Source organism: Rathayibacter sp. AY1B5, from assembly GCF_002932795.1.
Lineage (GTDB): Bacteria > Actinomycetota > Actinomycetes > Actinomycetales > Microbacteriaceae > Rathayibacter.
On the sequence record NZ_PSWM01000029.1, the window covers coordinates 1 to 51099 of the forward strand.

Below are 51099 nucleotides of genomic sequence, written 5' to 3' on the forward strand. Positions count from 1 at the left end.
GCTCGGGGCAGGGGGATCGAAAAGACGGCGGAGTCGGCGGATCGAGACCGGCGAGGACGACGAAGGGCCGCCCACCGGGGTGGACGGCCCTCGACGACGGAGGGGGCTACTCCGCGGTGGGAGCGTCGACGCCGGGCTCGGCGGTGGGAGTGGGGAGCGCGGTCCGAGCGGGGTCGGCCGTCGGGGTGACGGTCGGCGTCGCGGAGGGCGCGGGGGTCAGCGTCGAGTACGCCTCGAGGGCGTTCGTCAGGACGGGGACGAGGAGCTCCTTGCCCTGCTCGGAGCCGTACTGGAAGTAGACGGGGAGCAGGCCGCCCGGGATGGTGCCGATGTCGTCCATCTGGACGGCCTCGGTGCTGTCGGGGCGCACCTCGGTGCGGCCAGGGACGGCGTCGACGGTGTCGCTGGTGCGGCCCGCGGAGCCTTCGTACTGCACCTCGACGCTCAGCGCCTCGTCGGTGGAGTTCACGAGCGTCACGATCAGGGTGCCGGCCTCGCCGTCGTCCGAGACGATCATCGCGTTGCGGATGGCGAGATCGCCGATCGTCGCGCCGACCCCGTCGCTCGGGTCGTAGATCTTGCGCGTCGCCTGCGGGGCGACGAGGTTGCAGCCGGCGGTAGCGAGGGCGACGCCGACCGCGAGAACGACGGATGCAGCGATACGCGCCTTCACAGGAACCTCCAGATCGTCGGCCCCGCTCGCCCCGGACAGGGCGACTTCACTGTGCACGAGCCGACACCAGGCTAGCGTAGCGAGCACCGCGGCTCCGCCCGTCCGGACTCCCGTCCCGCTCGGCGCGCATGGTAATCTGTCCGCCGCTGAAAGGACGTCGCATGCAGTTCGAGGTCGGAGAGACGGTCGTCTACCCCCATCACGGAGCCGCCACGATCGCCGAGGTGAAGACCCGGACGATCAAGGGCCAGGAGAAGACGTACCTGAAGCTCCGCGTCGCACAGGGAGACCTCGTCATCGAGGTGCCCGCCGACAACGTCGACCTGGTCGGCGTCCGCGACGTCATCGGCCGCGAGGGCGTCGACCGCGTGTTCGAGGTCCTGCGCGCCGAGGTCGTCGAGGAGCCGACCAACTGGTCGCGCCGCTACAAGGCCAACCTCGAGAAGCTGGGGTCCGGCGACGTCGTCAAGGTCTCCGAGGTCGTCCGCGACCTGACCCGCCGCGACCGCGAGCGCGGCCTCTCAGCGGGGGAGAAGAGCATGCTCGCCAAGGCCCGCCAGATCCTCGTCTCCGAGCTCGCCCTGGCCGAGAAGACCGACGAGGACGCCGCCTCCGTGCTCCTCGACGAGGTCCTCGCATCCTGAGCGATCCCGCCGGCGCGCCGACCGCGGCCGTCGTCGTCGTCGCCGCAGGCAGCGGCACGAGGCTCGGCCGCGAGCGCCCCAAGGCCTACGTCGACTGCGCGGGGAGGACGATCCTCGAGCGCAGCCTGCGCACGGTGCTGCTGCTCGCGGAGCCCGTGCAGATCGTCGTCGTGGCGCCCGCCGCCCTCCTCGAGGAGACGGCCGCGCTCGCGCACGCCGCCGGAGCCCCGGACGGCTCCGTCAGCGTCGTCGCCGGAGGCGCCAGCCGCCAGGAGTCGGTCGCTCGGGGACTGCGTGCGCTCGACCCGGCCGTCGAGACGGTGCTCGTCCACGACGCCGCCCGCGCGCTCACGCCCGTCGACCAGTTCGAGCGGGTGATCGCGGCGGTCCGGGCCACGGGCGGCGGAGTGATCCCCGGCCTGCCGGTCACCGACACCATCAAGCGCATCCGCGCCGACGGCGGGATCCTCGGCACGGTGGACCGCTCCGAGCTCGCCGCGGTCCAGACGCCGCAGGGCTTCCCTCGCGCGCTCCTCAACGAGGCCTACGCCTCGGCACAGGAGGACTTCACCGACGACGCGGCGCTCCTCGCCTCGCGCGGCAGTCCCTCGGTCGTCGTCGCGGGCGACCCGCTCGCCTTCAAGATCACCACCCCCTGGGACCTGGCCCGCGCGGAGCAGGTGCTCGCACCGCCGCCCGCCGTCGTCGTGCCGCGCGTCGGCATCGGCACGGACGTGCACGCGTTCGACGACGCGTCGCCGCTCTGGCTCGCCGGGCTGCACTGGCCGGGGGAGCGGGGACTGTCCGGGCACAGCGACGGCGACCCGGTCGCCCACGCGATCTGCGACGCGCTCCTGGCGGCGGCGGGTCTCGGCGACATCGGCTCCCGCTTCGGCACGGCCGACCCGCGCTTCGCGGACGCCCACGGCGAGGTCTTCCTCCGCGCCACCCGCGAACTGGTCGAGGCCGCGGGCTTCGCCATCGGCAACGTCTCGGTGCAGCTCATCGGCAACCGCCCGACGTTCTCGCCGCGGCGCGAGGAGGCGCAGAGGCTGCTCTCGGATCTGCTCGGCGCACCGGTCAGCGTCGCCGCCACCACCTCCGACGCGCTCGGCTTCACCGGCCGGGGCGAGGGGGTCGCCGCGACCGCGACCGCGCTCGTCCTCCCCGCCCCCGCGATCGCCCGGTAGTCCCCGGACGCCGCCGCCGACCCGGCCGGCAGCGGTCCGCCCGGTAAACTCGCCCGCGTGACTCTGCGACTGCATGACTCGAAGGCCCAGGCCCTCGTCGATTTCGTCCCCCTCCGCGAGAACGAGGTCGGGATGTACGTCTGCGGACCCACCGTGCAGTCCTCGCCCCACATCGGGCACCTGCGGTCCGCGCTCGCCTACGACCAGCTGCGCCGCTGGCTGGCGTACCGCGGCTTCCAGGTCACCCTGGTGCGCAACGTCACCGACATCGACGACAAGATCCTCGCCATCGCCGAGGATGCGCGGCGTCGGGCGCCCGAGGGCGCGCCGGTCGAGCAGTGGTGGGCCCTCGCCTACCGCGTCGAGCTCGAGTTCACCGCCGCGTACACGGCCCTCGGCATCCTCCCGCCGACCTACGAGCCGCGCGCGACCGCGAGCATCGCCGAGATGATCACGCACATCCAGGCCCTGATCGAGCGCGGTCACGCCTACCCGGCGCCCGACGACTCCGGCGACGTCTACTTCGACACGCGGTCCTGGCCGGACTACGGCTCGCTCACCCACCAGCGCCTCGAGAGCATGGAGGCGGCGACCGACGCCGACCCGCGCGGCAAGCGCGACCCGCACGACTTCGCGCTCTGGAAGGGCGCCAAGCCGGAGGAGCCCGAGTCGGCCGCCTGGGCATCCCCGTGGGGCGCCGGACGCCCCGGCTGGCACATCGAGTGCTCCGCGATGTCGACGAAGTACCTCGGCACCCAGTTCGACATCCACGGCGGCGGACTCGACCTGCGCTTCCCCCACCACGAGAACGAGCTCGCCCAGTCCAGCGCCGCCGGCCACGCCTTCGCCAGCTACTGGCTGCACAACGGACTGGTGTCCGTCACCGGCCAGAAGATGAGCAAGTCGCTCGGCAACTCGGTGTTCGCCTCCGAGCTGCTCGACGCGGCCCGCCCGCTCGTCGTCCGCTACTACCTCGGCTCCGCCCACTACCGCTCCACCCTCGAGTTCCACGACGGAGCCCTCGAGGAGGCCGAAGCGGCGCTGGAGCGGATCGAGGGCTTCCTCGAGCGCTCCCGCCGCCGCCTCGACGGCACGCGGTTCGCCGCGCTCGGCGAGCCCGTGGTCCCGGAGGAGTTCGCCGAGGCGATGGACGACGACCTGTCCGTCCCGCAGGCCATCGGCGTCCTGCACGAGACCGTGCGCGCCGGCAACGCCGCCCTCGACGCCGAGGACCTCGGCTCCGTCTCGGCCCTGCGCACCCAGGTGCTCGCGATGGCGGCCGTGCTCGGCATCGACCCGGAGGCGCCCGAGTGGGCGCGCTCCGACGACGAACCCTCGTACCGCGCGCTCAGCGTGCTGGTCGACCGCCTGGTCGCCGAACGCCAGACCGCGCGCGAGCAGCGCGACTGGGCGAGCGCCGACCGCATCCGAACCGATCTCGCCGCGGCGGGAATCACGATCGAAGACACCCAGACGGGTGCGCATTGGAGTCTCGATGGCGAATAAGCCCGGCCGCCCCGGAGCGGTCCGAAAGAAGAGCAAGGGCAAGGCCGTCGGTTCCGGCGGTCAGGGCCGTCAGGCCCTCGAGGGCAAGAAGCCCACGCCCAAGGCCGAGGACCGGCCGTACCACCCCGCAGGCAAGGCGAAGCTCGCGCGCGAGCGCTTCGTCGCCGCCGGCGGCAAGGGCCGCCCCGGCGGAGCCCTCACCGCGGCCGCCCGCGGACAGGGGCGCCCCGCTCCGTCGCGCAAGCCCAAGAGCGGCGACGACTTCGAGATGGTGACGGGCCGCAACTCGGTCCTCGAGGCGCTGCGCGCCAGCATCCCGGCGACGACCCTCTACCTGGCGACCCGCATCGAGATGGACGACCGGGTCAAGGAGGCGCTGAAGATCGCCACCGCCCGCGGCCTGCCCGTGCTCGAGGTCATGCGCCCGGAGCTCGACCGCCTCGCCGGCCCCGACTCGGTGCACCAGGGCCTCGTGCTCAAGGTGCCGCCCTACGAGTACGCCCACCCGAGCGACCTGCTCGAGCGCAGCGTCTCCCGCGGAGCCGTCCCCCTCCTCGTCGCGCTCGACGGCATCACCGACCCGCGCAACCTCGGAGCGATCATCCGCTCCGTCGCCGCGTTCGGCGGACAGGGCGTCATCGTCCCGCAGCGCCGCTCCGTCGGCCTCAACTCCGCCGCCTGGAAGACCTCCGCCGGAGCCGCCGCACGCATCCCCGTCGCGATGGCGTCCAACCTCACCGCCATGATCAAGGACTTCAAGCGCGCGGGCGTCTTCGTCATCGGACTCGACGGCGACGGCGACGTGATGCTGCCCGGCCTCGAACTCGCCGACCGGCCGCTCCTCGTCGTCGTCGGCAGCGAGGGCAAGGGCCTCTCCCGGCTCGTCACCGAGCAGTGCGACGCCGTCGTCTCCATCCCGATCAGCTCCGCCACGGAATCCTTGAACGCCGGGATCGCGGCGTCGGTGGCGCTCTACGAGATCTCCAGACTCCGCTCCGAGTAGCGCGCGCGCGGGCGCCGGCACGGCGATCTGCGGCGTTGTCGTCGGGCGCGATACCGCCGGTATCGCTTCCTCCTCCGCCTTGCAGCTCACCGCGCCGGCGCCCGCGCTACGGGGCTGGAGGGGGTGAGGCGCCGCCTGCGGCGAGCGGAGACGGGCGCCGCCTGCGGCGAGCGGGAATGGGCGCCGCCTTCGGCGAGCGGGAATGGGCGCCGCCTTCGGCGAGCGGGAACGGGCGCCGCCTTCGGCGGGCGGGAATGCGAAGAGGGCCCGTGCGGACAGCGCGGGCCCTCTTGAAGTGGGAGGGGTCAGACGTTCTTCGTCCAGTCGACGTCGGCGTCCTCGTCGGTGAGCTCGGCGTCGCCGGACTCGTCGAGGACGAGGTTCGGGAGGGTCAGCGCCTCGGTGGGAGGAGCGATGACCGTCGCCTCGTCGCGGCGGTGACGCAGGATGTCGTTCACGTAGGCGGTGACCGCCTCCGCCAGGGGGACGTCGCGCGCCTGCTGCTGCGACATGAACCAGCGGTGCTCGAGCAGCTGATGGAACATCTCGGCCGGCTCCAGGCGACCCTTGAGATCACGGGGGATCGAGCGGATGACCGGCTCGAACACCTGCGCCAGCCACTCGTGCGCCACCATCTCCTCGTCCAGGCCCTGCTTGTCGTAGGTCGCCGTGTACGAGTCGAGGTCGTTCAGCAGGCGCCGCGCCTGGTTCTCCTGCGCGTCCAGCCCGGTGAGACGGAGCAGCCGCCGCTGGTGGTGGCCGGCGTCGACCACCTTCGGCTGGATCCGCACCGTCGATCCGGCCTCGTCGGTCTTGATCGCGAGCTCCTCGATGTCGAAGCCCAGCTCGTTCAGCCGGTTCACGCGGTCGTTGATCCGCCAGCGCTCCGAGGTCGCGAACGACTCCGCACCGGTCAGCTCCTTCCAGAGGCTGCGGTACGCCGCGACGATGCCGTCGGAGACGGTGATCGGGTCGAGGTCGTCGTCGACGCGTCCGCCCGCCTCGAGGTCGAGCAGCTCACCGGCGATGTTGACGCGGGCGATCTCCAGATCGTTCTCGCGCTGGCCGTTCGAGAGGCCGCCCGAGTAGAGCTGCCCGGTCTCCGCATCGACCAGGTAGGCGGCGAAGGCGCCGGCATCGCGCCGGAAGAGGGTGTTCGAGAGCGACACGTCGCCCCAGAAGAAGCCGATCACGTGCAGGCGGACCAGGAGGAGCGCCAGCGCGTCGACCAGGCGGGTCGCCGTGTCCGGCCGCAGCGTCTGCGAGAACAGCGCCCGGTAGGGGAGCGAGAACTTGAGGTGACGGGTGACCAGCACCGCGGGCAGGGCCTCACCCTCGTCGTCGGTGCGGTTCGTGATCACGGCGCCCGGCACCACGCACGGCACGTCGAGGCGCTGCAGCGTCTTCAGCATCTCGTACTCGCGCCGCGACATCTCGGCCGTCGTCTCCTTGACGGCGACGACGTGTCCGGAGAGGTGCGCGAAGCGGACCGTGTGCCGCGAGATGCCCTTCGGCAGAGCGGCGATGTACTCGTCGGGCCAGTCGTCGAGCCGCAGGTTCCACGGCAGGTCGAGCAGGGCCGGGTCGACGGTGGCCGAGGTGATGTTCAGGGAGCCGGACATGGTGCGCCGTTCGTGTCGCGTGTCGGACGGTGGGGGAGCCGCAGACGACGCTGCCGCCGCCCTGGAGGGGACGGCGGCAGCGTGCGGTGCAGGAGGAGGCTCAGGAGAGGCGCTCGCCCGACTCCGCGTCGAAGATGTGCACGCGGTGGTTCGCGGTCACGTACACGCGGTCGCCCGCGGTGGGGTGCACGCGGCCGTCGACGCGCGCGACGATGTCGGTCCGGCGGCCCTCGACCTCGGTGTGGCCGTAGAGGTAGCCGTCCGAGCCGAGCTCCTCGATGAGGTCGACCTCGATCGGCAGTCCGCCGGGCTGGGTCGAGACGGTGACGTCCTCGGGGCGCACGCCGAGCGTGACGACCTTCTGGCTCGTCTTCGCGAGCGCCTCGCGGGCGATCGGGAGGACGGTGTCGCCGAACTTGACGCCGCCGTCGGTGACGTCCGCGTGGAACAGGTTCATCGCGGGCGAGCCGATGAAGCCGGCCACGAAGACGTTGTTCGGGTTCTCGTACAGGTCGCGGGGCGATCCGACCTGCTGGAGGAGGCCGTCCTTGAGGACCGCGATGCGGTCGCCCATGGTGAGCGCCTCGGTCTGGTCGTGGGTGACGTAGACCGTGGTGATGCCCAGGCGGCGCTGCAGCGTGCCGATCTGGGTGCGGGTGGACACGCGGAGCTTGGCGTCGAGGTTCGACAGCGGCTCGTCCATGAGGAAGACCTGGGGCTTGCGGACGATGGCGCGGCCCATCGCGACACGCTGGCGCTGACCACCGGAGAGCGCCTTCGGCTTGCGGTTGAGGTAGGGCTCGAGGTCGAGCATCTTCGCGGCCTCGAGGACCCGCGCGGCGCGCTCGTCCTTGTTCACGCCGGCGATCTTGAGCGCGAAGCCCATGTTCTCGGCGACGGACATGTGCGGGTACAGCGCGTAGTTCTGGAAGACCATCGCGATGTCGCGGTCCTTCGGCGGAACGTCCGTGACGTTGCGGTCGCCGATGAGGATGCGGCCCTCGTTGACCTCTTCGAGGCCGGCGAGCATGCGCAGGGAGGTGGACTTGCCGCAGCCGGAGGGGCCGACGAGGACGAGGAACTCGCCGTCGCCCACCTCGAGGTTGAGCTTGTCGACGGAGGCGCGAGTGGCCCCGGGGTAGACGCGGGACGCGTGGTCGAAAGTTACGGACGCCATTGTTCTTGCTCCTTCACCGGCAGGTACGTGCCGGACGATCCGAGTGAATGGAAGTGATGGTCATCATCGCGTGGGCGACTCCGACCAACCGTCACAGTATGCCACGGGGCCGACAATCGTCGGTCGGGCGCCCCGTATCCGTCGTTTGGAGGTTTCCCAGGGCTCGCGCGTAGGATTCCGGCGAGTCGCGCCAGGCGACCCCCTTCTTCCCCCTCTCTCATTCGGAGCGTTCTTGTCATGACCACCGGCGGAGCCAACGACCGTCTCTCGAAGAACCAGCGACGAGAGGCCGCCCGAGAGAAGGCGCGCCGCCTGCGCGAGCAGCAGAAGCGCCGCGACCGTGTGAGCCGCTTCGCCCTGCAGGGCGGGCTGGCCGCCGTCGTGATCGCGGTCGTCGTCATCGTGGTCTTCGCCGTCACCTCCAGCATCCGCCCCGCGGGCCCCGGCCCGGCGAACATGGCGAGCGACGGCGTGGTCGTCGGCGAGAACATGGTCGCGCAGACGAGCGGCGCCGTCGCCGCCGACGGGACGCCCACTCCCAGTGCGCTCGACACCTCGGGCGGCACGGTCGACATCCGGGTCTACCTCGACTACCTCTGCCCCTACTGCGGCCAGTTCGAGAAGACCAACGGCGACCAGATCAAGGAGTGGGTGACCAGCGGTGCCGCGACGGTCGAGATCCACCCGATCGCCATCCTCACGACCCGCTCCAACGGCACCAAGTACTCGGAGCGCTCGGCCAACGCCGCCGCGTGCGTCGCGGACCGCTCGCCCGACTCCTTCTTCGACTTCAACTCCCTGCTCTTCGCCGACCAGCCGGCGGAGGGGACCGACGGCCTGTCGGACGACCAGCTGAAGGACTACGCCTCGCAGGCCGGCGTCGAGGACACGGCGGCCGTGAACACCTGCATCGACGACCAGAGCTTCGTGAGCTGGGTCCGCGCCGCGACCGAGCGCGCCACCTCGGGTCCGCTCCCCGGCACGGACGTGCCCGCCGTCACCGGCACCCCGACCGTCCTGGTCAACGGCGAGGCGTACTCGGGCTCGCTGACCGATCCGGACGCGTTCAGCTCGTTCGTGCTCTCGGCCGCCGCCGACTCGTACTCGTCGGCGACTCCCGCGCCCTCCTCCTCCGAGACCCCGGCGCCGAGCGAGACGCCCGCCACGACCGAGACCCCTGCCTCGACCGAGACCCCGGCTCCCGGCGACGCCCCGGTCTCCACCGAGGCTCCCGCCTCCTCCGAGCCGACCCCGGCCGCCGCGGGCTGAGTCCCGGACGCGGAGAACCCGCGCTCAGGCAGAAGGCCCCGACCGCACGCAGCGGTCGGGGCCTTCTGCCTTTCCTGAGCCGACGACGGGACTTGAACCCGTAACCGCCCGATTACAAGTCGGGTGCGCTACCAATTGCGCCACGTCGGCAGGTGCGCTCATGCGCCCGGCCACCCTATCGCGGGCCCCGGATCCGCTCGGATCGGGGCCCGCCGGGGTTCACGGCTCGAGGATGCTGAGGTGCCGTTCGGCGGGAGCGGGGCGCTTGGGGCCGCCGATCTTCCCGTCGGGACGGCCGACGTAGAGCCAGCCGAGCAGCTCCTCGCCCTTCTCGAGGCGGTGCGCCTTCCGCACGGCCTTGTCGCGCGTGTAGGAGCCGGTGCGCCAGAAGACGCCCCAGCCCGCCTCGTCGAGCAGCAGGCTCAGGACGTGGGCGACGCCCGAGGCGACGGCCTCCTGCTCCCAGGCCGGCACCTTCGACTTCTTGACGCTGACCACGACGGCCAGCAGCAGGGAGGCGCGGTGCGTCTTCTCGATGTACTTCCGCGGGTCCTTCTTCGCTCCCGAGGCGACCGCGAAGCTGCGGCCGACCCGGTCGCGGGCGGCGCCGCGGATCTCGATGACCCGCCACGGGCGCAGCGAGCTGTGATCGGCGAGACGCGACGCCGCCGAGACGAACGCCGCGATCTCGTCGTGCCCCGGAGCCTCCGGCGTCACCTTCGAGCGCGAACGGCGCGCGAGGACGGCCTCGAGCACGGGGGAGGAGGGCACGGTCACTCGCCCTCGGCCTGGAAGTTCAGGGCGATCGAGTTCATGCAGTAGCGGTCGCCGGTGGGCGTGCCGAAGCCGTCGGGGAAGACGTGCCCCAGGTGCGATCCGCAGTTCGCGCAGCGGACCTCGGTGCGGACCATGCCGAGAGTGCTGTCCTCGATCAGCTGGACGGCGTCCGGGTTCACGGACTCGTAGAAGCTCGGCCAGCCGCAGCCGGAGTCGAACTTGGTGCCGCTCTTGAAGAGCTCGGCACTGCAGGCGGCGCAGGTGTAGAGGCCGGCGCGGTGCTCGTCGAGCAGCTCGCCGGTCCACGGGCGCTCGGTGGCCGCTTCGCGCAGGACCGCGTACTGGTCGCGGTCGAGCTCCTCGCGCCACTCGGCGTCGGACTTGTTCACGGAATACGACGACATGGGTCTCCCTCGGAATCCTCGTCAGTGTACGGGGGCGGTCGCGCCCCTCCACCTGGTCCAACCCCCGGGACGACGGCTCCATTCCGCCTCCGCGGGCTGTGGAGGAGACTCCCCGCCGCGGCGCCGCGACGCGGTCGCGAGCCGTTCGGAGCGCCTCCCCGGCGGCGGCCGCGGGCCTGCCTACCCTGGGGGGATGAGCAGGACGACGGACCCGAGGCCGGGCACCGGTCTGTCCGAGCGCGAGCTGCGGGTGCTCGCCTTCGAGCGCGAGTGGACCGCCCGCTCCGGCGACAAGGACGACGCGATCCGCTCCCAGTTCGGACTGTCGGCCGCCCGCTACTATCAGGTGCTCAGCGCGGTGCTCGCCTCTCCGGCCGCCCTCGCGCACGACCCGATGCTCGTCACGCGGCTGCAGCGCATCCGTGATCAGCGCGCCGGCGCCCGCGCCTCGCGACGCCTCGGGCGCCTCGAGTAGACGAGCTGCTCGAGTCCACCAACGGAAGGCCGGCCGTACCCCCGATGTCGAACACGCACCCGAGAGACCGCTTCGACGAGGTCCCGGCGACGGAGGCGCGCGTCGGCGCCCACCGCCGGCCGCCGGCTCCCCACGCCCGCGCCGTCGCCCTCGCGTGGGCGGCGCTCGCCACCGGAGTCATCGTCCTGCTCGGCTTCATCGGGCTGCTGGTCATCGACGACCGGGTGCAGTTCACGGACGTCTTCACCCCGCCCACCGCGACCGCCGAGGCGACTCCGACCGCGGCCGCGACGCTCGATCCCGAACTCGCCGTCGCCGTCCTCAACGGCACCGCCACCGTCGGACTCGCCGCCAGCGCCGGCGACGCCCTGACGACGGCCGGCTGGAGCGTCCCGACCGTCGCGAACGCGAACACCGAGGACATCGCCGCCACGACGGTCTACTTCAGCGACCCGGCGCTCGAGGGAGCGGCCCTCGGTCTCGTCGACTCGCTCGGAACGGGGACCGTCCTGCTCTCGCAGGACTTCGTCGAGACGGGCTCCGTCGTCGTGGTCCTGGGGTCCGACTACGCCTCCGAGCAGGGCTGATCGGGACCCTCTGTTACGGGCACGTTTCCTCCGTGTTGAATCCCGGGCAACTCTTCCCCGCGACGCCCTCTCCAGCCCCTGCCGGGCCCGATCGTCGGATTAGTATTCCTGACCAGGCACCAGCACATCGCTTGTGCCGCGGGCATCACAGCACTGGGGAGTACAGAGATGGCGAACGGAACCGTCAAGTGGTTCAACGCTGAGAAGGGCTACGGCTTCATCACGGTCGACGGCGGCGGACAGGACGTCTTCGTCCACTACTCCGCGATCGACATGTCGGGGTACAAGGTCCTCGAGGAGGGGCAGCAGGTCGCGTTCGAGGTCGGCACGGGGTCGAAGGGCCCGCAGGCCGAATCGGTCCGCCCGGCCTGACCGCCGAGCCTCCCGGGAGCCGTCGTCCGCCTCGTGCGGGCGGCGGCTCCTTCGTGTCGGAGCGCGTGCCGGTCGCTTGCACTCGTCCACCGCGAGTGCCAGAATCGACCTTGGCACTCGCTCCGGTCGAGTGCCAGCACAGACATTTCACGACGTCCGGGAGGGACGAGAAACACACATGGCCAAGATCATTGCTTTTGACGAAGAAGCCCGCCGCGGCCTCGAGCGTGGACTCAACACTCTGGCCGACGCGGTCAAGGTGACCCTCGGCCCGCGCGGCCGCAACGTCGTCCTCGAGAAGAAGTGGGGCGCTCCCACCATCACGAACGACGGCGTCTCCATCGCCAAGGAGATCGAGCTCGACGAGCCGTACGAGAAGATCGGCGCCGAGCTCGTCAAGGAGGTCGCCAAGAAGACCGACGACGTCGCCGGCGACGGAACCACCACCGCGACCGTCCTCGCTCAGGCGCTCGTCCGCGAGGGCCTGCGCAACGTCGCGGCCGGCGCCGACCCGATCAGCCTCAAGAAGGGCATCGAGAAGGCCGTCAAGGCCGTCACCGCCGAGCTCATCGCCGGCGCGAAGGCGATCGAGACCAAGGAGGAGATCGCGGCGACCGCCTCCATCTCCGCCGCGGACCCCGAGATCGGCGCGATCATCGCCGAGGCGATCGACAAGGTCGGCAAGGAGGGCGTCGTCACCGTCGAGGAGTCGAACACCTTCGGCACCGAGCTCGAGCTCACCGAGGGCATGCGCTTCGACAAGGGCTACCTGTCGCAGTACTTCGTGACCGACCCCGACCGCCAGGAGGCGGTGTTCGAGGACCCCTACATCCTCATCGTCAACTCCAAGGTCTCGAACATCAAGGACCTGCTCCCCGTCGTCGACAAGGTGATCCAGGCGGGCAAGCAGCTGCTGATCATCGCCGAGGACGTCGACGGTGAGGCGCTGGCGACCCTGGTCGTCAACAAGATCCGCGGCATCTTCAAGTCGGTCGCCGTCAAGGCTCCCGGCTTCGGCGACCGTCGCAAGGCGCAGCTCCAGGACATCGCGATCCTGACCGGCGGCCAGGTCATCTCCGAGGAGGTCGGCCTCAAGCTCGAGAACGTCACCCTCGACCTGCTCGGCTCGGCCCGCAAGGTCGTCATCACCAAGGACGAGACCACGATCGTCGAGGGTGCCGGCGACGCCGAGGCCATCGCCGGCCGCGTCGCGCAGATCCGCGGCGAGATCGAGAACACCGACAGCGACTACGACCGCGAGAAGCTCCAGGAGCGCCTCGCGAAGCTCGCCGGCGGTGTCGCGGTCATCAAGGCCGGAGCGGCGACCGAGGTCGAGCTCAAGGAGCGCAAGCACCGCATCGAGGACGCCGTCCGCAACGCGAAGGCCGCCGTCGAGGAGGGCATCGTCGCCGGTGGTGGCGTCGCCCTCATCCAGGCCGGCAAGCTCGCCTTCGAGAAGCTCGAGCTCGTCGGAGACGAGGCGACCGGCGCGAACATCGTCAAGGTCGCCATCGACGCCCCGCTCAAGCAGATCGCCCTCAACGCGGGCATGGAGCCCGGCGTCGTCGCTGCGAAGGTCCGCGAGCTCCCCACCGGACACGGCCTCAACGCCGCGACCGGCGAGTACGTCGACCTCATCGCCGCGGGCATCATCGACCCGGTCAAGGTCACGCGCTCCGCTCTGCAGAACGCGGCGTCGATCGCCGGCCTCTTCCTCACCACGGAGGCCGTCGTCGCCGACAAGCCCGAGAAGAACCCGGTCGCCGCGGGCGGCGACCCCACCGGAGGCATGGACTTCTAGTCCGGGCCCCGACCACGCAGAAGGCGGTTCCCCTCCGGGGGAGCCGCCTTCTGCCTTTGAGGGTGCGCGTGAGCGTGCAGGCGAGCGTGCAAGCAGATGCTCCTGGACGGGACCCCGCGATCACGACGGCGGTTCTCCTCCGGGGGCACCGCATCCCGTACCCTCCGGGTCCTCTCGATCGGCACCGGCAGCTGAGGCGCGCAGGGTGCGGCCCGGGCCACGTCGCGACGCGGAGGATCGGGGAGCAGAGGTCCTCGGCCGGACGGATGCGGACGGCGACTCCGCCGGATCCGCGGACGCGGCGTTCAACGTGCGTCGGCTCTGGTCTCCGGCGGTGCGGGCGGGCTCGCGGCCCGGTGGTCCCGAGGAGGAGAGAGTGAGCCGTGCGCGGCCGCTCGGGCGGGGTGCGCGAGATCCCGATCGCCCGGGTGGATCGATCCGTGCCGCCCGGGGACGTCGATAGGAGAGCGCGGAACGGAGCGGCCCCGCCGGGAGACGGACCGCGGTGCGGATCAGACCGAGGCGGGGGAAGTCTCGCCGTTCTGACCGACGGTCAGCAGCGGCAGCGCGACACGGAAGGTCGCGCCTCCACCCGGCGTCTCGACGACGTCCACGCGGCCCTTGTGCGCGGCGACGATCGAGGAGACGATCGCCAGCCCCAGGCCGCTGCCGCCGGTCTCGCGGGTCCGCGACGTGTCCGCGCGCCAGAAGCGCTGGAAGATCTTCTCGCGGATCTGCGGGGGGATGCCCTCGCCGTGGTCGATGACCTCCAGCAGGGCGAGTCGGCGGGAGCGGTCGACGGCGACGCCGATCTCGATCGGAGTGTCCTCGGGCGTGTAGCGGACGGCGTTGCCGATCAGGTTCGTCAGGACCTGGCGGATCTTGTTCTCCTCCGCCATCACCATCGCCGGCACGCCCGGCTCCTCGGGGGCAGTGGCGGTGCCGGCGGCGATCTCCTCGGCGTTGACCCGGCGCGGACGCCGGCGGAAGCGGGCGAGCCGGGCTCCTGCCGCGGCGATCGGTCCGGTGAGCCCGGGGTTCGTCAGCTCCATGGGCTGCGTGGCGGAGGCGCCGGCCTCGTCGAGCTCGAGCGCAGGCGTCTCGACAGGGGTGTCGTCGCGGGTCTCGACGCCGAAGTCGCGGTCGGGCCAGGAGGCCATCGCGTCCATCGCGGCGTCGCGGGCGAGCGGCATCAGGTCCACGGGCGCGAGCGCGAGAGGCTTCGTCTCGTCGAGGCGTGCGAGCTCGAGGAGGTCCTCGACCAGGCCGCCCATCCGGATCGCCTCCTTCTCGATGCGCTCCATCGCCTGGCCGACCGCCTCGGGCGTCTGCAGAGCGCCCATCCTGTACAGCTCGGCGTAGCCGCGGACGGAGACGAGCGGGGTGCGCAGCTCGTGGCTGGCGTCGCCGACGAAGCGGCGCATCTGGTCGATCGTGCGGGCGCGGTCGCGGAAGGCGGAGTCGATCCGCCCGAGCATCGCGTTCAGGGAGCGGTTGAGGCGCCCGACCTCGGTGTTGGGCGTCGTGCCGTCCAGGCGCTGGCTGAAATCGCCGTCGGCGATGGCGGCGGCGGTCTGCTCGACCTCGCGCAGCGGAGCGAACGTCGTGGTGACCAGCAGGCGGGTGAGGAGCGCGCCGATCACGACGATCGCGACTCCGAAGCCGAGGAAGATCGTGAGGTACGTCGTCATGATGACGTCGACGCTGCGGGTCGACACCGCGAGCAGGAGCGTCTGGTACTCGGTGCCCCTCGTGAACACCGTCGACATGACGTGGTACTCGACCTTGCCGTTGGAGCTCCAGATCTCCATCGGCTTGTCGCCGCCCTGCAGCGCCTGCTCGAGGGTGAAGGTCTGCGGGAAGGCGGGATCGGCCGCGCCGGACGCGTTCGTGTTGTCGAGCGTGCCGTACTGGTCGTAGACGGCGCCGAAGTCGGCCTTGGACTCGTCGATCGCGGCGAGGTCCTTGACGGAGAGGTCGCTCGCCGTCCGCTGGACCTGGTCGGCCAGCTGCGCGTCGAGCTGCGCGACGAGCTGCGGCTTCAGCATCGTCATCGTCCCGATACCGGAGACGAGGAGTCCCAGCGTGAGCAGGAGGACCGTGACGGCGGTGATCTTCGTGCGCAACGAGATGGAGTTCCACCGCTCGGCCAGACCCTGGTGCATGGCGGTGGAACTCCCTCGGGATCGGCGGGCGCCGCGCCTCCGACGGGAGGTGGCGCCGAGGTGGCGGAGGCTAGGCCTTCGCGACCTTCAGCATGTATCCGAATCCTCGCTTGGTCTGGATGAGCGATTCCTCCGAATGCGTGTCGAGCTTACGTCGCAGGTACGAGATGTAGGACTCGACGATGCCCGCATCGCCGTTGAAGTCGTACTCCCACACGTGGTCGAGGATCTGCGCCTTGCTGAGCACCCGGTTCGGGTTGAGCATCAGGTAGCGGAGCAGCTTGAACTCGGTGGGGCTGAGCTCCACCGGCTCGTCGCCGACGAGGACCTCGTGCGTGTCCTGGTCCATCGTCAGCTCGCCGGCGCGGATGACCGCGTCCTCCTCGGCGTGCATGGTGCGGCGGAGGATCGCCTTGATGCGCGCGACGATCTCGTCGAGGCTGAACGGCTTGGTGACGTAGTCGTCGCCTCCGACGGTGAGGCCCGTGATCTTGTCCTCGGTGTCGTCCTTCGCCGTGAGGAAGAGGATGGGGGAGGTGTATCCGGCCGAGCGGAGGCGCTTGGTCACGCCGAAGCCGTTCATGTCCGGGAGCATGACGTCGAGGATGATCAGGTCCGGCTCCTCCTCGAGGACCGCCGAGATGGCCTGGGCCCCGTTGCCGACCGCCCGCACGGCGAAGCCGGCGAAGCGGAGGCTCGTGGTGAGCAGGTCTCTGATGTTGGGCTCGTCGTCGACGATGAGAATGCGGGGTCCGTCCATGCAGGACAGTATCTGGCCGTCGGCTGTGCGGAGTCTGGGAGTCGGTTGTCCGGGCGCTCGGTGCCTGCTCGGCGGCGGGGAACGCCGGATCCGCGGCGGAGCAGAAGGAGGAGATCGCGGCCGGTCAGGACTGCGCGCGGCGGCGCCGGACCCCCACGATCAGCATCGCGATCATCATGAGGAACGCGATCGGCAGGCCCACCAGCGGCACGGCGAAGACGAACTGCCAGAACGGGCCGGTGTACTCGCGGATCCCGAGCGCGGGGGCTACCAGGATCGCGAGGAACGCGAGGACCGTCACGACGATGATCGCGATGAACATGTAGGCGAGCGTGCGCTCCGCGCGTCCGATGCCCGTCGGCTCCTGTGGCTTCACCCGTCAAGGATAGGGCGGCCCCGGTCGACTAAACTGATGGCTGCTTCATTTCCAGGAGGGGTCTGCATGCCTACCGGCAAGGTCAAGTTCTACGACGAGGAGAAGGGCTTCGGCTTCATCAGCACTGATGACGGCCAGGAGGTCTTCCTGCACGCTTCCGCGCTGCCCTCCGGGACCGCGGTCAAGGCCGGCACCCGCCTCGAGTTCGGCATCGCCGACGGCAAGCGCGGGGCGCAGGCGCTCTCGGCGCGCGTCCTCGACTCCCCGCCGAGCCTGGTGAAGCTCAACCGGAAGTCCGCGGACGACATGTCCGTGATCGTGGAGGACACGGTCAAGCTGCTCGACGGGATCGGCGCCGGGCTCAAGCGCGGTCGCTACCCCGACAAGGCGCACGGGCGCACGATCGCGGCGCTCCTGCGCCGGGTTGCGGACGAGCTGGATGCCTGACGCCGACGGCACGACCGACGAGCACGGCCCGATCGACGAGACCGTCGCCGTTCCGGCCCCGGAGGACGCTCCCGTGGAGCAGTCCTCGGGAGAGGGCGACTCCGTCGCCGAGCAGGACACGACTCCTGCCGAGCAGGACCCTTCCGCCGAGGACGCGAGCGGGGCCGACGAGGCGACCGCCGCTGACCCGGCGGCTGGTGACGACGAGGCTCCTTCCGGCGGGGCCGAGGGCGACCCCGCCCTCCCGGTGACCGAGGGTCCCGCCCACGACTCCGCCTCTGCAGAGGAGACTCCTCCGGCCGAGGACGTCGCCGCTGCGGCGGAGGCCTCCGGCTCGGACGCGGCGACCGCAGAGGACGCGAGTTCTGCAGAGGATGCCGCTCCCGTTCCCGACGACCGTTCCGAGACCGATCCCGCATCGGCGGCGGACACGCTTCCGGCCGACGGCGACGCTTCCCCGGGAGAGGCGGACGAGGCCGCAGCGGTCCAGGCTCCCGAGCCCGTCTACGAGGCGGACGCCGTGCTCGCGGGGTCACTCGATGCCGCTCGTGCGGCGCTCGCCGAGATCGCCCCGGAGGGGACGATCGGCGAGCTGGTGACGACTCTCGCGCAGGGCGAGCACGTCGTGTCGCTGCAGTTCGCGAACCTCATGCGCGGGTACCCGGGCTGGCTGTGGACGGCGACGCTGTCCCGGATCGACGAGACCGAGGACGTGAACGTCCTCGAGGTCGAACTGCTGCCGGGCGAGGGCGCCGTCCTCGCTCCGGACTGGGTGCCGTGGTCCGTGCGTCTCGCCGACTACCAGACCGCGCAGGACGCGCTCGGCGAGGAGGTCGAGAACGCGGACGACGACGAGCTCGAGGAGGCCGAGGACGAGGACCTCGACGACGAGGAGGACGACTCCGACGAGGACGACTCCGACGAGGACGACTCCGACGAGGACGACTCGGACCACGACGACTCCGACGAGGACGACTCCGACGAGGACGACTCCGACGAGGACGACTCCGACGAGGACGACTCCGACGAGGACGACTCCGACGAGGACGACTCGGACGACGACGACTCCGATGACGAGGACTCGGACGACGTCGAGCCCGAGCCCGAGCCCGCTCCCGCCCCGACGACCCGTCGCCGTCGACGTCGCCGCTGATCCCCTCCGGCGCCGCCCGATGAGCATCGACTCCGACACCCGCATCGCCTATCCCGACGGCGCCGTGCGCTCCTCCGGGCGCGTGCTGCACGTGGGCCGGCTGGACGACGGCCGCTGGGCGGTGGTCCTCGATACGACTGCCGCCCACCCGGTCGACCCGACGTGGCCCGATCAGGGGCCCGATCACGGTGCGCTGGTCGTGGCGGGGGAGCGGCTGCGCCTCCTCGACTGCCGCATCGGGGCGTGGCAGGGCGGCGAGCTGCACCTGGGCGAGCGGCTCCCGGCACGGCTCGGCACTCCGGACTGGAGCTTCGTCGTCGTCCACATCGTCGACGACGCCTCCTCACTCCAGACGGACGTCGAGGTCGACGTCGAGGTCGACGCGGAGCACCGGCGCGAGCTCTCCCGCGGGCACACCGCCTGCCACCTCGCCTCCCTCGCCCTGAACGCCGCTCTGGCCTCGTTCTGGTCGAAGCCGGCTCGCACCGACGCCCTCGGGAACCCGGACTTCGACCAGGCGGCCGTCCAGACCTCGCGGATCCGCGAGTCCGGCTCCACCGACGTGTACCGCCTCGGCAAGTCCCTCCGACGCAGCGGGATGGACACCGCCCGCCTGCAGGCGGAGGTCCGCGAGGTGCAGGAGCGGATCGACGCCCTCCTCGCCGAGTGGATCGCCTCGGACGCGCAGGTGCGCATCGAGCGCGACGACGACCTCCTCAGCACGCGGCGGACATGGCGCTGCACCCTCCCCGCCGGGGACGCCGCGATCGCCTGCGGTGGGACCCACGTCGAGCGGCTCTCCGAGTTCACCGGACTGCGCGTCCGTCTCGAGCTGGAGGCCGACGGCACCGGGCTCCGGATGGAGACCGACGCGCTCTAGCGGCGGTTGCGGCTGTAGAACAGCCCGATCGTGCCGAGGACCAGTCCGATCACGACGGTCGACAGGACGACCGGCTCGACGACGGCTCCGACGGCCGATGCCACGAGCACGGCCGCGAGGGCGACGGCCCAGACGACGCACCCGACCAGCAGAGCCGTCGCGTCGTCGCTCGCGTAGGGCGGCGGCGCGGGCCGCCGCTCCTCCTCGCGCAGCCACAGCCGCATGGGGAGCCTCAGACCGCCAGGCGCTCGAGGACGTGATCGATGCAGCGGAGCAGCGAGCGGACGTCGTCCGGCTCTATCGCGACGAACGTGGCCACGCGCAGCTGGTTGCGGCCGAGCTTGCGGTACGGCTCGGTGTCGACGATCCCGTTCGCCCGGAGGATCTTCGCGACGAGAGCGGCGTCGACGGAGGCGTCGAAGTCGACGGTCGCGACGACCTGCGACCGGTGCTCGGGCACCTCGACGAACGGAGTGGCGAGGCTCGACGCCTCGGCCCAGTCGTAGATCGCCGAGGAGGACTCGGCCGTGCGCGCCGATGCCCAGGCCAGACCGCCGGACGCGTTCATCCACTCGAGCTGCGACTCCATCAGCAGGAGCGTCGAGAGCGCCGGAGTGTTCAGCGTCTGGTCGAGGCGCGAGTTGTCGACCGCGTTCTTGAGGCTGAGGAACTCGGGGATGTAGCGGCCGCTCGCCGCGATGCGCTCGATCCGCTCGATCGCGGCGGGCGAGAAGAGGCCGAACCAGAGTCCGCCGTCGGAGGCGAAGTTCTTCTGCGGGGCGAAGTAGTAGACGTCGGCCTCGGCGATGTCGACGTCGATGCCGCCCGCCGCGCTGGTGGCGTCGATGACGGTGAGCGCGCCCTCGTCGCCGCGGACCCGGCGGACCGGAGCCATCACTCCGGTGCTCGTCTCGTTGTGGGGCCACGCGTAGACGTCGATCCCCTCGACGATCTCGATCTCGCTCCGCGATCCCGCGGGGGCGGAGACGACATGGGCCGGCTCGAGGAAGGGCGCGGAGGCGGCGGCCGCGAACTTCTGGCCGAACTCGCCGAACGTGAGGTTCTCGGCGCGGCGCTCGATGAGGGAGAAGGCCGCGGCGTCCCAGAAGGCGGTCGAGCCGCCGTTGCCCAGAAGGACTTCGTAGCCCTCGGGGATGCGGAACAGCGTGGCGAGGTGCTCGCGCACGCGGCCGACGAGGTCCTTCACGGGCGCCTGGCGGTGCGAGGTCCCGAGCAGGTGCGCGCCCTGGGTCGCGAGGTGGGCGAGCTGGTCGTGCCGCACCTTGGACGGGCCGCAGCCGAACCGTCCGTCGTGGGGGAGCAGCTCGCGAGGAATGGTGAGGTCCGGCATGCGTTAATACTAGGGTTCCCGGCCCGCACCCCTCCTCCGAGCGACGGAGGCCTGCGTCGCGCCGCAGCGCCGATGCTGCGTCGTGGCGACTACTAGGGTGGAGCGCGCCGAGACGGGAAGGCTGAGATGACGGATCTGATCGACACCACCGAGATGTACCTGCGCACCATCCTCGAGCTCGAGGAGGAGAACATCATCCCGCTGCGCGCGCGCATCTCGGAGCGGCTCAGCCACTCCGGGCCGACGGTGTCGCAGACCGTGGGGCGCATGGAGCGCGACGGCCTCGTCGTCGTCTCGGGCGACCGCCACCTCGAGCTCACCTCCGACGGCCGCCGCAAGGCGATCCACGTCATGCGCAAGCACCGCCTCGCCGAGCGGCTCCTCCACGACGTCATCAAGCTCGACTGGGAGTTCGTGCACGAGGAGGCCTGTCGCTGGGAGCACGTGATGAGCGAGCAGGTCGAGCGCCGTCTCCTCGAGATGCTCGACCACCCGACGGAGTCGCCCTACGGCAACCCGATCCCGGGCCTGGACGAGCTCGGCGACACCCCCGCCTCCCGCTTCGCCGACGGCGTCATCAGCCTGCCGCGCTTCGTCGCCGGGTCGAGCGAGCCGCGCCGCGGCGTCGTGCGGCGCCTGGGCGAGCCGGCTCAGGTCGATCCGGAGCTCCTCCTCCAGCTCAAGCAGGCCGGCGTCGTCCCCGGTGCCGAGGGCGAGTTCTCGGCCCTCAACGGCTACGTGCTCGCGCGCATCGACGGAGCCGAGGCGGGCATCGAGCTGCCCAACGAGGTCGCGGCGCACATCTTCCTCGTCGTCTGATCAGCCCTTCTCTGGGAGAGGCCCGTACGGGCCCTTACCGCATCCGGTGACCGGAGTCGAACGGGAGAGCGGTCTCTTCCCGCCGAGAAGGTGACAAATCGGTAACGGTCGCTTACGCTCTGTGGAGCCCTGCGGCCGAGCCTCGGTCCCAGGGCGCGGGATCCGACGCCCCCACACCCGTCTCGGATCCTGTGCACACCGATGCTTCGTGCATGAGACGGGACAGCTGCCTGGGCTGAGGGGACGTCGGAGGATCTTCCCCTTGCCCCAGAACCCCCTCACCCCGAACGAGGACGCCGGCTCGCCCGACCGGTTCCGCTCCAACCACCCCGACCGCTCCGGCGACGCGACCTTCGAGAACCGGCCCCCGGTCATCCGCGCCCGGATCCACGGGGACGCACCCGTCTCCCGTCGTGCCGTTCCCGCGGCTCCCGCCCGCCGCGCGGACATCACCGACTTCGTGCCGTCGCCGGCCGGCACCCCGCGCAAGCGCCGGGGCCGGGTCGTCGGCAAGGTCGCGATGGTCGGCTTCGCCGGTGCGCTGGTCGCGACCATGGCGCTCCCCGCCTACGCCTTCACTCCGGGCAGCCAGGACGACGGCCTGTTCGCGGCGTCGCGCGCCGACCTCCTCCGCCAGGGCTCCGCTCAGACCGTGGCCGTCGACGGTGGAGTGGTGCAGGCCGCGATCGCCCGCGACGGCTTCTCGGCCGAGGCGGCGCCCCCGCCGCCGCCCGCCCCGGAGCCCGAGCCCGTCGTGGTCGCCGAGCCCGTCGTGGACACGAGCGACGTCGCCGAGGCTCGCGCCGAGACCGCCGAGGAGTTCAACTCCTACTCCGGCGCCTCCGCCAGCGAGATCGCGGCCGCCGCCCCGACCACCAGCTACAGCCTCTCGGCCGTGTTCACCACCGCGATGCAGTACCAGGGCGTGCCCTACGTCTTCGGCGGAGCCGACCCGAGCGGCTTCGACTGCTCCGGCTTCGTGATGTACGTCTTCGCCCAGTACGGCATCTCGATGCCGCACTCGGCCGCGGGTCAGGGCGCCATGGGCACTCCGGTCTCGCTCGCCGACGCTCAGCCCGGCGACCTCGTGATCATGGACGGCCACGACGGCTTCTACGCGGGAAACGGCAACATCCTGCACGCGCCGTACGAGGGCGCGAGCGTCCGCGTGCAGCCGCTGTGGACCTCCGACTACCGGATCGTGCGCATCAACGGCTGACCCGGTCGATCCGCTCGAGAGCCCGTCCCCTCCTGGAGGGGGTGGGCTCTCGTCGTCCCCGTGTGAACGCCGCGTGACGAATCCGGACCGACCCCTGGTGTTCCGGGCGCGAAGGGTTAACCTGAACCCCAGTCCGCTCGCGTGGCGAGCGGATCGATTCGTCGAGGGACGGAGTGCCGGGATGGCCGAGCGGAGCGGGCGCCACAGCGTGGGGCTGCGCTCGCGCGTGCGGCCGGCCGATCCGATACGCGCGCGGGTCCTCACCGCGGCGGTGCACTCCTCCGACACGCGGATACGACTCCACGTCATCGCGCGGCACTCCGCCGCGGCCTCGCAGGGCGCCGTCATCACGACGGCGCCCTTGCTCGTGGTCGCGACGTCGTCTCGCGACGGCGTGCGACAGCACGGAGGTCACTGATGCGCACTCTGGTTCTGAACGCCGGCTACGAGCCTCTCGCGGTGGTGTCGTTCAAGCGGGCCCTGGTCCTGCTGATGACGGAGAAGGCGACCGTGATCGCTGCGGACGAGGGCAATCCGGTGCACAGCGCGCACGGCGACCACGTGCGGCCCTCGGTGATCGTGCTGACCCGGTACGTCCGCATCCCGAGCGGCCGGAGCGTGCCGGTGTCGCGGCGCGGCGTGCTCCGCCGGGACAACCACCGCTGCGGCTACTGCGGTCAGCACGCGGCGACGATCGACCACATCCAGCCCAAGTCGCGCGGCGGCCGCGACACGTGGGAGAACCTCGTCGCCTGCTGCCAGCGCTGCAACAACGTCAAGAGCGACCGCACCCCGCACGAGATGGGCTGGCGCCTGCGGACCGTCCCCCGGATGCCGCGCGCCGGCTCCTGGCTCGTGCGCGGCGCGGAGCGGACGCAGCCCGACTGGGACGACTACCTCGCCCCCGCAGCCTGACGGGTCGCTCCTCTCCGCGAGATGCCACTTGTGACGGGGTCCGACGGCGTGTCGGCATCACAGGTGGCATCTCGCGAAGGGGGAGGTAGGGGCGGGGCTATTCGTTGTCGTTGCCGGTGTTGGCGCTGGCGTTGCCGGAGCGCTCGCCGGCCCAGGTCCAGTTCGCGACCTCGGGGATGTCCTCGCCGTGCTCGCGCGTGTAGGCGCGGGCGCGGATGCGGGCGTCCTGCATCTCCTGGCGGAGACCGGCGGCGCGGGCGCCGAGGCCGGGGGTCCGGTCGATGACGTCGATCACCAGCGAGTAGCGGTCCAGGTCGTTGAGCATCACCATGTCGAACGGAGTGGTGGTGGTGCCGTTCTCCTTGTACCCGCGCACGTGCAGGTTGCCGTGGCCGGTCCGCTTGTAGGTCAGGCGGTGGATGAGCCACGGATAGCCGTGGTACGCGAACACGATCGGGCGGTCGGGGGTGAAGATCGCGTCGAACTCGAGGTCGGAGAGGCCGTGCGGGTGCTCCGACTCCGACATCAGGCGCATCAGGTCGACCACGTTGACCGTGCGGATCGCGAGGTCCGGCAGCTTCTCGCGGAGGATGCTCACCGCCGCGAGGGTCTCCAGCGTCGGCACGTCGCCCGCGCAGGCGAGCACGACGTCCGGGGACTCGCCCTGCCGCTCGCTGCTCGCCCACTCCAGGATGCCGAGCCCGCGGGTGCAGTGGGCGACCGCCTCCGCCATCGTGAGCCACTGGGGCGAGGGCTGCTTGCCGGCGACGACCACGTTGACGTAGTCGACGCTGCGGAGGCAGTGGTCGTACGTCGAGAGCAGCGTGTTCGCGTCGAAGGGCAGGTAGACGCGCACGACCTCCGGCTTCTTGTTGACGACGTGGTCGATGAAGCCGGGGTCCTGGTGGCTGAAGCCGTTGTGGTCCTGGCGCCAGACGTGGCTCGAGAGGAGGTAGTTGAGGCTCGCGATCGGGCGGCGCCACTCGATGTCGCGGGTCCCGTCCAGCCATTTGGCGTGCTGGTTGAACATCGAGTCGATGATGTGGATGAACGCCTCGTAGCACGTGAAGAGCCCGTGGCGGCCGGTGAGCAGGTAGCCCTCCAGCCAGCCCTGGCACTGGTGCTCCGAGAGGACCTCCATGACGCGGCCGGCGCGGGCGAGGTCGTCGTCGAGGGGGCTGAGCTCGGCGTCCCACTGCTTGTCCGTGGCGGCGTACACCGACTGCAGGCGGTTGCTCGCGACCTCGTCGGGCCCGAACAGGCGGAAGTTGGTCGGGTTGGCGCGGATGACGTCGGCGAGCCACTCGCCGAGCACCTTCGTCGCCTCCGCGACGGTGCCGCCCGGCTGCTCGACCACCACCTCGTAGCGGCGGAAGTCGGGAAGGTCGAGGGTCTGCCGCAGCAGCCCGCCGTTCGCATGCGGGGTCGCGCTCATGCGCAGCTCGCCCTCGGGGGCCAGCGAGCGCACGCGATCGACCACGCCGCCGTCCTCGGTGAAGAGCTCTTCGGGGCGGTAGGAGCGGAGCCAGTCCTCGAGCAGGCGGGTGTGCGCCTCCGTGTCGCGGGCGTTGGGCAGCGGGACCTGGTGCGAGCGGTAGGTGCCCTCGACCTGGACGCCGTCGATCTCGGTCGGGCAGGTCCATCCCTTCGGAGTCTTCAGCACGATCATCGGCCAGGCCGGACGGGAGAGGTCGCCGGCGGCGGCGCGCTCCTTGATCGCGGCGATGCGGTCGAGCACCGTGTCGAGGACGTCGGCGAACCGCTCGTGCACGCGCATGGGATCCTCGCCGTCGAAGCCGCCCTCGACGAGGAACGGCTCGTGGCCGTAGCCGCGGAGGAGGCTGTCGAGCTCCTCCTGCGGGATCCGGGCGAGGACGGTCGGGTTCGCGATCTTCCAGCCGTTGAGGTGCAGGATCGGCAGGACGACGCCGTCGGTGAGCGGATTCACGAACTTGTTGGAGTGCCAGCTGGTGGCGAGCGGGCCGGTCTCGGCCTCCCCGTCGCCCACGACCGCCGCGACCAGCAGGTCCGGGTTGTCGAAGGCCGCTCCGTAGGCGTGGCTCAGCGCGTAGCCGAGCTCGCCGCCCTCGTGGATGCTGCCCGGAGTCTCGGGGGCGGCGTGGCTCGGGATGCCGCCGGGGAAGCTGAACTGGCGGAAGAGGCGCCGCAGTCCCTCCTCCGACTCGTCGATGTGGGAGTAGATCTCGCTGTAGGTGCCGTCGAGGTAGGCGTTGGCGACCATGCCCGGTCCGCCGTGGCCGGGACCGGTGATGTAGAGGGTCGGCTGGCGGCGCTCTCGGATCGCGCGGTTCAGGTGCGCGTAGATCAGGTTGAGACCGGGGGTGGTGCCCCAGTGGCCGAGCAGGCGGGGCTTGATGTCGTCCCGGCTCAGCGGGGTCTTCAGGAGCGGATTCGCGAGCAGGTAGATCTGCCCGACCGCGAGGTAGTTCGCGGCGCGCCACCAGGCGTCGACCGTGTCGAGAGTGTCCTGGGTGAGCTCGGCGTCAGCCGGTCGGGCGACCCAGCTGTGCTCGGGGACGGGCAGGAGGGACGGAGCGGGGGAGTCGGCCATGTGCCCACGCTGGCACCCGGACGCCCGGGGCGGAAGGGCCTTGCAGGCCCGGCTCCGGAGGGTGTCGGCCCGCCCCGCTCGGCGGATGGGTGCCGGTGGTGTCAGCTGCTGCGCGGGGTGGCGCGGCGGAGGATCGCCCAGCCCGCGACTCCGGCGATCGCGGTCGGGATGAGCGAGAGGCCGTAGCCGCCCGCGTACCCGACGCGGCCGAAGAAGGAGCCCACGGCCGGCCAGTTCTCGGTGAGCGTGAGGAGGGTGATCACCGCCAGCACGAGGGCGCCGAGGATCCCGAAGAAGAGCAGCATCCCGCGCTGGCGCCAGCGCACGTAGACCGCTGCCGTCGCCGCTCCGACGAAGAAGAAGAAGAGCAGGGCGCAGAGCACCGCGACGGCCTGCTCGCCCACGGAGTCCCCGCCGAAGTAGATCGAGCGGAAGAAGCTGCCGCCGAAGCCCCAGCCGTCGGTCGCCCGCTCCACGATCCCGAGGACCACGAAGACGCCGGTGTAGAAGACCGAGAGGGCGACGAAGGTGAGGGCCGTGCCGAGGGAGAAGTCGCGGCGGGTGGCGCCGTAGCCGAGGGCGAGGCCGAAGGTGACGTTCACCGACTGGACGGCCACGACCATCATGTAGACGAAGAGGAAGAAGGACGCGCCGGAGTAGGTCATCCCCTCCTGCGCCTCGAGGCGCTCGCCGGAGGAGAGCCCGCGGAGGATCAGCCACCAGACGACCAGGTTGCCCGCCAGGATGACGGCGGTGATGATCAGCGGCGTGTAGAGGATGGTGGCGGGGTTCGCGAAGTGCAGGCGGACGATGCTGCCGAGGCGGCCGGCGGCGGTGTCGTGGCGCGCGGGGGAGCTGACGAGGGCGGTCATTCCGAGGCCTTCCCGGTGGTGAGCTGGACGACGAGCTGCTGGAGGGGGACGGACTCGAGTTCGAGCCCGTGGCGGGCGGCGGAGGCGCGGCCGGCGTCGTCGAGGCGGGGGAGCGTGGCCGAGGCGCGGCTGCCGAGAGCGGAGCGGGCGATGACCTCGCGGCCGGCGGTGAACGCTTCGACGGCCTGCCGGGGCCCGATGACCGTCGCCGCGGCACCGCGCAGCTCCTCCGCGTCGCTGTCGACGACGAGGCGGCCCTCGTCCATGACGAGGACGTGCTCGAGCAGGCTGCTGACCTCGTCGATGAGGTGGGTGGAGAGGACGACTGTGCGGGGGTGCTCGGCGAAGTCCTGGAGGAGGCGGTCGTAGAACAGCTGCCGGGCGACGGCGTCCAGGCCCAGGTAGGGCTCGTCGAAGAACGTGAGCGGGGCGCGGGAGGCGAGACCGACGACCACTCCGATCGCCGACAGCTGCCCCCGGGAGAGCTTCTTGATCTTGCGGTCGACCGGGAGGCGGAAGTCGTCGACGAGCTCTCGGGCGAACGCCTCGTCCCATCCGTCGAAGAACCAGGGGGCGCTGCGCAGGACGTGCTTCACCCTGAAGTCGTCCGGGTACTTCTGGCTCTCCTTGATGAAGCAGGTGCGCGAGAGGACGGCGGCGTTCTCCACCGGCGATCGCCCGAAGACGCGGATCTCGCCCGAACTGGCGAACTCCTGGCCGGTGAGCAGCGACATCAGCGTCGTCTTGCCCGCGCCGTTGCGCCCGAGGAGTCCGTGGATGCGGTTCTCCTCCAGTGCGAAGCCGATGCCGTCGACAGCGCGCATCCGTCCGTAGTGCTTGGTGAGGTCGTTGACCTCGATGACCGCGCTCATCGCGATCCCCCTTCTCTGATCATGTCGGCGAGATGCTCGGTGCTGAGGCCGAGCTTGGCGGCCTCGGCGAGCAGAGGAGCGACGAACTGGTCGCGGAACTGCGTGCGGCGCTTCTCGACCAGCCGGTCGCGCGCCCCCTCGGCGACGAACATGCCGATCCCCCTCCTCTTGTAGAGCACCCCGTCGTCGACGAGCAGGTTCACGCCCTTGCCGGCGGTGGCCGGGTTGATGCGGTGGAACGCGGCGAACTCGTTGGTCGACGGGACCTGCGACTCCTCCGGCAGCGCGCCGTCGATGATGTCGTTCTCGATCTGCTCGGCGATCTGCAGGAAGAGCGGGCGGGAGTCGTCCACGCGGGCTCCTTCGGTGCCGGGTCAGGTGGTTAGTCGGTGTTGTAACTAACCATGGAGGCGAGAAGCGGTGGTGTCAAGAGAGGCGTGCCGCTCGTTCGGCACGACGACGGCCGTAGCGCGCTTCGCGGGCATTGTGGTGGGGGCCGGTCGGCGCTTCGCGGGGGGCGGCGCACGGCGGGTACACTGGCTCGGCCAGCCTCTGTAGCTCAATGGAAGAGCGACTCCGTCCTAAGGAGCAGGTTGGGGGTTCGAGTCCCTCCAGGGGCACCAAAGTGTCGTTACTAAAACCCTTGCCAGAGAAAAACGCCGGATCAGCGCCGATCTCGGCCTCCAGGAAGCTGGCGAGGGTCCGAGCACCACTCCTACGAGTGGTGCTTTTTTCGTCTGCGGCGGACTGCACGGCGGACGAGGTGATCGTGGCAAATGGTTCGTTCAGCTCTGCGGTGATGGTCCCGTCGGCGTGGACGAGAACGCGCGCGAGGAAGACCTGATTGAAGAGCCGTTTCACGTGGTCGGGCGCCGCGCCGTAGGACCTGGCGCACTCCTCGGTCACGTCGAGGGCAAGCCGGATGGCGTGCTCGACGTCGGCGACGTCCTGAGTGAGGTGTGCTTCATCGCGCTCGGCAATCGTCCGCTCTGCGCGAATGCGATCCTGCTCCTTCTTGAACAGGTCGAGAGGGATCGCGTCTGCGTAGTGAGCCTGGAGGAGCCGAAGCTGCTCACGTTCGAGACGCTCCAGGTCGGTCCGGATCTGCGCGCGCTGCCGCTCGGCGTCGCCGCGGGTGGCCACAAACTCATCGTGGAACAGTCGCTCGAGGTCATCTCGGGCGATCCGGTCGAGCCGGAGACTCTTCTTGTACTCCTGGACGATCTTCTCCTCCACGACGTGGATGAGGACCGCCTTTTGCGTGCAGTCGTTCCGTTTCGCCTGACGCGCGGAGCAGTAGAAGTAGGGGTAGATCTCCCCGGACTTCGAGCGAGTCATCTGCACGATCAGACGGTTGTGGCAGTTGCCGCAGTACACCGTGCTCTTGAGGTAGTGGTCGTGTCGACGTCGGCGCTCGCCGGAGCGACGAGATTGAAGCGCGTCCTGCACCTTGTCCCACGTCTCCTGATCGATCAGCGGCTCATGCTTGCCGGCGTAGGTCGCTCCCGAGAACGAGACGAGGCCCAGGTAGTACGAGTTGGTCAGGATCTTGTGGAGATCCGTGTCAGTGAGGGCGCGCGAGGGCACTTGCGGAGTTCGCCGAGTAGTAAGCCCGCGCTGAGCGAGTTCGAGTGCGAGCTGGGACAGGCTGACGTCTGGCTCGACGTATCGGTGGAAGGCCCAGGAGATGAGCGGAGCGCGGTCGGCGTCAGGGCGCACTGTGCGGCTCTCGCGGCCGTCGCTGTCGAACTCGCGGACGTTCAGGTACCCGAGCGGGGCCCGACCTGGGGTCCCGCCCTTTTGTACCTTCTGCGTCATGCCCTTGGTGACCTCGTGTGCGAGATTGCGCGAGTAGAACTCGGCGATCGAGGACATGATCCCGTGAAGGAGCGCACCCGACGGTGACTGGTCAATGCTCTCTGTGGCGGAGATCAGCGCCACGCTCGCGGCGGTCAGCTGCTTCATGATCTCGACGTCATCCTCGCGATTGCGGGCGAGGCGGTCGACTTTATGGACGACGACGTAGTCGACCGAGTGCTCACGGATGTACTCGAGCATCTCCTGAAGGGCCGGACGGTTCGCTGTTTTCGCGGACTCTCCGCGGTCGACGAACTCCTTGGCGACCATGGCGCCCATCGACTGAGCCTTCTTCCGATTCGCCTCCCGCTGCGCAGGGATCGAGAACCCCTCCTTCTCGTCACCGCGCTGCGCCTGACGCGCTGTCGACACGCGGAGGTAGAGGACCGCGACCTTCGGCGTCAGCATCTCGCCGATCACGGAGAGGGGGTCGGGGGCGGCCGGCTGAGGGCTCAAGGTAGGGGTGGCGAGAAGCGGTGAGAGTGTCATAGCGCTCTGATTAACGCTCTGAACGCGCGCGGAGTCGAGTCTTTTCTGTACCGAAAGTCGATCTCCTCCCAAGGGATCGGCCGGCGACCCCGATCGGCTGGTGTTGCGGAAATTGCTACGGTCGGAGGAGGCATTTCGGGATCGGAAGGTACTTCGTTGCGATGCTTCTGTGGCTGGGCGGTTACTGGCATGAAGTCTTTTCTCATTTATGGAAGACATAGACCCGGTCTGCGTGGTGGACGATGTCGAAGATCTCGCGGAACTGGATCTCGATCGATTCGTAGTTCCAGCGCAGGTCGTGGTCGGCGATGCCCTGCTCTTGGCGGAACTGGGTGAGGGTGGTGCGCCAGCCGAGCCCGTCGATGTGCTCGTCGAGAGCGGCCCGGACGCTCGGGTACTCGCCGAAGAAGCTGTCCTCGAACTCTGCATCGAAGGTGCGTGGGTCGGTCTCCGAGCCGAAGACCTGCACGAAGGCGGTCATCGCCTTCGCTCGGTCGTAGGTGTCCGTGCCTTCGCTCGGTCGCGGCTCGTGGTTCTCCGGGGATTGAGGTTGTTCTGGTGTTGTCATATCGAGGTTCTCTTTTCTGCCCACCCGGTTAGATGTGTTGCTGGGTTATTTCTCGCTACTGGTGGAAGATAAAAACCTTGTCTCGGTAGTAGATAACGTCGACGGTCTCTCGGAAGCGGCGTTCGATCGCGGCGTAGTTCCACTGGAGTTCGTCGGGCGTGATGCCCCAGTCCCGCTGCAAGGCCGTAAGGGCGTCGTTCCAGCCGAGGCTTTCGATCTGGTCGTCAATGGCCTCGTCGAGGCTGTCGTACTGCGAGAAGAAGATGTCGCCGAGGCCGGTGTGTCGTTGCTCGAGCCCGCTGCGCCGGTACTGCTGGTACTGCCGGCACTTGGTGATGATGCGGGCGGGGTTCTCGGTAGCCAGGTCGACTTCGAGGAACCAGTGATCCTCGTACCCGTCGGGGGTGCTGGTGACGACGGCAAGGTCGGGCTTGAGGAATAGTCGTTGGCCGGCCGGGCCGAGGTAAGGCCGCCAGCAGGCGGGCTCCGGCGTGATGCTTTCTACCCTGAGCCGCTTGCTGTCTTCGAGTTCCGCGAGGTGGACGCGGAGTTCGGAGATGGCGAGGGTGTGCTCGAGGAAGGTGAGGGTTGGGTCCTGATCGCGTCGGTAGCGCTTCTTCCTCTGCTCGGGATTCGGGTCGCAGGTCCCTGCAAGCCGTGCGCCGCGGTTGGTGATGGTCCAGATGCCGGCGCTGGAGCCGCGCGCTTGTCCGCCGACGGTACGGGGGAGGACGTGAAGTAGGCCGATGCTTCCGAGTTTCTGCAGGAGCCGGTTGGTTTGGCGCGCGGCGGAGCGGTCGCTGCCGTACCTCGCCCGGGCGGCCCGGGCGAGCTGTCGGCTGGTGGCGTAGCGCTGTTCAAGCAGGAAGCGGAGGACTGCCTGCTCCTGCTCAGTCGGCCTCGGCTCTGCGATAGTCCGTCTTCGTTGGCTGCTCATAGGTGTCGTCCTGGGCGAGGGCCGGGTACCCACCGGAACGGTGGGTGAGTCATAGCCACAAGGGGTGCGGATGTGGCGGATTGTCGGGCGAGTACGGGCGTGTTCAGGAGAGCGACGAGTCTGCCGACGGGTCTCTGCTTATCGGTGTGGGAGACATGCGTCATGCGCGCTTCCTCCGCCCGACTGGCTCGGTGCTCGCGTTGTGCGGAGCGGTGTCGGCCTGTTGCTCGAGGTGTAGGTCGCGTCGGAGCGCCGCGTCGATCTCGCTCACGGGCCGGCCGTAGCGCTCGGCGCTCCGCTGTCGGATCTCGATCGCATCCGACACCACAGGTGGCGGCGGTTGCGTTGCGGCGGAGAACCAGCCGGTCTGCTGACCCTGTTGCCGGAGATTCACGTAGACGTGGTGGGCCGGTAGGAGCTGGAAGTCTTCGGCACTCAGCTCGCGAGTGGTCTTCGCGAGTGCTGCGGCGTCGGCCTGTTCGAGGCCGAAGACGATCTTGCTCCGGGCGTTCGTATCGATCGCCGCGCGCATCGCGGCCGGGAGTTGGTCTCGGTACTGGTGGGCGAGCTGCCAGGCGGCGCCGAGCGAGCGGCTCTGCGCGAGCGCATCCGCGAGGTCGCCAGAGGCCGGGAGGGCGAGATAATCCTGGACTTCGTCGATGTAGAGGGAGGCGATGGTGCGCTTCTCCTGAGGAAGGGCGCTGCGGCCGAGGATGATCGGCCAGAGCGAACCCACGACCAGGGAACCGAGAAGTCGCGCGAACTCCGGTCCGAGTAGTCCCTTGTTGAGCGAGATCAGCACGATCTTCTTCTTCGTGAATAGCTCCGACAGGTCGAAGCGCGATTCGGACTGCCCGAGCACTGCCCGCATCCCCGGGCGGATGAGAAAGGTCCGCAGTTTGTTCATGGCCGGCCCGATCTCCATCGCCTGCTGCTGCGGAGTGAGCGCGTCGTACCGAGCCCAGAAGGCGCCGACGCCCAGTGGGTCGTCGATGCGGCCGGTGATCTTGCGCCGAAACGCCGGGTCGGTAAGGAGCGTCGGCAGCCAGAGCAGGTTCGCTCCCGGCGTGCGGGCGAGGGTGAGCAGGGCGGAGCCGAGGACGTCTTCGGAACGGACACCCCAGTTGTCGAAGATCCCCTTCAGCGCCGCCATGAGCGAGTCGGCGACCAGCTCGGGGTTGCGGTCAGCTCCGGACAGGACGTTGATACCGACTGGCCGATCGGAGAGCGGATCGATCACGACGACGTCGCCGCGCCGATGCTCGGGAATGCGCTCGAGGACGTCGCGGACGAGGTCCGCCTTCGGATCGACGACCAGCACAGGGCGACCAGCAGTCATATCCGCGACGATCAGCGACAACAGCGCCGTCGACTTCCCGGACCCCGTCGGGCCGAGCAAGATCGTATGGAATGCCGCGTCCTGGATCGGGATCCCGATGGTCTGAATGACGCCGGGTGCTGTCGTGGTCGCGAAGGCGCGTCCGCCGTCCTTGAGGCCGGGTGGGGCGGGCAGAAGCCGGGGATGCTCGGCGGGCAGTCCGGGCAGCGGCCCGTCACCGAGCGGCCAGCCCAGTAACGGCAAGAGTTCCGGGACCGACAGGGCAAGTCGGTAGCTCCCTGGTCGCCGAGCGGCATTGACCGAGGCTGGTGCCAGACCGTCGAGGTGCAGGCGGGTTCCGGCGGCTTCGGCGACGCGCAGCGCTCCGAAGAGGGAGGTCAGCAGGGACCGGCGCCGTTCCGGGGTCGCGGCGGCGGCACCGATGCGCATCTCGACGCGGAAGCCGTGCTGGGAGGCGCGCTGTTTCAGCGAGCTGCGGACCTCGGTCGGTGCCTGAGGGGTTCCCCAGAGGAGCTGCCACCAGGCCCGCCGCGGATCCTCAACCGCTTCTGGGACGAGGTGCGGTCCGCGCCGGGCGCCGAGGACAATCTGGACGACCAGCTTGTCGCCGTCCCGGTTCGCTTGAGCGAGCGCTGCTAGCACCGAGCGGGTGATCGCGCCGATCCGTTCAGTGGTGAGACTGAGCGCGGGGTGGCGGAGTCGGATCCGGCCGGCGCTGACGACCGCGATGCGGGGGCCGATGGGCGCGGTGAGTCGTGCTCCCGTCAGCTGCTTGACCATGGCGGTGCCGGTGCCGATTTGCGGCTTCTCGAGGCCGATGAGCCAGCGGATGCCGGTAGCGCTGGCGCGGGCTTCGAGGCGGACCGCGCCGAGCGAGGGCTCGGTCGCGATCCGCTGCAGCAACTCCATCGCAGCGTCGATGGGGAAGGGGCGTTGCCAGTGCACCTCGCGCCAGATGACCGGAGGAGCGCTACGCATCCGAAGCCCCCTCGGCGTGGCGGCTATCGGTTGACTGCTCGGCGGCGGCGGGGCGCTGCTTCGCCGGGTCGTGTTCCATCTGCCAGAGGACGAGAGCGATGACGGCGCGGGCGAACTTGCGGCGGTCGATCGGCTGGTTCCAGATCGGCTGCACGTGCACCTGGCTCGATGCGGAGGTGCCGGGCTCCTGCTTACGGCCGGCCATGTCGCCCGCCTTCCGCCCGCGCGCTGGTCTCGCCGTCGAACTGGGTCACAGGTCGTTCCTGCGGATGAAGCGCACGAGCAGCCACAGGCCGAACCCGACCGCGAGGGCGACCGCGACGATCCACCACACCTCGAGCAGGAGCCGCGCTGCGATCGACACGAGCACGGCGATCCCACACAGGACGACGGCTCCACGCAGTGCGCTCGAAAGCCACGAGTCGTTCTTCTTCTCGGACATACTGCTTTCCTCTCATCACTTCGCCCCTTTCGCGGGCGCGGTCTTCGGCTGCCTCGGCGTCCGGTCGGACGGGACGGGGTATCCGGGGATCGCGATGTCGGAGTCGACCTCGTTGCCCCACACGGACCAGTCCGCGTTCGACGGCGGGCGACGACGAGCGAACAGCTCGAGGTACGGACCATCAGAGATACGCTCGATGACGGCGAACTGCTCTTCGGGCTTGTGAGAGTGCGCCTGGAGCGGCGCGAACATCCAAGTCGGCTGCGACTTGTACCGCACCGGCGCCTTACCCTTCGTGGCGAAGAGGAGGTGCTCGGTGGCGTTACGGAGGTAGTTGCCGAGCAGGATGCGCGGCTTGATCCAGGTGAGGGGGGAGCGCGGGGTGAAGCCCCAGGCGCGGATCACGTCGTAGCCGTGCTCCAGCGTCGCGTTCGTCACCCACAGCCAGAGATGTGCGTTCTCCGCTGCGAGCGCTTCGACGGGCATCGCCTTGATGCGGTCCAGGCTCATGAGGGTGTAGTGCTGGGCGGCGCCGAGGCGTCCGGTCTGCTCGATGTTCCACGGCGGATCGGCCAGGATCGTCGAGAACTTCTGAGGCGTGTCTGTAGGCATAGGGAACGGGTCTCCTTTCAAGAGGGAATGAGTAGAATTTCGGCGCGACAAATACCGCTTACGCTTGACTGCCGCGAACTACCCCGTATTACGAGGCATGAACGCCAATCCGTAAAGACTGAACCTTCAGCGGAATGCAAGCGACGAGAAAGCCGAACCTCAGATACCAGAGGTGGCCGGAGTGGTATCCACAGCCGTTGACGTTTTCTTCACAACACCCTGTGGAAAACGGACCTCTCGGTCAGGGTTGGGTCAGCGGCGGCGGTGCTTCGCGAGCGACGCGAGCACCGCGTGGGCGACCGCACCGAGCTCATCATCGGAAGAGATCCGGGTCACAAGCGTGTTGTCGCCGAAGTCCGCGTCGGTCGGGCCGCCGCCACCGAGGACCACCGCGTGAACGTCGCCGGGGAACTCCGACAGTCGGCGAAGGATCTCCGCGGGGTCAGCGTCGAATAGCTCGAAGTCCGACAGCACCACCAGCGTCGCCAGATGCTCCGGCCGCGTTGCCGCCAGCCGCGTTGCCGCCAGCAGCGACGGTCCGAGTACAGAACTCCCTCGAGCATCGAGGGGAGTGCGCAAGCCGTGCTCGATGAGGCGCAGCCCCACCTGAGTCATCCGCACAGGCGGCACGTCTCCCGATGTCGGAACGTCGAAGTGCAACACCGCCCCGAGCTCGTCGCGCCCGACGCCCGCCGAGGCGATGCGGCGGAAGGCGAGCTTGCACTCCTGGTAGCGGTTCGAGACCGGGTCGACACCGGCCGGGCCGATCACGGAGCCGGAGTCGTCAGCGACCACGATGGTCAGTGACTTGCCTCGGCACGGCCCGCCCGGATGGCTGAGCCGGATTCGAGGCCCGCGCGGAGGCCGGCCTGCTCCGCTGCCGAAAAAGTGCAGGCCGGGACGGACAAGATGCGCCGTCGCGAGCTGCGAGGTGGCCAGTCCGATGACGCTCATGCTCGCTCCCGATCCTTCGTCGGTGATGCCGTCCGCCCAGGAGGAGTACTCGGTTCCGGTGGACGTCCGTGCCCGACGACGCCGGGGTTGCGACGCAGGATCCGCGCCTTGAGCGCCGCGTAGGAGAACGTTGCCGCCTTGCCGCGCTCGGTGTGCTCAGCGCGGATCGACTCGGACGACTTCGTCTGCTCTTCGTGACGCATCAGCGAATTGCCGCTGCTGAGGCGCGCGGTGCGGCGCAGTTCCTTCTCGTAGCGCTGCTCGAACGTGCCGAGCAGATCGTCGACCTCGTCGGAGTACGCCCACGCGTTGAGGAAGGACCCGGCGGCAACAGCTAGGGCGAAGCCGCCGTAGATGAGCCCGGCGATGGAGCCCTCAATGCTGGAGCGCAACCCGAAGATGCCGATCGTGATCGCCGTTGCCACGCATCCCGCCACACCGGCCGCGATCTTCACGAACCTTGCTCCTGGATCGACTTCCGAGAACAGATGGAGGAACCGTTCCAGCTCGGGGGATAGTTCTTCCTGCTCCTTCTGTCGTCGAGCAGCCGACCGGAGTTCGCGGACATCCCGTCCTACCGACCCGGCAGACACCGCGGCGAGCCCGACTGACACAGCTTGAATGAGAGCTAACTCTGGGATCTCGCCGAAGTAGATCGCGGCACCGGCAATGCCCGCGACATCCCCACCCACGAACCCGAACCAGCAGCCGACATACCAGCGGCCGGCGTGCGGCTTTCGACGCACGAACGGAGCGAGGGCCCGCCGCGCCGTGGTGAGCTGCTCCCTGGACTCGCTCAGCACCGAGTCGTTGCCGTCCGCCAGCGCCCGCGCCTTTTCCGCCGGATACTTGAGGCCAGCAGCGCGGACAGCATCTGAGCGAGATGCTTCCTCGCCGCTCGCGGCCCACGACGGCACCTGCGCGGCGCCCAGCTCGTCGTACTCTTCCTCGACGTATGTCAGATTGATGCTCGACGGACGTACGATTGCGGAGGCCTCGTCAATGCGTGGCAATGCGACACTGTCAGCGAGAGCCGACGCGTCCTCGGTCTCCGACCTACTCTGAAGAACGCCACGGGGTCTCACCAGGCACCGCCCGCGAAGTCCGTCAGCACTGTGCAGGAACCCGCACTCGTCGACTCGCAGGTTGCAGACCAGAACGCCTTCAGACCGTTGACGTACTCCGTCGAGGGCTGCTCCGAACCGGCCACCTTCCCGATGCCAAGGAACGACACCGATACCCGATCGTCGAGCTGCGGCAACGCGGCGGAGGCGGCGAGTGACTCGGCGGACGCAGAGGTCAACGCCGGATCGTTGAGATTGACGCCGACGTTCTGGATTCCGTCTGTATCGATTTGGGCGCGATACAGGTGGTCACCGACGGCCCTGTCCCGCTCTTCGATGTAGTCACCGAGCGCGAAGTAGGCGGAAGTCATGTCTGTTCCGTCTGCGTCCAGTCCCGGGAGTGCAGCGATGTAGGCCGCCTTCGCCTGCTCCAGGTTCTCCTCGACCATTTCATCGACTCGGCGGAGCTGCGCGTTCTCCGTTGCCCCCGACGGCTGGAGGTCGTTGTCGAGAAGAACAACAGAAGTCGCAGAGGACGAGGAGATCACGACGACCCGTGCGTGACCGCTGCAGACTGCCGTCTGCGTGAGGTGGTCACGCACCGATTCCCAACGGTTGGCGAGGAGAACCTCGTTTTGGGACGATCCGCTGCCGTCGAGCGCAACGAACGCGTTGTAGACCGAGCCCTTCGGGCAGGCCAAGGACTTTTCCTTGAGCGCGGTGAGCGCGCTTCCGTTGGTCGGCAGGTGACTGGAACAGCCTGTGAGGCTCGCCAGGGCGATCACCGCACAGGTGACGCCAGCCGCGGTTCGGCGTACGGTCGAAGAAGACATTCGGATCCTTTCGATCACTTCGTGGAGATGGAGGAGCGGGAGTGGACGGACGTCTGGTGGTGGCTCGTTGGCGCGAGTCACCACCACCTCTTTCGGGAGTGAGGAGGGTGTGAGGGTCGGTAGTCATCTGCCCGTAGAACCAGGATCAGACCGACGGATGCTCTCGTCACTGACACGAAACTGACACGATGGCGACATGAAGGATGATCCGCTGAGGCTTCAACTGCGTTCTGAGCTCCGCGAACTGCGCAAGGGTCAGGGCGCGTTCGCGCCTGACCGCGTTGCGGTTTGCGAAGCATTGGTTCGTGTCGTCGGCATCGGCAGCGTCGAGCAGGCACACGCGACCATCTTCGAGATGTTCAAGCGCTACAGCGTCGAACCAGATGGTGACATCCGTGCCTACCTCGAGACCAGCGGCGTCGGCCTGCCAGGGGCAACATTGAACAAGCGACTTGAGGCGTATGCCCTTGCGCATCACGTCGAGGAGCGCACGGGCCTTCGTCGCAGCGACCGCGGAGCTGACAAGCTGGCGACTTTGTTTCGCGACGAGGCACTGTTCTTCCGCCCATGGGGACACCTGACGGTTTACCAGTTTGGCACGCGGGTGCTCGCCAGCATCGCGTTACACGCTGATCCGGCGTCGGAATACAGGTCGCCTGTCGTTTGGGTCAACGATCAGGAAATTGAGGACCTTGCCTTCCAGTTCAGCACGCCCAGCGAGCACACCGGCTACGTCAGGGCGGTTCAAAACATTGACGGATATCGGCTCGATGCAGATGGCGAGCGGCTGTTCAAGATCGACGTCGAGTGGCGAATGGCGGTCTGGCCACAGTGGGTGCTCGCTGCGCAACTTGCTGACCCACGTCTCGTCGCAAAGATCCAGACGCAACGCAACTTCATGACCGAGGTGACAATTACTTGGGGAGCGTGGCCAGCCGGCGAGGTCCCAAGGTCACCTTCATTCGCAGGTTTTCCCAGACGTTGGCCGTCAGGAGAGGCTGTCGCGCAAGCTTAATCTTGATTACTCGACGCTCAGCTACGGACCGCTGCCCTCGGCTAAAGTTTCCGTTCGACGGTAAAAGATAGCTATAGCTTGACCGACGAACTAGTATCGCGACTAGCGTGAGGTCGTAATCACACTCCCTCTGGTTGAGCTGTTGCTCAATCAGAAGGGCGACATTTGCAAGTCCTCTCAGGACCAGGCGGAGTCGGTAAGGTACTGGTCGAGCCACATATCGGCGACCCTCGTTCTGTCCTCGTGGTTTAACTCCAGCACATACCGTACCGATTCTGCTGGTTCAAGCGCCTTCACGAGGCATGCAGCAATTTCACCTTGCAGAAGCTGGATCGCTGGTCCAATCACTCCCTCGTGCTTGAAGTTAACTGCATTACCGCCGAGCATGAGATAGAACTCATGTCCGTTAGTGCCTCGAGGTGATGACTGCCGCCACTTCGCGATGTCACCGTTATACCGCAGAGGGGTTGGCGAATAGTCGGCGGCTATCAGGGATTGTATGTCAATTTCGTCGTCCGCCGAGGTAACTGACGCGACGAATGTTCCTGGTCGGAGCGCTCCAATGGTTTTCTCGGAGATCGGCCGTTCTCCCCTGTCGCCAGATGCGCCTGCACCAGTCGCACTGACGAGCAAGTTAGCGGTCGTGGCAAACTCTTCAAATTGGCGCCTGAAATCGTAGACGCGAAACCCCTGCGCTGCTGCTTGTGCCAGACGAATGGAGTCCAATTCACAAATCGTGACAGGAATTCCGCGGCCACGAAGGGAGTGCGCGACGCTTCGTCCGATCGGCCCGAAGCCGATGACTCCTGCCCGTCGCGACTGCAGGACGATGTTCGATTGGCGAAGGATAGCCTCGATCGAGAAGGTGACGGCCACCCCGACAAGATGATTCTCGGGCTTCTTAAGAGGGCTTCTGGCAACGGAATATACATTGAAGCCGAGAGTCTCTTCGGAAGAGGTGGCGGCGAGGGCGCGCTCGTAACGTTTGTGGCCGTTCTCGGTGTCTTCGATGATTCCGACAAGACGATACCCGAGTGCGTCGACTGCATCCCTTAGCTCTGCGAGTTGACGAGTCGCATCTGCCCGAAGAGGGGCGAAGTAGCCGCCGATGTCTAGCAAGATAAGACGAGGACGCTTCTGAGGGTCGATGGCTCGATCGATCTCAGGTAGAACTTCAGCAAATATTGCGGAAGGATTCTTTTTGAATTCTTCTTTATTGAGTGCATGCTCGCGTTTCGGAACGGCTGCGCTTAGGAATCCGCTTGCATTTTCCTGCATCGAACTGGGCTTACCGAGAAAAGCACGGAGTGCGAAGTGTTTGTCGAGTGCTGGGATGAATGCGATAGCGCTATCGACTATATGGGCGATTGCGATCACGTTGACGTCTTGCATGCCCGGAACCCGCGCATCACTGAGAATCCGAGAAAAGTAGGCCGTGGCCTTGATGTGGTCCGGATTGCCTTCGACTTCCATGCTTCCCCCTTTGAAACAAATAGCCCTCATGCGAGGGCTATTTGTTGATTGTGCTAGTCGACAATTTTATTCGGCGCTTCCCATAAAAAAGCCTCCTTTCTCAATGATTTTACCAGATAGTCCTAGACAACCCAAGAAATCCTATGAATTCCTCTTTTTGAGCCATCAGGAGAGTGAAATATTCGCCAAAGTTTGGAGTCGTCTCCAAACTTATGGGGTGCAAGAGGAAAATTCTCCTCTTGAATTCCATCTTCATCACCTTCGAAAGGTTGAAGCGAGTAGACCGCTGAGGCGGGACGATCCTTAAGTACTATCGACATAGTAAAGTCGTCGTACTCATGGAAGTTCCGGTGTGAAAGATAGGGAAGCGCGGCTTCCGACTCGTCAATAAAGGTTTGTTCTGTCACGACAGTGAGCTCAGCATCAGCAAGGATGGTCTCGCCCAAGTCGATCAGGTAGGCTTCGACCTTGTTCTCAATCCATGGGCGTCCATGTACGCTGGCACTGAGTGGTCGCCCGTCTACTGAAGCGTCGACCCGGGGTCGACTTTTTACTCCCGCCCCCGACCACTGGTGCTGCCGTTCGATGAACCGGGTTCTCGCTCGGACGTTGTACTTAATCGTGACCCGATGGATGAGCTTTAGCTGATTGCGCTCCGGGAAGATTTCTTCAACATGTACTTCTTTTACTCGCTGTGAGCCAAGCGACTTTGCGAGCGGCGGCTCAGAAGAAAGTTCGGCGCCGACATCCGTCCAAAGAGACCGCTCGTCGTCCTGTCGGACATCGTCACTCATGCTTGGGCCTCCGATTTTGCTGACGGGCAGCCGCCTGGGAGTCGATGTCGCACCAGTGAGGAGGCTCTAGCTGCCGAATCGCAGGCCATGGAGGTTCGAGCCTCCCTCTAGAGTCGTGGTTGCGGCTCGGCTCATCATCCTGTACAGGATGTCGAGCCCCGATGGTACGAGCGTAGCCCCTCTTCGGGGGTGTGTTAACCGCTGGTTCCGAGTCGAGCCGCATCAGCTCCAGCGTCGATCCTTCGTCGGCCGGTTGGTCGGGGTCGCGAGGGCGTCGGTGCGTTCGTTTGAGTGTGACTTGTGCCGGCGGATCCGACAGCGGATCGCTCCGTCGCTGCGTCGGCGGGCTTCCATGCCGTGGTGTGAGGTCGTTGCTGATCTATGTGCACCCGGCGCCAGCCGGGCGCTCGAGCGTGAGCACGCAGCTGCGTGATTGCGGCGGGGGCGGTTCGGGCTCAGCTGGCGCGGTTGAAAAGGTGCAGGATCGTGACTCTCGGTCGAAGCTGTTTTCGTACCCAGCGTCTCTCGCCTGCGCGGCGGGGCTCATCCAGGCGGTGAGGTCGCTTAGGGCGACGAGGTGGCACCAGATCCGATTCTGGTCGAAGCCGTCCAGCGGCAGGTTGCACAGGCCGATGCCTTTCGCGAGCTGGGTACGGTCTTCGCAGCGCGCCGGCGCCGGTGTCGCAGATCGAGCACTGGCTGGCGAAGGTCTACGAGTCGATCCGTCCCAAGGACGTGTCGAAGGTGTTCCTGTGGGACCGTCTCGGCGCTAGGACCACGGAGCTGATCCACGGGCACATGACCGCCGCCCGTGTGCGGTCCATCGCCTCGAAGACCGTCTCCTTTGACGCGGCGGGCCTCGAGTTGGTCAGGCAGATCGCCGAGCAGTTCAGGCTAGACACCCGAGATGAAGCCGGGCGACGTCTACGAGGAGGTGCTCGACTCGATCGAGGCGCGCCTGCGGCGGCGGCTCGCCGAGACGGAGAGCCCGGTGTACCAGTCGCTGGCGGAGCGGATCGAGAAGCTCCGCAACAAGGCGATCGAGAACGTCGAAGATTCGCTCGCTTTCCTGGAAGAGGTGCTGAAGATCGCCCAGGACGTCGTCGCCGCCGACCGAGCGGCCGAGGCCGGCAACGAAGCGACGCTCGAGCGACCCTCGAACCCGAAACGCGGAGCGCTGACGCAGATCGTCGAGGAGAACATCCCGCCGGCCTGCACAAGATCGGGCCGGACATCGTTGACCAGATCGACGCGATCGTCGTCGAGGTTGCCTACACAGGCTGGACCCAGAGCGACGCCGGCTGCAAGCGCGTCCGTCACGAGCTCCGCGCCGCGTTAAAGGATTACGGCCTTCCCATCAAGGGCGACCTCTTCGACCGGACGCACGAGTACGTCCGTGAGAACTACTGAAGTCAGACACCCGTCGCCCGGCTTGACTGTTCGGCGCCTTGCCGATCAACGCGAACTCGTACGTGCGTTACGGATGCAGCCGGACCTCAGCCCGTTGCACGATGCGGAGGAGCAGGTCGGCGAGCTGTATCACTTCGGCCGCCTCGACCGCGTCGTCGAACTGGACAGTGCGATGGCTGGCCGGATTCTTGTAGGCGCCGATCGCGCCGGCGAACAGATCGGCGATCGCCTGTTGTTCGCCGCCCTCCGCGCCCGGGTCTCGCAGAGCGCCATCCTTCGGGCTGAAGGCCTTCCTCATAAGGGCCACTCCGAGGAGTTCGTTCGGCAAGCCGGCGACGCGACGCACTTCCACTTCGACGGCCTTCATCGCCGCGAACGAGGCCGTCTCGTAGTCGCCGAGAGCGAAGTTCGATCGGGCCGACGACAGCGCCGGATGAAGCTCGCCTGAGAGGCGGTCGTCCGCCCACACCTTCGATAGCGCATTGGGATCCTGGAGCAGAGCCTGTCCCGTGCTCGTGACCCGGCTCCAGGCGCTGCCTTGGGGGTTTTTGGACGAGTGGCCAATTAGGGCATGCGACTCGAGCCATGCCCAGGAATCCGACAGACGAGCCAGCATGACATCAAGATCGGCCGGGGGCTGATCATAGCCGCCTCGCTGCTTGAACCCCTGGATCAGATTGTTGAAGTTCGGCTCGGTTCCCAACGACCGGAGGAGGTTCAGACTCAAGTCCGGCAGAGGAAGATTCCGAACGTCGTCATAAGACATGCCCATGCAACAATGCTACAGCCGAACAAATTTCTGCTCAGGCACGTGGGGCAAGGGTCGTTCCGCTGTCCTCCTCCCAATCGTTTCGTGAGGGTTAGCCGGTGAGGCTCTAAGGTGCTGACTGTGGCAGGCATCCCGGTGGTACTCGAGACGTTCAGCTGGCCGACGCGCTCGGCGGCCGAGGCGGCGTTCCGTGGGATCTTGCGGGACTCCGGCTACTCGGTCGGCGACGCCGTCTCAGACCCGGTCCATTACCGGATGCTCATCCAACTCCTCGAGCGCCACCCGGAGCACGCCCAAAAGACCGGCCCGGGCGTCAAGGAGTTCTTCATCGGCCGAACTCGCGATGCGAGTGGCGTGTTCGCAGGGGCCAATGCGATCGGTATCTGGATCCGCCGCGTCGATGGGGAGGAGGTAGATTTCAGTTACCTCACCGCGATTCGCCAGCACTCGGCGAAGTCCGACGCCAAAGAAGCGCTGCGGACAGAAGTGGACGACCGGCGGCGGGCATACCGCGAGGCGCGCTTCGCTTCGCGCGACGAGGTCCGGAGCGAGCTGTCTGGAGATCGGATCGATTCCCTTCACGACGCCCAAGTCATTTACATAAGCCCGACCTGGGGACAGCTCACCTATCGGTTCGCGGAGAGCGAGGGCGGCTGGGGGGAAGTGGCCGTAACCCTAGCGGCGAGCGGGATGGCAGCCGTCGGATCACGGCTCGCCGACCGGAACCAGGCTGGCCGGTGGCTGGTGTTTCACGCGCGCTACACAAATTTGGGCCTTGCGACCGCGTCCGAAGCCGCCCGCCGCCGCCAGGTGAGCGATCTCGACTGGATGCCTCTCGACCTGAACGACTAGTCAGTCTCCGGTGCTGTCTCGGAGCGCCGGGTCGCCACTTCGATCAAGTCGCGGATCTCGCGCTGGAGGAGCACCGGCACGCCGAGCCCATCGAGGTTCTGAGCCACGAGCCATTCCAGGGCCTCCGCTCGGGACCACTCGTCGACTCCGATAAAGTCGGACAGGGCAACGGTCGCTGTTCGGGACAGCCCCAGCGACATGAGCACGACCTCGCTCGTGCGGGAGACGCCGAGCTCGAGCATCATCGCGTAATCAGGTCGAGCGGTAATCTCCAACCCGAGCTCCGCCGCGTACACCTCGAGCAGATCGGCGTAGCAGGCGAGGTACTTCGGCGCATGGAACCTTGCGATCGATTCGATGTCTCGCATAACGTCTCGGATCGCCCTCGCGGAGGTGAGCGATGCATTAAACGAGAGCCTTTGATCGATCAGCCGAGCGAGGGGCATGCCCTTCATCCAGTTGACGACGAGGTTGGCGAGCTGCCACTTGCGGCGATCCTCCCCGGAGCGGGGCGCGCCGAAAACGCTCGTCATCGTCGCGCCGATCCGCACGAGCGCCTCTTGGAATCGGGCGCGAGCATCGGGCTCCTCGGGGAGTGGCAATTCGAGCTCCGTCGGCGTCATCCCGGATTGCCGAAAGCTCTCCAGGAGCCGCTCCATCGAGATGGGCGCGATCCCAGTGTGCCGAGTCACAATCTCCACGGGGATCGTCAGATCGGTCGCGGCCTGCACGACCGCGGACTCGACCTCGCTTCGTTCCGACTCCAGAGGAATACGATTGAGAAGGGGCTGGATGGACTGGCCGGCAAGTTGCCGCGAGCACAGATACGCGAAGAGACTTTCAGCGGTGCTGTCGTCGTGCACTTCATCGACGGAGCGCACGAAGGCGAGCAGCCCCGACGCGTCGTCGAGCCCCGTGCTGACGGCTCGGGTGATCTGTGACCGCTTTCGCACTCGCGGCAGATTGGGCCACAGGCTTTCAACGTCAGTGTCGATGCACACCACGTTGCCTGCGAATTCCTTGCCCCAGCGCCCCGCGCGTCCCGCCAGGTTCCAGAAGTCGCCTTCGCGGAGCGGATTGCCGGGCCCCTTCTGAGGGTTGCGCATGAAGATCGTCCGACACGGAAGATTGACGCCCTCGAGCAGCGTCGACGTGCAGATCAGGTAGTGGATCTTGCCTTCTCCGAAGAGGCGCTCGATCTCCGTTCGTACCACCAGCGGCATGTTCCCGTAGTGGAAGGCCACGCGCCGGCCGAGCACGTCGGCGAGCAAGTACTTGCTGTGCACCGCGGTCTTGATCAGATCCCGCAGATCGTCGATCTCCGTGTCAGCCTCCGCCAAGGTCGGGAGCTGCTCGTAGACAGCCTTCGCGACCTTCTCGGCTTCGCTCGGGCCGTTGACGTAGATGACGTTCCCGGGAGTGTTCCCGGCCATTGCATGCGCCACCAGCGCCATGCGCATGGGCACGGTCGTCGCGCGTTGCGCGAGCACGAGTTCACCGACTTTGTAGCTGTTCCCATCCGACACCAGGGATACGCCTCTGCGCTGAGGCTTCCGGTTGATGTGCTCGACCCATAGGAGGTTCTGATTGACGGTGACCGTCTCGGAGACGAACGAGTCGGAACGCCGGTCGGCGGGCGCGTCTTCGACCAGCAGTTCCGGGTTGGAACTCAAGGGGCTGGCGAAGAGCACCTGCGCCTCCGGGCTGCGCCGAATCGTGCGCTCGATCGCGTGCTGAAGAAGAATCCCCCGTGCGTCACCGGCGAGCGATTGCGCTTCATCGACGAAGAGGAGGTCCACGTTGAGCGACGGCAGGAGCTCCAGCACCAGGTGAAGCCTCTCCTGCGTGACGACCAGGACCGTCCGTGACGACTCCGCGAGATCGGGGTCCCACGGCATGGTGAAGACGTCGACGTCCGACGGCACCTCGCGACGGAGATCACGCGAGACTTCCTCGATCAGAGCGCGGGTCGGCACGAGATAGACGAGCGCCAGAGGACCCGCCTGGCGCGCGACCTCCAAGAAGTGCTCTCTGATGATCCGGGACTTCCCAGCGGAGGTCGGAGCCGACACGCTCAGCCAGTCGTTCGCCTCTACTGCTTCCCAGAACTTCCCCTGAAACGGATTGACCGGCAGCACACGGCCGTCGGAGAGGCGGACGGAGTAGTCGATACGGCTTCGGACGACCTCCATCCGGAGCGCACCCGGCAGACGTCGCCAGGCGTCGGCCGGCAGCCGGTCCCGAGACTCCGCCAGTTCCACGGCCATGTGGTTGCCGCTGCGTTCGAGGAGCGCGGCAGCAGCGGCCTTGTGAGCGTCCTCCGCGTCCGAGGACAGCATGCACGCCGTGGCGATTCGGAGGACCGCGGACTGCGCACGCTCTGATTGAGCCGACGTGATCGCGCTGGCGTAGAGGAGGGCGAACCCCCAGTCAATCGAAGGGGTTTCTTCGTTCCATTGCACCGCCGCGAACTCCGAACGGACCGTCAGCTTGCGAGCGGCCTCGAGCACGTCTCTGAACTTGTGCGAGGCGAACACGATTTCCTCGAGCGCCGTGCTGGTGGTCACTTGGCCCCCATCCGCTTCAGGACCCGAGAACGCAGATCGGCGACGTCGGGCATCGGGATGCAGAAGAGATCGACGTTCACGCCGACGATCTCGAACTCCTCGACACGGCTCCCGACCGTCTTGTGCCACCGGCCGACTGCCTTCGACACCGCCTTCTGCTGGGCCTCGTCGAGGGTAGCGATGTTCGGATACTTGTCGTGGTCGAAGCCGACCAGGCAGACCCCGTTCCATCGCACTTTCAACGTCTTGGGGTTCGTCTCGTCGAAGTACTCGAGCAGGTGAGCCGCCAGCTCGGCCTGGGGGACGTTGAGGTGATCGCGTACCAGTAGCAGGTCCTGCTTCCGGCGCTCGTCTCCGTCGGGCCGCAGGTACGGGGCGATGCTCTCGAAGCAGTCTCGGAAAGCGTCCGAGCTCGACTTGTAGAGCTTCGACTCGCCCCAGTAGATGTCCAGAACCCCGTCATCGGCCAAGCTCGCGTGGATGCCGTCCGAGCCGTGTACGTGCACCTCGGTGTTCGTCTTCAGCGCCATCTTCGAGATCAACTGCGGTCGCTGCAGCACCCGTTCCATGAGCAGGAACAGGAGGAGCTCGCCGCCTTCTCCCGAGCTCTCCGATTTCACGAACAAGTCTCGTGCCTGCTGCTCCAAGCTCACGATGGCCGTGGTCGATCGAGTTGCCTCGTACTCTGCGAGCGCTCGTTCGATCTTTGAACGCGGTACGCAGAAGTCCATAGTCGCGGACGCCATCGCTCTTGCGAGGTGCTCCACAGCTGGCGTCCCGTTGACGTCGTGCGCGAGGAAGTGCGTCCGCACGAGAGTCGACGTCCCCGGAACTGTGACGGCCTTCTCGAACGCTGGCAGGAAGCTGATCAGCTCGCTGCCGGTGCCCCGAGCCAGCTCAAGGAATTGTTCGACGACCGCATCTTCATCTACCATCACGCACCCTTAATCGCGCACCTCGTCCGCCCGTGCACGAGAAACACCGAGCCCGCGTTCTTGACCTCGGCTGCCATACCGTCCCCGATCGACTTGTGCTGGTTGCGTTCAACCACGTTCTCGAAGCTTAGGCTCGGCGTCCGAGTCAGGGCCGGGAGCGCGGCGCTGGTAGACCGTTCCTCGGTAAAGCAGCGCGACAGGCGTCTCGGTCTTCGATGCGGACTGCGTAATCTAGAAGCGGCAAAGATGCCCTCACGCGAGTGCAGCTCCTTCGGTTGCGCAGCAGATCGACGAGACGTACGTCTGTTGAGCCCTGCCTGAACCCTGGTGCCGCTTACTGTACTCAGATTCTCACGCTCGAGCCTGCAGCCTCGCCTTCATCGTCTTCGGATCGACGCCGTACAGCGCACCAAGCTGGTTCAACGACCAGCCCCGCATCTTCAGCTCCGCCGCATCGGCCAGCTGTCGAGGAGTCAGCGTCACCTGGCGCACCGGAACGTGCTGCTGCTTGAGCGCTGAGCGAACTGCTTCCCGGCTGACGCCCCACGACGCGGCGAGCTGCCGGATGTTCCCGCCAGCGACGTACTCGGCCGCCAGCTTGGCCTTCTGTTCGTCGGACAGCCGCACCTGGCGCTGACGGAGGGCCTGCACGCCAACAGGGGGAGCGGACGCTTCCGGCTCCTCACCCCTGTTGATCCCGGCCCTGGCAGCCACCAGGGCGCGCTCCCATCTTTTTTGATTAGTTGCAGATAGGTGCACCACGATCCGCGATCGGGGTCGGTCGTTCCGAAGACCGCCGCCGTCGCTCCGTTCCACGCCACGATCTGGCCCCGCGGAGCACTCCCGGCTTTGCTTGTCGAGGCGCCGACGGTTCGAGTCGCTGAGAGTCCTGCCCGGTTCCGAGCTTCTCCACGGGAGTGACGCCCGACCGAGGAGCTCCTTCGCGGGTTCTCGGGTGACGCGGTGGTCGAACTCGGAACCGCCGTGAACGGAGGCCGGAGGCCGACCTCCGGACCGAGCTCGTGTCGCCGAAGAGAGGAAAGGGGGCGTCGACGTGTTCACCACTGCCGCCGTCGTCGGAGGGCTGCTCGTGGGCCTGCTCTTCGGACGAGCGCGCACACCACGGTTCCGCGGCGGTCTGTTCCTGCTCGCTGCTGCCGCGCTCGCCGTCCTCGTCCTGAGCCTCGCCGTCCAGCGGGACGCGTTCGCGAACAGCTGGCTCGCGGGATTCAGTGCGCTCCTCGCGTCGGCCGGTCACGCGGCGGCCGTCTGCAGGAGGCGGCTGTCCGAACTCGGGATCCCCTTCCTCGGCTGGATGTGGCGGGCCGTCCTCCGCCCGCGGTACGTGCGCGACCTCCTCGACCAGGCGGGGAGCGGGGAGGAGATCTCGGAGCGACGCCCGAGGAGCTGACCGCTCACGGCCTTCTGAGGGCGTCTCGCGGGTCTTCGCTCAGGCTGCGCCGCCATGATCGAGGCTGGTACTCGACGGAAGGTTCTCTGTGAGCATGTTCAAGCGCGTTCTCGGCATGGCATCGAAGGCGCTCGATTCGAAGAGCGGCTCGGGGTCGTCCTCGAGCGGGACGACCGATTGGCGCGACCTCGTGCGCACCGCCGCCGACAAGGTGACGGGCGATTCGCGGAGCGGGCAGGCTCAGCCGTCCCAGCAGTACGGCTCGCCGCAGCAGCGCCCCTCCGCGCGACCCCAGGACGCCCGGCCCGGGCAGCAGCCGGTGGTCACGCAGGAGGACCGTGCCGCGATCGCGCGTTACGACTACCTCCTCCGCACGGCCGACCCCGAGCAGCTCGAGCAGGTGCACCGCGATGCTTTCGCGAAGCTGACGCCGACGCAGCGCGCCCAGGTCGAGGCGCGGCTCCGGGAGGAGCTGCCCGCGTACGAGCAGCCGCGCTCCTCCGCCCCCGACGACCTGGCGCGCGCGGCGACGCGCGGCGAGGCGAACAATCCGGGGTTCCTCAAGACGATGTTCTCGAAGCCGGGGACCCGCGGTGTCCTCGCCGGTGCGGGCGTCGGAGCGGCGGCCGGCATCGGGCTCGGCGCGGCGGGCGGACTGCTCGCGGCGGTCGCGGGCGGTGCCGTGATCAGCAGCGTCGCCGGTCCTCTGCTCGCGCAGGCGTCCGGGCTCGGTGTGGACTTCGAGAACCTGGCCGGCGGGTTCGGCGACCTGGGCGACTTCGGCGACATCACCGGCGGCGCGGGAGAGTTCGTCTCCGGCGCGGGCGAGCACGTGTCCGGGCTGGGGGAGCAGGTGTCGGAGTTCGGCTCCGATTTCCAGCTGCCGGGGCTCGGCGACCTCGGGAACCTCTTCGACCGCTAGGCGGACGGGACCTGATCGCTCCGGCGGCGGAGCAGCGGCGACGCGATCGCGAGCGCCGCTCCGACGACGAGCAGCACGGCGCCCACCACCGCGACGGCGGTCGTCGACCAGTCGGGCAGGTCGACCACCGTCGTGCCGTCGAGCAGCGTCCACTGGCAAGCAGCGCCGAGCGGCCACCACGACCAGAAGCCGCGGACGAGCTCACCGGCCTCGGGAGGGACGCCGCCGAGGCTTCCCCGGCAGAGATCGTCGAAGCCCTGGGCGCCGAGGGTCGCGTACTGCAGCGGCACGAGCGCGAGCGCGGCCAGGCCGGCCAGGATCAGGACGGCGCCGGCGAGCAGCGCGAGGCGTGCGGCCGTCCAGCGGCGCTTCGCGGGCGTCGGGGCCGGGGCGGGCGGCGTCTCGGTCATCGTCCGATGGTGTCATGAGCGACGGCGGACGGGGCGGGGGTGCGCAACCGAGGCTGAGATGTGTGAATCTGTCGAATCGGCCGCCTTTCGCCACGCTGAGCCTCGGTTACGACGGGAAAACGGCGCGGAGGACAGCGACCGGGCGCGCGGGCCCGCAGGCGTCGTACCCTCGTCTGCATGGGGTTCGTCGTGTCGCTGGTGATCATCGTCCTGACCGTGCTCGCGCTGGTCGACGTCGTGCGGCAGCCCGACAACGTCATCAAGAACCTGCCGAAGATCGTGTGGATCCTCCTGATCTTCTTCCTCCCGCTCATCGGCGTCTCGCTGTGGTTCCTGCTCGGGCACGATTGGAAGCGCGGGGACGGCGGCTCCTTCGTGCCCGGCGGTCGAGCACCCCGCCGCCGGAGGCAGGCGCCGCCGACCATCGTGGTCCGGTCCGCTCCGAAGAGCACCGAGGAGCAGCTCGCCGACCTCGAGCGCGAGGAGGCGCACTACGCGCGGCTCGCCGAGGAGCAGCGCCGCCGTCGCGAGGGGGAGCGACCGCTCGACGCCTGAGCGGCCGCTCTG

General features: G+C 68.2%; 51 protein-coding genes, 2 tRNA genes and 2 pseudogenes. 22 read left to right on the plus strand and 33 right to left on the minus strand.

The features are described 5' to 3' along the window. Positions 1–106: 106 nt before the first annotated feature. Entirely contained in the window at positions 107–673 is a 567-nt protein-coding gene (locus tag C5D44_RS15180; protein ID WP_104277694.1) for a hypothetical protein, read from the minus strand. A gap of 161 nt (positions 674–834) precedes the next feature. Between C5D44_RS15180 and C5D44_RS15185 the strand changes: the two genes are divergently transcribed. Genes C5D44_RS15185 through rlmB form a run of 4 tightly spaced genes read left to right on the plus strand, consistent with a single transcriptional unit; the run spans position 835 to position 5016 of the window. Next, a complete protein-coding gene (locus tag C5D44_RS15185; protein ID WP_104277695.1) occupies positions 835–1317 on the plus strand; it encodes a CarD family transcriptional regulator in 483 nt (160 codons plus the stop codon). After that, on the plus strand, positions 1311–2507 hold the full coding sequence (gene ispD / locus C5D44_RS15190; RefSeq protein WP_181118533.1) for a 2-C-methyl-D-erythritol 4-phosphate cytidylyltransferase: 1197 nt from the start codon (positions 1311–1313) through the stop codon (positions 2505–2507). Before C5D44_RS15185 ends, ispD begins: the two co-directional genes overlap by 7 nt. 57 nt (positions 2508–2564) lie before the next feature. Further along, complete coding sequence (gene cysS, locus C5D44_RS15195; protein WP_104282142.1) at positions 2565–4013, plus strand: cysteine--tRNA ligase; 1449 nt, start codon at positions 2565–2567, stop codon at positions 4011–4013. Beyond that, a complete protein-coding gene (gene rlmB, locus C5D44_RS15200) occupies positions 4003–5016 on the plus strand; it encodes a 23S rRNA (guanosine(2251)-2'-O)-methyltransferase RlmB (RefSeq protein WP_104277697.1) in 1014 nt (337 codons plus the stop codon). The genes cysS and rlmB overlap by 11 nt, the downstream gene beginning before the upstream one ends. A gap of 305 nt (positions 5017–5321) precedes the next feature. Here the strand turns inward: rlmB and C5D44_RS15205 are convergent, their stop codons facing one another. Together C5D44_RS15205 and C5D44_RS15210 are read right to left on the minus strand one after the other, a co-directional pair. After that, on the minus strand, positions 5322–6638 hold the full coding sequence (locus C5D44_RS15205) for a DUF4032 domain-containing protein (RefSeq protein ID WP_104226481.1): 1317 nt from the start codon (positions 6636–6638) through the stop codon (positions 5322–5324). 100 nt (positions 6639–6738) lie between these two features. Next, positions 6739–7815: an ABC transporter ATP-binding protein gene (locus tag C5D44_RS15210; RefSeq protein ID WP_104224593.1), complete on the minus strand. Its 1077-nt coding sequence runs from the start codon at positions 7813–7815 to the stop codon at positions 6739–6741. A gap of 237 nt (positions 7816–8052) precedes the next feature. Here C5D44_RS15210 and C5D44_RS15215 point away from each other — a divergent pair, with 237 nt between their 5' ends. Next, entirely contained in the window at positions 8053–9084 is a 1032-nt protein-coding gene (locus tag C5D44_RS15215; protein WP_104282143.1) for a thioredoxin domain-containing protein, read from the plus strand. Between the two features lie 77 nt (positions 9085–9161). Here C5D44_RS15215 and C5D44_RS15220 read toward each other — a convergent pair. From C5D44_RS15220 to msrB, 3 genes are all read right to left on the minus strand, one after another. Next, positions 9162–9234 (minus strand) — tRNA-Thr (locus C5D44_RS15220). Positions 9235–9303: 69 nt separating this feature from the next. Then, positions 9304–9861: a nitroreductase family protein gene (locus C5D44_RS15225; RefSeq protein WP_104277699.1), complete on the minus strand. Its 558-nt coding sequence runs from the start codon at positions 9859–9861 to the stop codon at positions 9304–9306. Next, on the minus strand, positions 9858–10265 hold the full coding sequence (gene msrB / locus C5D44_RS15230) for a peptide-methionine (R)-S-oxide reductase MsrB (protein ID WP_104277700.1): 408 nt from the start codon (positions 10263–10265) through the stop codon (positions 9858–9860). Before msrB ends, C5D44_RS15225 begins: the two co-directional genes overlap by 4 nt. A gap of 193 nt (positions 10266–10458) precedes the next feature. Here msrB and C5D44_RS15235 point away from each other — a divergent pair, with 193 nt between their 5' ends. The 4 genes from C5D44_RS15235 (at position 10459) to groL (ending at position 13500) form a co-directional block, all read left to right on the plus strand. Further along, entirely contained in the window at positions 10459–10740 is a 282-nt protein-coding gene (locus C5D44_RS15235; protein WP_104224597.1) for a DUF3263 domain-containing protein, read from the plus strand. Positions 10741–10784: 44 nt separating this feature from the next. After that, entirely contained in the window at positions 10785–11327 is a 543-nt protein-coding gene (locus tag C5D44_RS15240) for a LytR C-terminal domain-containing protein (protein WP_104277701.1), read from the plus strand. A gap of 168 nt (positions 11328–11495) precedes the next feature. Further along, the gene (locus C5D44_RS15245) at positions 11496–11699 is read left to right on the plus strand and encodes a cold-shock protein (RefSeq protein ID WP_104224599.1); all 204 of its coding nucleotides are present in this window, start codon (positions 11496–11498) and stop codon (positions 11697–11699) included. 178 nt (positions 11700–11877) lie between these two features. Then, on the plus strand, positions 11878–13500 hold the full coding sequence (groL, locus tag C5D44_RS15250; RefSeq protein WP_104224600.1) for a chaperonin GroEL: 1623 nt from the start codon (positions 11878–11880) through the stop codon (positions 13498–13500). Positions 13501–14012: 512 nt separating this feature from the next. Here the strand turns inward: groL and C5D44_RS15255 are convergent. The 3 genes from C5D44_RS15255 to C5D44_RS15265 form a co-directional block, all read right to left on the minus strand. Further along, positions 14013–15665 carry a HAMP domain-containing sensor histidine kinase gene (locus tag C5D44_RS15255; RefSeq protein WP_104277702.1) on the minus strand — a complete coding sequence of 551 codons (1653 nt, stop codon included), beginning with the start codon at positions 15663–15665 and terminating at the stop codon, positions 14013–14015. A 70-nt stretch (positions 15666–15735) separates the two neighbouring features. Then, on the minus strand, positions 15736–16425 hold the full coding sequence (locus tag C5D44_RS15260) for a response regulator transcription factor (RefSeq protein WP_055787731.1): 690 nt from the start codon (positions 16423–16425) through the stop codon (positions 15736–15738). Positions 16426–16549: 124 nt separating this feature from the next. Beyond that, the gene (locus C5D44_RS15265) at positions 16550–16801 is read right to left on the minus strand and encodes a hypothetical protein (RefSeq protein ID WP_258068008.1); all 252 of its coding nucleotides are present in this window, start codon (positions 16799–16801) and stop codon (positions 16550–16552) included. 66 nt (positions 16802–16867) lie between these two features. Between C5D44_RS15265 and C5D44_RS15270 the strand changes: the two genes are divergently transcribed. Genes C5D44_RS15270 through C5D44_RS15280 form a run of 3 tightly spaced genes read left to right on the plus strand, consistent with a single transcriptional unit; the run spans position 16868 to position 19281 of the window. Continuing rightward, positions 16868–17248, plus strand: a complete 381-nt coding sequence (locus C5D44_RS15270) for a cold-shock protein (protein ID WP_104282144.1) — start codon at positions 16868–16870, stop codon at positions 17246–17248. Continuing rightward, positions 17241–18401, plus strand: a complete 1161-nt coding sequence (locus C5D44_RS15275; RefSeq protein WP_104282145.1) for a DUF3027 domain-containing protein — start codon at positions 17241–17243, stop codon at positions 18399–18401. Before C5D44_RS15270 ends, C5D44_RS15275 begins: the two co-directional genes overlap by 8 nt. Before the next feature lie 19 nt (positions 18402–18420). Continuing rightward, positions 18421–19281, plus strand: a complete 861-nt coding sequence (locus C5D44_RS15280) for a metal-dependent hydrolase (protein ID WP_104282146.1) — start codon at positions 18421–18423, stop codon at positions 19279–19281. On the opposite strand, the gene C5D44_RS15285 is transcribed toward C5D44_RS15280, so the two are convergent. Both C5D44_RS15285 and serC read right to left on the minus strand, forming a co-directional pair. Further along, complete coding sequence (locus tag C5D44_RS15285; RefSeq protein ID WP_104282147.1) at positions 19278–19505, minus strand: DUF2530 domain-containing protein; 228 nt, start codon at positions 19503–19505, stop codon at positions 19278–19280. The two genes, C5D44_RS15280 and C5D44_RS15285, sit on opposite strands and share 4 nt — an antisense overlap. Before the next feature lie 8 nt (positions 19506–19513). Beyond that, positions 19514–20632, minus strand: coding sequence for a phosphoserine transaminase (serC, locus tag C5D44_RS15290; RefSeq protein ID WP_104282148.1), 1119 nt, complete (start codon positions 20630–20632; stop codon positions 19514–19516). 126 nt (positions 20633–20758) lie between these two features. Here serC and C5D44_RS15295 point away from each other — a divergent pair, with 126 nt between their 5' ends. The 3 genes from C5D44_RS15295 (at position 20759) to C5D44_RS15310 (ending at position 23585) form a co-directional block, all read left to right on the plus strand. Next, positions 20759–21451 (plus strand): metal-dependent transcriptional regulator, encoded by a 693-nt coding sequence (locus C5D44_RS15295; protein WP_104224606.1) that lies wholly within the window; start codon positions 20759–20761, stop codon positions 21449–21451. Positions 21452–21713: 262 nt separating this feature from the next. Further along, the gene (locus C5D44_RS18180; RefSeq protein ID WP_258065258.1) at positions 21714–22670 is read left to right on the plus strand and encodes a C40 family peptidase; all 957 of its coding nucleotides are present in this window, start codon (positions 21714–21716) and stop codon (positions 22668–22670) included. Positions 22671–23087: 417 nt separating this feature from the next. After that, positions 23088–23585 carry an HNH endonuclease gene (locus C5D44_RS15310; RefSeq protein WP_104224608.1) on the plus strand — a complete coding sequence of 166 codons (498 nt, stop codon included), beginning with the start codon at positions 23088–23090 and terminating at the stop codon, positions 23583–23585. A gap of 97 nt (positions 23586–23682) precedes the next feature. Here the strand turns inward: C5D44_RS15310 and C5D44_RS15315 are convergent, their stop codons facing one another. From C5D44_RS15315 to C5D44_RS15330, 4 genes are all read right to left on the minus strand, one after another. Then, the gene (locus tag C5D44_RS15315; protein WP_104282150.1) at positions 23683–26157 is read right to left on the minus strand and encodes a phosphoketolase; all 2475 of its coding nucleotides are present in this window, start codon (positions 26155–26157) and stop codon (positions 23683–23685) included. Positions 26158–26258: 101 nt separating this feature from the next. After that, positions 26259–27029, minus strand: a complete 771-nt coding sequence (locus C5D44_RS15320) for an ABC transporter permease (RefSeq protein WP_104282151.1) — start codon at positions 27027–27029, stop codon at positions 26259–26261. Next, positions 27026–27901 carry an ABC transporter ATP-binding protein gene (locus tag C5D44_RS15325; protein ID WP_104282152.1) on the minus strand — a complete coding sequence of 292 codons (876 nt, stop codon included), beginning with the start codon at positions 27899–27901 and terminating at the stop codon, positions 27026–27028. The genes C5D44_RS15320 and C5D44_RS15325 overlap by 4 nt, the downstream gene beginning before the upstream one ends. Further along, positions 27898–28254 (minus strand): GntR family transcriptional regulator, encoded by a 357-nt coding sequence (locus tag C5D44_RS15330; RefSeq protein WP_104277711.1) that lies wholly within the window; start codon positions 28252–28254, stop codon positions 27898–27900. Before C5D44_RS15330 ends, C5D44_RS15325 begins: the two co-directional genes overlap by 4 nt. Before the next feature lie 195 nt (positions 28255–28449). Here C5D44_RS15330 and C5D44_RS15335 point away from each other — a divergent pair. After that, positions 28450–28524, plus strand: a tRNA-Arg gene (locus C5D44_RS15335). 646 nt (positions 28525–29170) lie between these two features. On the opposite strand, the pseudogene C5D44_RS18730 reads toward C5D44_RS15335, so the two are convergent. From C5D44_RS18730 to C5D44_RS15385, 10 genes and pseudogenes are all read right to left on the minus strand, one after another. Continuing rightward, positions 29171–30466, minus strand: a pseudogene (locus C5D44_RS18730) (recombinase family protein); the annotation flags it as partial. Then, complete coding sequence (locus tag C5D44_RS18555; RefSeq protein ID WP_104282153.1) at positions 30450–30728, minus strand: hypothetical protein; 279 nt, start codon at positions 30726–30728, stop codon at positions 30450–30452. The gene C5D44_RS18555 and the pseudogene C5D44_RS18730, both read right to left, overlap by 17 nt. A 142-nt stretch (positions 30729–30870) precedes the next feature. Then, positions 30871–31752, minus strand: a complete 882-nt coding sequence (locus tag C5D44_RS15350; RefSeq protein WP_104282154.1) for a replication-relaxation family protein — start codon at positions 31750–31752, stop codon at positions 30871–30873. 160 nt (positions 31753–31912) lie between these two features. Then, the gene (locus tag C5D44_RS15355; RefSeq protein ID WP_181118531.1) at positions 31913–34000 is read right to left on the minus strand and encodes a type IV secretory system conjugative DNA transfer family protein; all 2088 of its coding nucleotides are present in this window, start codon (positions 33998–34000) and stop codon (positions 31913–31915) included. A 61-nt stretch (positions 34001–34061) separates the two neighbouring features. Further along, positions 34062–34274, minus strand: coding sequence for a hypothetical protein (locus C5D44_RS15360; RefSeq protein ID WP_104282156.1), 213 nt, complete (start codon positions 34272–34274; stop codon positions 34062–34064). Positions 34275–34319: 45 nt separating this feature from the next. Next, on the minus strand, positions 34320–34511 hold the full coding sequence (locus tag C5D44_RS15365) for a hypothetical protein (RefSeq protein WP_104282157.1): 192 nt from the start codon (positions 34509–34511) through the stop codon (positions 34320–34322). Positions 34512–34526: 15 nt separating this feature from the next. Continuing rightward, on the minus strand, positions 34527–35123 hold the full coding sequence (locus tag C5D44_RS15370; RefSeq protein ID WP_104282158.1) for an MT-A70 family methyltransferase: 597 nt from the start codon (positions 35121–35123) through the stop codon (positions 34527–34529). A gap of 252 nt (positions 35124–35375) precedes the next feature. Then, positions 35376–36077: a hypothetical protein gene (locus tag C5D44_RS15375; RefSeq protein WP_146088066.1), complete on the minus strand. Its 702-nt coding sequence runs from the start codon at positions 36075–36077 to the stop codon at positions 35376–35378. Continuing rightward, on the minus strand, positions 36074–37090 hold the full coding sequence (locus tag C5D44_RS15380) for a hypothetical protein (protein WP_146088067.1): 1017 nt from the start codon (positions 37088–37090) through the stop codon (positions 36074–36076). Before C5D44_RS15380 ends, C5D44_RS15375 begins: the two co-directional genes overlap by 4 nt. 68 nt (positions 37091–37158) lie before the next feature. Continuing rightward, positions 37159–37974: a hypothetical protein gene (locus C5D44_RS15385; RefSeq protein ID WP_146088068.1), complete on the minus strand. Its 816-nt coding sequence runs from the start codon at positions 37972–37974 to the stop codon at positions 37159–37161. Between the two features lie 196 nt (positions 37975–38170). Here C5D44_RS15385 and C5D44_RS15390 point away from each other — a divergent pair, with 196 nt between their 5' ends. After that, positions 38171–38989: a hypothetical protein gene (locus C5D44_RS15390; RefSeq protein ID WP_104282162.1), complete on the plus strand. Its 819-nt coding sequence runs from the start codon at positions 38171–38173 to the stop codon at positions 38987–38989. A 177-nt stretch (positions 38990–39166) separates the two neighbouring features. Here C5D44_RS15390 and C5D44_RS15395 read toward each other — a convergent pair whose 3' ends face one another. The 3 genes and pseudogenes from C5D44_RS15395 to C5D44_RS18560 form a co-directional block, all read right to left on the minus strand. Continuing rightward, positions 39167–40462 (minus strand): hypothetical protein, encoded by a 1296-nt coding sequence (locus C5D44_RS15395; RefSeq protein ID WP_181118532.1) that lies wholly within the window; start codon positions 40460–40462, stop codon positions 39167–39169. Positions 40463–40584: 122 nt separating this feature from the next. Next, positions 40585–41256, minus strand: a complete 672-nt coding sequence (locus tag C5D44_RS17805) for a hypothetical protein (RefSeq protein ID WP_146088069.1) — start codon at positions 41254–41256, stop codon at positions 40585–40587. 532 nt (positions 41257–41788) lie between these two features. Next, positions 41789–41955: pseudogene (locus C5D44_RS18560) on the minus strand (IS1380 family transposase); the annotation flags it as partial. 208 nt (positions 41956–42163) lie between these two features. Between C5D44_RS18560 and C5D44_RS15405 the strand changes: the two are divergent. Continuing rightward, the gene (locus C5D44_RS15405) at positions 42164–42595 is read left to right on the plus strand and encodes a hypothetical protein (RefSeq protein WP_104282165.1); all 432 of its coding nucleotides are present in this window, start codon (positions 42164–42166) and stop codon (positions 42593–42595) included. A 138-nt stretch (positions 42596–42733) separates the two neighbouring features. On the opposite strand, the gene C5D44_RS15410 is transcribed toward C5D44_RS15405, so the two are convergent. Next, positions 42734–43438: a TIGR02391 family protein gene (locus C5D44_RS15410; protein ID WP_104282166.1), complete on the minus strand. Its 705-nt coding sequence runs from the start codon at positions 43436–43438 to the stop codon at positions 42734–42736. Positions 43439–43546: 108 nt separating this feature from the next. Between C5D44_RS15410 and C5D44_RS15415 the strand changes: the two genes are divergently transcribed. Beyond that, positions 43547–44287, plus strand: coding sequence for a DUF3223 domain-containing protein (locus tag C5D44_RS15415; RefSeq protein WP_104282167.1), 741 nt, complete (start codon positions 43547–43549; stop codon positions 44285–44287). Here C5D44_RS15415 and C5D44_RS15420 read toward each other — a convergent pair. The 3 genes from C5D44_RS15420 to C5D44_RS15430 form a co-directional block, all read right to left on the minus strand. Further along, positions 44284–46854 carry a DEAD/DEAH box helicase gene (locus C5D44_RS15420; protein WP_104282168.1) on the minus strand — a complete coding sequence of 857 codons (2571 nt, stop codon included), beginning with the start codon at positions 46852–46854 and terminating at the stop codon, positions 44284–44286. The genes C5D44_RS15415 and C5D44_RS15420 overlap by 4 nt on opposite strands. After that, the gene (locus C5D44_RS15425; RefSeq protein WP_104282169.1) at positions 46851–47789 is read right to left on the minus strand and encodes a DUF1837 domain-containing protein; all 939 of its coding nucleotides are present in this window, start codon (positions 47787–47789) and stop codon (positions 46851–46853) included. Before C5D44_RS15425 ends, C5D44_RS15420 begins: the two co-directional genes overlap by 4 nt. 351 nt (positions 47790–48140) lie before the next feature. Next, positions 48141–48440, minus strand: a complete 300-nt coding sequence (locus C5D44_RS15430; RefSeq protein WP_104282170.1) for a hypothetical protein — start codon at positions 48438–48440, stop codon at positions 48141–48143. Between the two features lie 403 nt (positions 48441–48843). Here C5D44_RS15430 and C5D44_RS15435 point away from each other — a divergent pair, with 403 nt between their 5' ends. Continuing rightward, the gene (locus C5D44_RS15435) at positions 48844–49200 is read left to right on the plus strand and encodes a hypothetical protein (protein WP_104277712.1); all 357 of its coding nucleotides are present in this window, start codon (positions 48844–48846) and stop codon (positions 49198–49200) included. A gap of 94 nt (positions 49201–49294) precedes the next feature. Further along, complete coding sequence (locus tag C5D44_RS15440) at positions 49295–50122, plus strand: hypothetical protein (protein WP_258068011.1); 828 nt, start codon at positions 49295–49297, stop codon at positions 50120–50122. Here C5D44_RS15440 and C5D44_RS15445 read toward each other — a convergent pair. Then, positions 50119–50532 (minus strand): hypothetical protein, encoded by a 414-nt coding sequence (locus C5D44_RS15445; protein WP_104282172.1) that lies wholly within the window; start codon positions 50530–50532, stop codon positions 50119–50121. The genes C5D44_RS15440 and C5D44_RS15445 overlap by 4 nt on opposite strands. 177 nt (positions 50533–50709) lie before the next feature. Between C5D44_RS15445 and C5D44_RS15450 the strand changes: the two genes are divergently transcribed. Beyond that, positions 50710–51087 (plus strand): PLD nuclease N-terminal domain-containing protein, encoded by a 378-nt coding sequence (locus tag C5D44_RS15450; protein ID WP_104282173.1) that lies wholly within the window; start codon positions 50710–50712, stop codon positions 51085–51087. Positions 51088–51099: the final 12 nt, after the last annotated feature.

Coding starts and splice junctions, on each gene's coding strand:
- C5D44_RS15260 (WP_055787731.1), bottom strand. CDS start 16,425: ATGGACGGACCCCGCATTCTCATCGTCGACGACGAGCCCAACATCAGA.
- C5D44_RS15385 (WP_146088068.1), bottom strand. CDS start 37,974: ATGTCTTCTTCGACCGTACGCCGAACCGCGGCTGGCGTCACCTGTGCG.
- msrB (WP_104277700.1), bottom strand. CDS start 10,265: ATGTCGTCGTATTCCGTGAACAAGTCCGACGCCGAGTGGCGCGAGGAG.
- C5D44_RS15355 (WP_181118531.1), bottom strand. CDS start 34,000: ATGGAGTTGCTGCAGCGGATCGCGACCGAGCCCTCGCTCGGCGCGGTC.
- C5D44_RS15210 (WP_104224593.1), bottom strand. CDS start 7,815: ATGGCGTCCGTAACTTTCGACCACGCGTCCCGCGTCTACCCCGGGGCC.
- C5D44_RS15235 (WP_104224597.1), top strand. CDS start 10,459: ATGAGCAGGACGACGGACCCGAGGCCGGGCACCGGTCTGTCCGAGCGC.
- C5D44_RS15370 (WP_104282158.1), bottom strand. CDS start 35,123: ATGCCTACAGACACGCCTCAGAAGTTCTCGACGATCCTGGCCGATCCG.
- C5D44_RS15310 (WP_104224608.1), top strand. CDS start 23,088: ATGCGCACTCTGGTTCTGAACGCCGGCTACGAGCCTCTCGCGGTGGTG.
- rlmB (WP_104277697.1), top strand. CDS start 4,003: ATGGCGAATAAGCCCGGCCGCCCCGGAGCGGTCCGAAAGAAGAGCAAG.
- C5D44_RS15275 (WP_104282145.1), top strand. CDS start 17,241: ATGCCTGACGCCGACGGCACGACCGACGAGCACGGCCCGATCGACGAG.
- C5D44_RS18555 (WP_104282153.1), bottom strand. CDS start 30,728: ATGACCGCCTTCGTGCAGGTCTTCGGCTCGGAGACCGACCCACGCACC.
- C5D44_RS15395 (WP_181118532.1), bottom strand. CDS start 40,462: ATGGAAGTCGAAGGCAATCCGGACCACATCAAGGCCACGGCCTACTTT.
- C5D44_RS15405 (WP_104282165.1), top strand. CDS start 42,164: ATGAAGCCGGGCGACGTCTACGAGGAGGTGCTCGACTCGATCGAGGCG.
- C5D44_RS15280 (WP_104282146.1), top strand. CDS start 18,421: ATGAGCATCGACTCCGACACCCGCATCGCCTATCCCGACGGCGCCGTG.
- C5D44_RS15255 (WP_104277702.1), bottom strand. CDS start 15,665: ATGCACCAGGGTCTGGCCGAGCGGTGGAACTCCATCTCGTTGCGCACG.
- C5D44_RS15410 (WP_104282166.1), bottom strand. CDS start 43,438: ATGGGCATGTCTTATGACGACGTTCGGAATCTTCCTCTGCCGGACTTG.
- C5D44_RS15295 (WP_104224606.1), top strand. CDS start 20,759: ATGACGGATCTGATCGACACCACCGAGATGTACCTGCGCACCATCCTC.
- C5D44_RS15245 (WP_104224599.1), top strand. CDS start 11,496: ATGGCGAACGGAACCGTCAAGTGGTTCAACGCTGAGAAGGGCTACGGC.
- C5D44_RS15185 (WP_104277695.1), top strand. CDS start 835: ATGCAGTTCGAGGTCGGAGAGACGGTCGTCTACCCCCATCACGGAGCC.
- groL (WP_104224600.1), top strand. CDS start 11,878: ATGGCCAAGATCATTGCTTTTGACGAAGAAGCCCGCCGCGGCCTCGAG.
- C5D44_RS15320 (WP_104282151.1), bottom strand. CDS start 27,029: ATGACCGCCCTCGTCAGCTCCCCCGCGCGCCACGACACCGCCGCCGGC.
- C5D44_RS17805 (WP_146088069.1), bottom strand. CDS start 41,256: ATGAGTGACGATGTCCGACAGGACGACGAGCGGTCTCTTTGGACGGAT.
- C5D44_RS15240 (WP_104277701.1), top strand. CDS start 10,785: ATGTCGAACACGCACCCGAGAGACCGCTTCGACGAGGTCCCGGCGACG.
- C5D44_RS15285 (WP_104282147.1), bottom strand. CDS start 19,505: ATGCGGCTGTGGCTGCGCGAGGAGGAGCGGCGGCCCGCGCCGCCGCCC.
- C5D44_RS15360 (WP_104282156.1), bottom strand. CDS start 34,274: ATGGCCGGCCGTAAGCAGGAGCCCGGCACCTCCGCATCGAGCCAGGTG.
- C5D44_RS15440 (WP_258068011.1), top strand. CDS start 49,295: ATGTTCAAGCGCGTTCTCGGCATGGCATCGAAGGCGCTCGATTCGAAG.
- C5D44_RS15350 (WP_104282154.1), bottom strand. CDS start 31,752: ATGAGCAGCCAACGAAGACGGACTATCGCAGAGCCGAGGCCGACTGAG.
- C5D44_RS15325 (WP_104282152.1), bottom strand. CDS start 27,901: ATGAGCGCGGTCATCGAGGTCAACGACCTCACCAAGCACTACGGACGG.
- C5D44_RS15450 (WP_104282173.1), top strand. CDS start 50,710: ATGGGGTTCGTCGTGTCGCTGGTGATCATCGTCCTGACCGTGCTCGCG.
- C5D44_RS15365 (WP_104282157.1), bottom strand. CDS start 34,511: ATGTCCGAGAAGAAGAACGACTCGTGGCTTTCGAGCGCACTGCGTGGA.
- C5D44_RS15315 (WP_104282150.1), bottom strand. CDS start 26,157: ATGGCCGACTCCCCCGCTCCGTCCCTCCTGCCCGTCCCCGAGCACAGC.
- C5D44_RS15205 (WP_104226481.1), bottom strand. CDS start 6,638: ATGTCCGGCTCCCTGAACATCACCTCGGCCACCGTCGACCCGGCCCTG.
- C5D44_RS15425 (WP_104282169.1), bottom strand. CDS start 47,789: ATGGTAGATGAAGATGCGGTCGTCGAACAATTCCTTGAGCTGGCTCGG.
- serC (WP_104282148.1), bottom strand. CDS start 20,632: ATGCCGGACCTCACCATTCCTCGCGAGCTGCTCCCCCACGACGGACGG.
- C5D44_RS15445 (WP_104282172.1), bottom strand. CDS start 50,532: ATGACCGAGACGCCGCCCGCCCCGGCCCCGACGCCCGCGAAGCGCCGC.
- C5D44_RS15215 (WP_104282143.1), top strand. CDS start 8,053: ATGACCACCGGCGGAGCCAACGACCGTCTCTCGAAGAACCAGCGACGA.
- C5D44_RS15270 (WP_104282144.1), top strand. CDS start 16,868: ATGCCTACCGGCAAGGTCAAGTTCTACGACGAGGAGAAGGGCTTCGGC.
- C5D44_RS15375 (WP_146088066.1), bottom strand. CDS start 36,077: ATGAGCGTCATCGGACTGGCCACCTCGCAGCTCGCGACGGCGCATCTT.
- C5D44_RS15390 (WP_104282162.1), top strand. CDS start 38,171: ATGAAGGATGATCCGCTGAGGCTTCAACTGCGTTCTGAGCTCCGCGAA.